This window comes from Pseudomonas sp. XS1P51, assembly GCF_054897845.1.
Map to the genome: position 1 here is coordinate 6,157,022 of NZ_CM142707.1, position 57,671 is coordinate 6,214,692.

General features: G+C 57.5%; 42 protein-coding genes and 7 pseudogenes (2 of these 49 running past the window's edge). 29 read left to right on the top strand and 20 right to left on the bottom strand.

From position 1 onward, the window contains the following. Nucleotides 1-669 carry the 5' end (the start) of an S-type pyocin domain-containing protein gene (locus tag ACYZUD_RS28545; protein ID WP_462021188.1) on the bottom strand. Its footprint begins 1,233 nt before the window's first position, so only the first 669 of its 1,902 coding nucleotides appear in the window; its start codon is at nt 667-669; its stop codon lies off the left edge, out of view. Between the two features lie 368 nt (nt 670-1,037). Here ACYZUD_RS28545 and ACYZUD_RS28550 point away from each other — a divergent pair. Then, nucleotides 1,038-1,362: pseudogene (locus ACYZUD_RS28550) on the top strand (serine/threonine protein kinase); the annotation flags it as partial. Nucleotides 1,363-1,408: 46 nt separating this feature from the next. On the opposite strand, the gene ACYZUD_RS28555 reads toward ACYZUD_RS28550, so the two are convergent. Then, nucleotides 1,409-1,666: a bacteriocin immunity protein gene (locus ACYZUD_RS28555; protein WP_462021189.1), complete on the bottom strand. Its 258-nt coding sequence runs from the start codon at nt 1,664-1,666 to the stop codon at nt 1,409-1,411. Nucleotide 1,667: 1 nt separating this feature from the next. Then, on the bottom strand, nt 1,668-3,488 hold the full coding sequence (locus tag ACYZUD_RS28560; RefSeq protein WP_462021190.1) for an S-type pyocin domain-containing protein: 1,821 nt from the start codon (nt 3,486-3,488) through the stop codon (nt 1,668-1,670). Between the two features lie 368 nt (nt 3,489-3,856). Here ACYZUD_RS28560 and ACYZUD_RS28565 point away from each other — a divergent pair. Next, nucleotides 3,857-4,201, top strand: a pseudogene (locus ACYZUD_RS28565) (serine/threonine protein kinase); the annotation flags it as partial. Between the two features lie 75 nt (nt 4,202-4,276). Here ACYZUD_RS28565 and ACYZUD_RS28570 read toward each other — a convergent pair. From ACYZUD_RS28570 to ACYZUD_RS28580, 3 genes are all read right to left on the bottom strand, one after another. Then, a complete protein-coding gene (locus ACYZUD_RS28570; protein WP_462021191.1) occupies nt 4,277-5,044 on the bottom strand; it encodes an N-acetylmuramoyl-L-alanine amidase in 768 nt (255 codons plus the stop codon). A 225-nt stretch (nt 5,045-5,269) separates the two neighbouring features. Further along, a complete protein-coding gene (locus tag ACYZUD_RS28575; RefSeq protein ID WP_462021192.1) occupies nt 5,270-5,536 on the bottom strand; it encodes a bacteriocin immunity protein in 267 nt (88 codons plus the stop codon). Nucleotides 5,537-5,538: 2 nt separating this feature from the next. Next, nucleotides 5,539-7,668: an S-type pyocin domain-containing protein gene (locus tag ACYZUD_RS28580; RefSeq protein ID WP_462021193.1), complete on the bottom strand. Its 2,130-nt coding sequence runs from the start codon at nt 7,666-7,668 to the stop codon at nt 5,539-5,541. 761 nt (nt 7,669-8,429) lie between these two features. Between ACYZUD_RS28580 and ACYZUD_RS28585 the strand changes: the two genes are divergently transcribed. The 4 genes from ACYZUD_RS28585 (at nt 8,430) to ACYZUD_RS28600 (ending at nt 14,790) form a co-directional block, all read left to right on the top strand. Further along, nucleotides 8,430-10,223, top strand: a complete 1,794-nt coding sequence (locus tag ACYZUD_RS28585) for a DUF1302 domain-containing protein (RefSeq protein WP_462021194.1) — start codon at nt 8,430-8,432, stop codon at nt 10,221-10,223. A gap of 23 nt (nt 10,224-10,246) precedes the next feature. Continuing rightward, a complete protein-coding gene (locus tag ACYZUD_RS28590; protein WP_462021195.1) occupies nt 10,247-11,614 on the top strand; it encodes a DUF1329 domain-containing protein in 1,368 nt (455 codons plus the stop codon). A gap of 141 nt (nt 11,615-11,755) precedes the next feature. Further along, nucleotides 11,756-14,311 carry a LuxR C-terminal-related transcriptional regulator gene (locus ACYZUD_RS28595; RefSeq protein ID WP_462021196.1) on the top strand — a complete coding sequence of 852 codons (2,556 nt, stop codon included), beginning with the start codon at nt 11,756-11,758 and terminating at the stop codon, nt 14,309-14,311. Between the two features lie 143 nt (nt 14,312-14,454). After that, nucleotides 14,455-14,790 (top strand): hypothetical protein, encoded by a 336-nt coding sequence (locus ACYZUD_RS28600; protein WP_462021197.1) that lies wholly within the window; start codon nt 14,455-14,457, stop codon nt 14,788-14,790. 26 nt (nt 14,791-14,816) lie between these two features. Here the strand turns inward: ACYZUD_RS28600 and ACYZUD_RS28605 are convergent, their stop codons facing one another. Continuing rightward, nucleotides 14,817-15,602 (bottom strand): IclR family transcriptional regulator, encoded by a 786-nt coding sequence (locus tag ACYZUD_RS28605; RefSeq protein WP_462021198.1) that lies wholly within the window; start codon nt 15,600-15,602, stop codon nt 14,817-14,819. Nucleotides 15,603-15,767: 165 nt separating this feature from the next. Here ACYZUD_RS28605 and hmgA point away from each other — a divergent pair, with 165 nt between their 5' ends. From hmgA to maiA, 3 genes are read left to right on the top strand one after another with little or no spacing between them, the layout of a single operon-like run. After that, nucleotides 15,768-17,072, top strand: coding sequence for a homogentisate 1,2-dioxygenase (gene hmgA / locus ACYZUD_RS28610; RefSeq protein ID WP_462021199.1), 1,305 nt, complete (start codon nt 15,768-15,770; stop codon nt 17,070-17,072). A 3-nt stretch (nt 17,073-17,075) separates the two neighbouring features. Then, the gene (fahA, locus tag ACYZUD_RS28615; protein ID WP_462021200.1) at nt 17,076-18,380 is read left to right on the top strand and encodes a fumarylacetoacetase; all 1,305 of its coding nucleotides are present in this window, start codon (nt 17,076-17,078) and stop codon (nt 18,378-18,380) included. A 12-nt stretch (nt 18,381-18,392) separates the two neighbouring features. Then, nucleotides 18,393-19,028 (top strand): maleylacetoacetate isomerase, encoded by a 636-nt coding sequence (maiA, locus tag ACYZUD_RS28620; RefSeq protein ID WP_462021201.1) that lies wholly within the window; start codon nt 18,393-18,395, stop codon nt 19,026-19,028. Between the two features lie 97 nt (nt 19,029-19,125). On the opposite strand, the gene ACYZUD_RS28625 is transcribed toward maiA, so the two are convergent. After that, nucleotides 19,126-19,929 carry a SirB1 family protein gene (locus ACYZUD_RS28625; protein WP_462021202.1) on the bottom strand — a complete coding sequence of 268 codons (804 nt, stop codon included), beginning with the start codon at nt 19,927-19,929 and terminating at the stop codon, nt 19,126-19,128. A 184-nt stretch (nt 19,930-20,113) separates the two neighbouring features. Here ACYZUD_RS28625 and ACYZUD_RS28630 point away from each other — a divergent pair, with 184 nt between their 5' ends. After that, nucleotides 20,114-21,133 carry a Glu/Leu/Phe/Val dehydrogenase family protein gene (locus ACYZUD_RS28630; protein WP_462021203.1) on the top strand — a complete coding sequence of 340 codons (1,020 nt, stop codon included), beginning with the start codon at nt 20,114-20,116 and terminating at the stop codon, nt 21,131-21,133. Between the two features lie 166 nt (nt 21,134-21,299). On the opposite strand, the pseudogene ACYZUD_RS28635 reads toward ACYZUD_RS28630, so the two are convergent. Beyond that, a pseudogene (locus tag ACYZUD_RS28635) lies at nt 21,300-21,539 on the bottom strand (YebG family protein); the annotation flags it as partial. A gap of 289 nt (nt 21,540-21,828) precedes the next feature. Between ACYZUD_RS28635 and ACYZUD_RS28640 the strand changes: the two are divergent. Further along, nucleotides 21,829-22,329, top strand: coding sequence for a phosphate-starvation-inducible protein PsiE (locus ACYZUD_RS28640; protein ID WP_462021204.1), 501 nt, complete (start codon nt 21,829-21,831; stop codon nt 22,327-22,329). Here the strand turns inward: ACYZUD_RS28640 and ACYZUD_RS28645 are convergent. Next, complete coding sequence (locus ACYZUD_RS28645; protein WP_462021205.1) at nt 22,326-22,643, bottom strand: DUF3509 domain-containing protein; 318 nt, start codon at nt 22,641-22,643, stop codon at nt 22,326-22,328. The genes ACYZUD_RS28640 and ACYZUD_RS28645 overlap by 4 nt on opposite strands. Before the next feature lie 264 nt (nt 22,644-22,907). Continuing rightward, on the bottom strand, nt 22,908-24,284 hold the full coding sequence (locus ACYZUD_RS28650; protein ID WP_462021206.1) for an L-serine ammonia-lyase: 1,377 nt from the start codon (nt 24,282-24,284) through the stop codon (nt 22,908-22,910). 135 nt (nt 24,285-24,419) lie between these two features. On the opposite strand from ACYZUD_RS28650, the gene ACYZUD_RS28655 reads away from it, so the two are divergent. The 8 genes from ACYZUD_RS28655 (at nt 24,420) to ACYZUD_RS28690 (ending at nt 32,763) form a co-directional block, all read left to right on the top strand. Next, nucleotides 24,420-25,367, top strand: a complete 948-nt coding sequence (locus ACYZUD_RS28655) for a LysR substrate-binding domain-containing protein (protein ID WP_462021207.1) — start codon at nt 24,420-24,422, stop codon at nt 25,365-25,367. 213 nt (nt 25,368-25,580) lie between these two features. Next, the gene (locus tag ACYZUD_RS28660; RefSeq protein ID WP_462021208.1) at nt 25,581-25,988 is read left to right on the top strand and encodes an HPF/RaiA family ribosome-associated protein; all 408 of its coding nucleotides are present in this window, start codon (nt 25,581-25,583) and stop codon (nt 25,986-25,988) included. Between the two features lie 383 nt (nt 25,989-26,371). Continuing rightward, complete coding sequence (locus ACYZUD_RS28665; protein WP_462021209.1) at nt 26,372-26,677, top strand: DUF3649 domain-containing protein; 306 nt, start codon at nt 26,372-26,374, stop codon at nt 26,675-26,677. Then, the gene (locus tag ACYZUD_RS28670; RefSeq protein WP_462021210.1) at nt 26,674-28,254 is read left to right on the top strand and encodes a PepSY-associated TM helix domain-containing protein; all 1,581 of its coding nucleotides are present in this window, start codon (nt 26,674-26,676) and stop codon (nt 28,252-28,254) included. Before ACYZUD_RS28665 ends, ACYZUD_RS28670 begins: the two co-directional genes overlap by 4 nt. After that, on the top strand, nt 28,255-28,581 hold the full coding sequence (locus tag ACYZUD_RS28675; protein WP_462021211.1) for a DUF3325 domain-containing protein: 327 nt from the start codon (nt 28,255-28,257) through the stop codon (nt 28,579-28,581). A gap of 4 nt (nt 28,582-28,585) precedes the next feature. Further along, nucleotides 28,586-29,149, top strand: coding sequence for an RNA polymerase sigma factor (locus ACYZUD_RS28680; RefSeq protein WP_462021212.1), 564 nt, complete (start codon nt 28,586-28,588; stop codon nt 29,147-29,149). Continuing rightward, on the top strand, nt 29,146-30,135 hold the full coding sequence (locus ACYZUD_RS28685; RefSeq protein ID WP_462021213.1) for a FecR family protein: 990 nt from the start codon (nt 29,146-29,148) through the stop codon (nt 30,133-30,135). Before ACYZUD_RS28680 ends, ACYZUD_RS28685 begins: the two co-directional genes overlap by 4 nt. A 198-nt stretch (nt 30,136-30,333) precedes the next feature. Further along, the gene (locus ACYZUD_RS28690; protein WP_462021214.1) at nt 30,334-32,763 is read left to right on the top strand and encodes a TonB-dependent siderophore receptor; all 2,430 of its coding nucleotides are present in this window, start codon (nt 30,334-30,336) and stop codon (nt 32,761-32,763) included. Nucleotides 32,764-32,885: 122 nt separating this feature from the next. Here ACYZUD_RS28690 and ACYZUD_RS28695 read toward each other — a convergent pair whose 3' ends face one another. Continuing rightward, the gene (locus ACYZUD_RS28695) at nt 32,886-33,761 is read right to left on the bottom strand and encodes a helix-turn-helix domain-containing protein (RefSeq protein ID WP_462021215.1); all 876 of its coding nucleotides are present in this window, start codon (nt 33,759-33,761) and stop codon (nt 32,886-32,888) included. Nucleotides 33,762-33,898: 137 nt separating this feature from the next. Between ACYZUD_RS28695 and ACYZUD_RS28700 the strand changes: the two genes are divergently transcribed. Next, complete coding sequence (locus ACYZUD_RS28700) at nt 33,899-34,801, top strand: DMT family transporter (RefSeq protein WP_462021216.1); 903 nt, start codon at nt 33,899-33,901, stop codon at nt 34,799-34,801. A 12-nt stretch (nt 34,802-34,813) separates the two neighbouring features. Here ACYZUD_RS28700 and ACYZUD_RS28705 read toward each other — a convergent pair whose 3' ends face one another. From ACYZUD_RS28705 to ACYZUD_RS28720, 4 genes and pseudogenes are all read right to left on the bottom strand, one after another. Then, entirely contained in the window at nt 34,814-35,323 is a 510-nt protein-coding gene (locus ACYZUD_RS28705; protein ID WP_462021217.1) for a DUF2165 family protein, read from the bottom strand. 226 nt (nt 35,324-35,549) lie between these two features. Then, nucleotides 35,550-36,524 (bottom strand): 2-hydroxyacid dehydrogenase, encoded by a 975-nt coding sequence (locus ACYZUD_RS28710; RefSeq protein ID WP_462021218.1) that lies wholly within the window; start codon nt 36,522-36,524, stop codon nt 35,550-35,552. Between the two features lie 108 nt (nt 36,525-36,632). Then, a pseudogene (locus tag ACYZUD_RS28715) lies at nt 36,633-37,011 on the bottom strand (DUF6124 family protein). Nucleotides 37,012-37,410: 399 nt separating this feature from the next. Next, on the bottom strand, nt 37,411-38,379 hold the full coding sequence (locus tag ACYZUD_RS28720) for a LysR family transcriptional regulator (RefSeq protein WP_462021219.1): 969 nt from the start codon (nt 38,377-38,379) through the stop codon (nt 37,411-37,413). A 282-nt stretch (nt 38,380-38,661) separates the two neighbouring features. Between ACYZUD_RS28720 and ACYZUD_RS28725 the strand changes: the two genes are divergently transcribed. The 4 genes and pseudogenes from ACYZUD_RS28725 (at nt 38,662) to ACYZUD_RS28740 (ending at nt 43,617) form a co-directional block, all read left to right on the top strand. After that, the gene (locus ACYZUD_RS28725) at nt 38,662-40,173 is read left to right on the top strand and encodes an efflux transporter outer membrane subunit (RefSeq protein WP_462021220.1); all 1,512 of its coding nucleotides are present in this window, start codon (nt 38,662-38,664) and stop codon (nt 40,171-40,173) included. Nucleotides 40,174-40,317: 144 nt separating this feature from the next. Continuing rightward, the gene (locus ACYZUD_RS28730) at nt 40,318-42,504 is read left to right on the top strand and encodes an FUSC family protein (RefSeq protein ID WP_462021221.1); all 2,187 of its coding nucleotides are present in this window, start codon (nt 40,318-40,320) and stop codon (nt 42,502-42,504) included. Further along, the gene (locus ACYZUD_RS28735) at nt 42,494-42,694 is read left to right on the top strand and encodes a DUF1656 domain-containing protein (protein WP_007896379.1); all 201 of its coding nucleotides are present in this window, start codon (nt 42,494-42,496) and stop codon (nt 42,692-42,694) included. The genes ACYZUD_RS28730 and ACYZUD_RS28735 overlap by 11 nt, the downstream gene beginning before the upstream one ends. Nucleotides 42,695-42,704: 10 nt before the next feature. After that, a pseudogene (locus tag ACYZUD_RS28740) lies at nt 42,705-43,617 on the top strand (efflux RND transporter periplasmic adaptor subunit). Between the two features lie 80 nt (nt 43,618-43,697). On the opposite strand, the gene ACYZUD_RS28745 reads toward ACYZUD_RS28740, so the two are convergent. After that, nucleotides 43,698-44,522: an SDR family oxidoreductase gene (locus ACYZUD_RS28745; RefSeq protein WP_462021222.1), complete on the bottom strand. Its 825-nt coding sequence runs from the start codon at nt 44,520-44,522 to the stop codon at nt 43,698-43,700. 32 nt (nt 44,523-44,554) lie between these two features. Then, nucleotides 44,555-45,019, bottom strand: coding sequence for a multidrug transporter (locus ACYZUD_RS28750; protein ID WP_462021223.1), 465 nt, complete (start codon nt 45,017-45,019; stop codon nt 44,555-44,557). A 160-nt stretch (nt 45,020-45,179) separates the two neighbouring features. On the opposite strand from ACYZUD_RS28750, the gene ACYZUD_RS28755 reads away from it, so the two are divergent. Beyond that, a complete protein-coding gene (locus ACYZUD_RS28755; RefSeq protein WP_462021224.1) occupies nt 45,180-48,008 on the top strand; it encodes an RHS repeat domain-containing protein in 2,829 nt (942 codons plus the stop codon). A gap of 34 nt (nt 48,009-48,042) precedes the next feature. Next, on the top strand, nt 48,043-50,676 hold the full coding sequence (locus ACYZUD_RS28760) for an RHS repeat domain-containing protein (RefSeq protein WP_462021225.1): 2,634 nt from the start codon (nt 48,043-48,045) through the stop codon (nt 50,674-50,676). 97 nt (nt 50,677-50,773) lie between these two features. Here the strand turns inward: ACYZUD_RS28760 and ACYZUD_RS28765 are convergent. After that, nucleotides 50,774-50,875: pseudogene (locus tag ACYZUD_RS28765) on the bottom strand (alginate biosynthesis protein AlgA); the annotation flags it as partial. A 130-nt stretch (nt 50,876-51,005) separates the two neighbouring features. Between ACYZUD_RS28765 and ACYZUD_RS28770 the strand changes: the two are divergent. Both ACYZUD_RS28770 and ACYZUD_RS28775 read left to right on the top strand, forming a co-directional pair. Continuing rightward, nucleotides 51,006-53,798, top strand: coding sequence for an RHS repeat domain-containing protein (locus tag ACYZUD_RS28770; protein ID WP_462021226.1), 2,793 nt, complete (start codon nt 51,006-51,008; stop codon nt 53,796-53,798). A gap of 65 nt (nt 53,799-53,863) precedes the next feature. Continuing rightward, entirely contained in the window at nt 53,864-55,999 is a 2,136-nt protein-coding gene (locus ACYZUD_RS28775) for an RHS repeat domain-containing protein (protein ID WP_462021227.1), read from the top strand. 599 nt (nt 56,000-56,598) lie between these two features. Here the strand turns inward: ACYZUD_RS28775 and ACYZUD_RS28780 are convergent. Next, nucleotides 56,599-56,887: pseudogene (locus tag ACYZUD_RS28780) on the bottom strand (cupin domain-containing protein); the annotation flags it as partial. Nucleotides 56,888-57,017: 130 nt separating this feature from the next. On the opposite strand from ACYZUD_RS28780, the gene ACYZUD_RS28785 reads away from it, so the two are divergent. Continuing rightward, nucleotides 57,018-57,671, top strand: the 5' portion of a protein-coding gene (locus ACYZUD_RS28785; protein WP_462021228.1) for an RHS repeat domain-containing protein. The gene runs 1,245 nt beyond the window's last position; 654 of the gene's 1,899 nt are visible here — the first part of the coding sequence; it begins with the start codon at nt 57,018-57,020; the stop codon falls past the right edge of the window.

Sequence of the window (57,671 nt, forward strand, 5' to 3'; positions counted from 1 at the left end):
CGTTTCTCGTTGTAATTGGTCTTGCGCTTGCGCAGCGGCTAGAAGGCTCTGCACATGTACTTGTTTAATATTCAAAAACTGAATTTGTTCTGCCAGTAACTTTGCAGAGTAAGCGGCTTGATAGGCGCTAGCCCATGTCTTATAAGCTGCTCCATGAGGTCGAACAGCTTTCTCTAGGGTCGTAACCCTGGCGATGTAGTCTATCGATGTCGTATTGAGAGGGCTCTGCCCGTAGAAGGCATTGGCAAGTCCTGTTTGTACATGCAGTTCGGTTGTTTTCTGCTGAAGTAAAATGTTTCTGACGTTTAGTTCGTGTTGGTATACCTGTGCCTGTGTAGATGTTTCGCTGGAATATTTAGTTTTAAAGTTTTCGAATTCGACATCGGTTGATTTTGCCAAGCCCTTGGATTTCGCCGCGTAATCGTTTTTTATTGATTTTTCCGTAGCCTGGACATTCCTCAGAGTTTGTTCTCTTAAGTGTAGCTTCAGGGTCTGAGGGGAGCCTATTCCTCCTGCTCGCGTCGGCGGAACACTAAAACCGCCGCCTTTTGGATTTTTCCCGGGTTTCGGTTGCGCTCCAACATAAGTTGTGTCCAGTTCGATGGTATTGCTTTCTCCGACAACATTAGTTGTCGAGATCTCAAGCGGGGGACCTTGTTTTTCTGACATTATGAATCTTCCATGAGCGTAATTAATCGGTGGTGCCGAATAAGATTACGTCAGGAGTGTTGAGGCTGGATCCGGGAAAGTTGTAGGCGTTTTCCGTTTGGAAGGTACGCAAGTGTGTACTGTTTGGTGGATGTAAAGACTGATCCTTAATTGATGTAGGAATATTCTCTAGTTCATAAAGTAACTTGCATAAACGAAGACTGTTCAGCAATGGAAAAAACGCGCCCATAAAAAAGGCCGCTGCAAACGCAGCGGCCAAAGCAAGACGTTAAATCAAGCAGCTACAAATCAACATCTGCGTACACGGGGTGAGGAATCGAAAACCTTCAACTCATCTGAAATCTGTCGCTGATGGCATGGACGGATCACACGCCATCGCCCCCACCGGCGGCACCCGCATGACCGAAGGCCTGATCCCGCCGCAAGTGTTCGAACAACTCAAACCGGAACTGGTCAGCCCGTTGGTGGTGTACCTCGCCAGTGAGAATTGCCAGGAAACGTCCGGGTTGTTTGAAGTGGGTGGCGGCTGGATGGGCAAGGTGCGCTGGAAACGCAGCCTGGGCACGGGGTTTGATCCGCGGGTTGGTTTTTCACCGGAAGATGTGGCGGCACTTTGAAGGTGCGGCGCATCCGAAAGACAATATTGAGGCGCTGAAGGAAATGATGGCGAATCTGCAGAAGTATTCGCTGTAAATATTCCAAGAGGGTCAAGAACGAGACTTGACCTTCTTGTTTATAGCTACTCGATTTTGAAACCTGGTTTGCCGTTTGCAGTTCTCCAGGCTTTTACTTTTTTAATGATGGCTGCGGGTGTGGAGTCATCGTCTGAGTCTGCATAGTAAATTAAGTCAGATCCGTCGGGATGCTCGGTCAGCGCCTCAAACAAGAGTACTGCGTCTATTTGCTCTTTTTCAGTCGCGTACTCCGAATTGCAGATTCCAGTCAAGAACTCAAGGAACTCTTCTTCGGTGTAGTCAGAAATATTAGAGTTGCTCATATTAGATTCCTCCTTTGTGTAAGTCGGAGTGTCGTTTTGGGGTGACAATTCGGAGATTGTCGATGTCGTAAATTTCGCCACCTCTAGAAATACGACTCACATGGTGTAATTCAAACTTTACTTGACCGCCTAGCCTGTCGTTTTTACGCGAAAAAGGGGCTCTTCCGTTTTGCATTTCTTTAATGTTGTTGGCGGTAAACTGTTTAGCCAACTCAGGATCGTCAACTGCAGCTCTCCATAACGCTTCTCTAAACCTCCTGAAGCTCGAAAAGCTCTGTCCTCGGAGTTTATTCGCAATCTGATTCGGGATCACTGAGCCATCACCCTGCGAGGCCGCTCCTAGCCAAATACCCGATACCGCGTCCCCATAACCACTAGCCACTCCAGGATCGTCCCTCGGGTCCCTGAACATCGTGTAGATCGGAGGGATCCCTGACTCCGTCGGGAATACAGTGACGAAGCCTCCAAAGCTGTATAGATCCAGCTCCGGAAACTCATCAAGCCTTCCATCCAGCGCGGTGGGAATAGTGCCGTTATAGACGACAACATTGAGCTCCCTCGCTGGGAGCGTTGTTGATGCATTGTTCGGACTAACAATCGGCGTCCAGGTCATGCCGATGGACGGGGCATCCGGATTCTTGGATCTGTAAACGTTGATATTGGGATCGAGAGTGGCGAGCCGCACCGGTACTTTGGAAGGAACTGCCGTACCGTCTGTGGGGGCGACAATAAATTGTGTTGTGTCATCCACAGTTCTGGAGCCGATCGCGACCGGCAGATCGACTTCGCCATTAGCCTCGGCGATGGCGTACAAATCATCGAGATTGTGGGGCGTGAGATCCGAGAGCGGTACGCTCAAGGCATAGAGATCGCTGTTACCTAATGGTGGGGGAAAGGTCAGCGCCGCAAATCCGCCAATTACTGGAGCGGCCGACGCGGCTAACCTGGCAATTATTGCTGCCACGGCTCTTTTCAGTGCCGACTTGATTGCGAGGGTCATCGCTGCATCAGTGGCGAGATTTCCCTCCGCTACGGTGAACACCGGATCGGTTGCCGCCACCGAGCCCGTTACGGGAAACGGACGATTGGATTTGGTCGCCTCTAACGAAGCTTTTAATTTAGCGTCCTGTTCTGCACGCCATTTGGCAGCCGCCTCTTCTCGTTGTTTTGCCTCTCTCGCGTGCGCAGCGGCTAGAAGGCTCTGCACATGTACTTGTTTAATATTTAAAAACTGAATTTGCTCTGCCAGTAACTTTGCAGAGTAAGCGGCTTGATAGGCGCTAGCCCATGTCTTATAAGCTGCTCCATGAGGTCGAACAGCTTTCTCTAGGGTCGTAACCCTGGCGATGTAGTCTATCGATGTCGTATTGAGAGGGCTCTGCCCGTAGAAGGCATTGGCAAGTCCTGTTTGTACATGCAGTTCGGTTGTTTTCTGCTGAAGTAAAATGTTTCTGACGTTTAGTTCGTGTTGGTATGCCTGTGCCTGTGTAGAAGTTTCACTGGGGTATCTGGTTCTAAAGTTTTCGAATTCGACATCGGTTGATTTTGCCAAGCCCTTGGACTTCGCCGCGTAATCGTTTTTTATTGATTTTTCCGTAGCCTGGACGTTCCTCAGAGTTTGTTCTCTTAAGTGTAGCTTCAGGGTCTGAGGGGAGCCTATTCCTCCTGCTCGCGTCGGCGGAACACTAAAACCGCCGCCTTTTGGATTTTTCCCGGGTTTCGGTTGCGCTCCAACATAAGTTGTGTCCAGTTCGATGGCATTGCTTTCTCCGACAACATTAGTTGTCGATATCTCAAGCGGGGGACCTTGTTTTTCTGACATTATGAATCTTCCATGAACGTAATTAATCGGTGGTGCCGAATAAGATTACGTCAGGAGCGTTGAGGCTGGATCCGGGAAAGTTGTAGGCGTTTTCCGTTTGGAAGGTACGCAAGTGTGTACTGTTTGGTGGATGTAAAGACTGATCCTTAATTGATGTAGGAATATTCTCTAGTTCATAAAGTAACTTGCATAAACGAAGACTGTTCAGCAATGGAAAAAACGCGCCCATAAAAAAGGCCGCTGCAAACGCAGCGGCCAAAGCAAGACGTTAAATCAAGCAGCTACAAATCAACATCTGCGTACACGGGGTGAGGAATCGAAAACCTTCAACTCATCTGAAATCTGTCGCTGATGGCATGGACGGATCACACGCCATCGCCCCCACCGGCGGCACCCGCATGACCGAAGGCCTGATCCCGCCGCAAGTGTTCGAACAACTCAAACCGGAACTGGTCAGCCCGTTGGTGGTGTACCTCGCCAGTGAGAATTGCCAGGAAACGTCCGGGTTGTTTGAAGTGGGTGGCGGCTGGATGGGCAAGGTGCGCTGGGAGCGTAGGCTGGGTGCCGGGTTTGATCCGCGAGTGGGGTTCTCGCCGGAAGATGTGGCGGCGCATTGGCAGCAGATTTGCGATTTCGAGGGGGCGGCGCATCCGAAGGATAATATTGAGGCGCTGAAGGAAATGATGGGGAATTTGCAGAAGTACTCGCTTTAATGAAGCCAGCAAGGTCACCGTTTTGACCTTGCTGGTTCTTAATGATTGGACCTGAAGTCTGGTTTGCAGCGGTGATCAAGAAAAATACTTGTGGACCAATGCCGCCAGATTCGCTGCCGTTTGTGCATCCATGATCCCGTCGTAAGTCTCCGGGCGAAAGTGCAACTGAAAGGCCCGAACAAGGTGTGTGAAGCCTTGTTCGGTTGACGCGCCGGAAACGTCGTACCCGTAAGTCTTGAACAGTTTTAGCAATTCGGTTCGGGCAGGAATGCCGGTCTCGCAATATTGCTGCAGATAGGTGTCTCGGGTGGCATCGTCGAACCAGGCACCGACGCCTTTCAGGTAAAGGGCATGCCAGGGGAATTTCGGCCCTGGGTCACTCTTGCGGCCGACCGCAATATCCGAGTGCCCCAGAACAAGGGTCGGGCTGATATCCGGATAGCGTTCAAGGATGTTCAACGCCAGCTCTTCAATGGCGGCAATTTGTTCTGGCTGATACGGCGGAAAGTTGAAAACCCCTTGGCTAAACGTTGCAAGGTTGACGATTTCAACGCCGATAGACGTGTCGTTCAGATTGCTTCGATTGCCCCAGGTACTGACGCCCGCATGCCACGCGCGCTTGGTTTCGTCGACGAGATTGAACACTTCCTGCCCGGTATAACCTGCTTTCAAGTAGCTCGGATCGGTGATGTCGGGAACCAGATAGTGGGCGCTGACATTCGGGCCGGTCAGTGCATTGACCGAACTGGAGAAGTTGCCGGCTGTGTAGTGGAAAATCAGAAAACGTACGCGGGTGTTAAAACTTTTAGTAGAGCGGTACTTGTTGTAGTCAATGGGTTTCATGAAAAGAATGCTCGCAGTGAATTAAGTTGAAATCAGCAGGGTTTAAATGAATGGCTGACTTGTGATTAACCTTAATCGCTGGGGCGCTTCGTGTGATTACAGAACTGTGTAGTCGCTTTCCGAGAAGTGTGTAGGTGGTAGGAAGTCTCTCGCGAGTTTGTATAAGTTCTGGCGGGGGATGGGCAGTATAAGAAGCAAGCACGAATGCTTGCTTCTTTGTTTGGATTACTGTGCTTCAGATTTGAAACCTGGTTTGCCGTTGGCTGCTCGCCATTGTTTGATGGCCTTTAGTACGCCGGCAGGGCCGTCTTCAACACCCTCCTCGGGATAATATAAAATATCGGTGCCGTTTGGATGTTCTGAAGTGCTTACGATGTTGTCCACAAAAGCATCGTGCTCTTTCTCTGATGAGAACCTCCCTTGGAACAAACGATTTATAACATTAAGGTATTCAGACTCTGTGTAATCTTCATATCTATCTTTAAGTGTCATTTTCACATTTCTCCTTTTTTGGAGTGGGCTTCGATGTGCTGCTTTGGTGTCAGTATACGAAGATTGTCTATATCGTAGACTGCGCCGCCTTCGCTGATAGGTTTAACGTGGTGTATTTCAAATTTTTTCCGTCTGCCCACTTGTTCCGAAGACTTGGCACTTGGTGATAAGCCATCTCTCAAATCAATTTTATTGAGTGGAGTGAACTGTCCATTCAAAGTTCTCTCACTTGCTACGGCCTTCCAAAATACTCTACGAAACGATTTAAAACTCGAAAACTCCCGCCCCCGAAGTTTATCCGCAATCTGCTTGGGGATCGGCGCTCCTTCCAGCGTTGAGGCAGCACCCAACCAATTTCCTGAAACCGACTGTCCGCTCCCGCTGGCAATACCGGGATCCTGCCGCCGATCCCTGAACATCGTGAATGTCGGAGGGATCCCGGAGTCGATCGGAAAGACGGTGATGAAGCCACCAAACCCGTAGCGATCCAGTTCCGGAAACGGATCGATTCGTCCCGCGTCGGGGGTGACGGTAGCGCCTTCATAGATCGGCAGGTCAGTGTCGATCAGCGGAAATTCCGTTGAAGGATCCTGCGGTTCTACCAGCGGCGTCCAGGTGATGACGGGACCGTTGGAGACGGTGCTACCGGAAACGTATACATTCTTGCGCGCGTCAAAGTGAGCGAACCTTACCGGCACACTGGCGGGTACTGTCACTCCGTCAGTGGTAAGAACGACAATCTCTACCCTATTGCCTATCGTCCTCGAGCCGAGTCGCACTGGCAGGTCGATTTCCCCTCCGACGGCTGCCAATCCATACAGGTCGGCGGTTGAATCAGGAGCGAGTTCTGACAGCGGAACACTGACAGAGAAAAGATCACCGTTACCCAGTCTGGAGGGCGCCAATAGGGCGGCGAACCCGACCAAGACCGGCGTTGCTGCAGTCGCAAGAGCTGCGATAGCCGCGGATACCGCTGCGCGAAGCGCAGTCCTGAGCGCCAAGGAGGTTGCTGGACTAACGCCGAAGGTCCCGGTAGTTCCGGTAAACGCCGGGCCGAATGCCGCCATCGAACCGACATTGGCAAACGTGGGGTTTTGCCACCGAGCCTCTGTTTCCTCTCGCCATTGCGCCAAGAGGCGTGCCTGCTCGAGTTGTCGTTGGGCCTCAGCCTCTACTGCCAGACGAGCCTGTTGCCGCTCGCGTTCTTGCGCCTGCCTTTCTTTCCGTTGCTGTATCTTCAGATTCGCCAGTTGAGCTTGGCGTTGAGCCGCGGCTGCTTCTGCCTTGGCTTCAGCCTCGGCCAGAGCTGTATTCAATGCTGAGATTCGTGCCCTTTCTTGAGCCTCAAGCTGAACCAGAGCCTGAAGCTGAGCTTTAGATTTAGCTTGAGCCTCAACATAAGCGTCAGCTTCCGCCTGTATGCGCGCCTTTTCTGCGGCAACATGTTGGGCTTCCTGTTCCGCTGCCAATCGCGCCTGTTCCTCGGCCACGCGTTTGGCTTCAGCCTGGGCTCTTGCCTGAGCCGCTGCCGCTGCTGCTGCTGCTTTTGCGTTGGCATCGGCAATGGCTTTGTTTTGTGTGGCTAAGCGAGCATCCAACAGCTTGATCTGCTCAGCCAGAAACTTTGCCTCGTAAGCCGCGGCATAAGAGACATTCCATTTGGTAATTGCGTTGTAATAAGCCCTTTGCCCTCCGCGACGACCAATGAGTTCGAAACCCTTATGATTAGAATCTGGAGCTTTGTGGGTCAGTGGGTCATGGCCATGATAAAGATTGGCTATTCCTATGTGTTCTTGATGATCTGTCCTGGCTTTGAAAAGTTGTAGCTTAAGCGTCCGTAATTCAATCTCGAGAGCATCGGTTCCAGGGGGTACCACTGCAGCAACAGCCGCTCTCGTTTTTGCGAGTTCGGCTTCGGTTATATACATGATGTTCTTGATGTTTTTGTTGAAGAGCTCTTCGGTAGAAGTGTTGCTTTCATTCAGCCATTCAAAGGCAGAATCTACTGCGTCGTATGCACGGTCGGAGTGGTCGGGGTTTGACACGCCCCCTGCGCTAAATCCGAAACCAGAAGACGACGAAGGCGTACGGGGTATACCTCTATTAACAAGGATATTTTTTTCTTGCTGCATATCGAGTTCCTTTCTATTCGAATATCTGAATAGCCACGTCGGTATTCAACACGTGCGGTCGTTCATGGCTATTTATGTCGTCACCCATCCAGGGCGACCAAGGAAACTATAAGTTCGATTTCTTAATGCAGGCAGGTGAGCGTTTCCGACAGTGATGTAGGAAACAAGAAGTTTTATCTCGGAAATAAACCCACATAAAAAAGGCCGCTGCAAAAGCAGCGGCCAAAGTAAGACGATTGATCAGGAGCTATAAATCAACGTCAGTGAACACGGGGCGATGAGTCGAAAATCTTCAATTCATCTGAAATCTGTCGCCGATGGCATGGACGGGTCACCCGCCATTGTTTCGTGCTTTCAGGCCGTTTGCCGTGAAAGCCCGGCAAGAATAAGTGCCTGAGTTCAAAGGAAAAAGAGCGATTCCAGACATGCAGTGTTACAGTCTGAGCAACAGTCCTGATTCTCAGGTGTAGGAGCTGCCGAAGGCTGCGATCTTTTGATCTTGACCTTAGGCAGTTTCAGCATCGCAAGAAGATCAAGATCAAAAGATCGCAGCCTTCGGCAGCTCCTACAGGGGGCGTTCGCAGCGCTACATGCATCTGACTGATAACCCTCAATCCAGCCCACCCATACCCGGCGTAAACCAACGTCACCTATGGCCATTCATCCTTTAGAGCTACACCCCAAATACCTCCTTCGTGCGCTTATCGACCCCGACCTGCGGCAGTAGGGTGTGGCCTTCTGTCACTCACCGGGGAAGACGCATGACAAAAACAACAATGCGCGCCATCTTCACGCCGCAGGCGCTGGCCGCTGCGGTTGCCTTGGGTTGCTGTGCCCAGGCACAGGCCGTTTCATTCAACATTGGCGAAATCGAGGGGACGTTCGACTCCTCGCTATCCGTCGGCGCGAGCTGGGGCATGCGCGATGCCGATAAATCTCTGGTGGGTATCGTCAACGGCGGGACCGGCCAGGCGTCGACCGGTGATGACGGGCGACTGAACTTCAAGAAGGGCGAAACGTTCTCCAAGATCTTCAAGGGTATTCACGACCTTGAACTGAAGTACGGCGACACCGGGGTGTTCGTCCGTGGCAAGTACTGGTACGACTTCGAGCTGAAGGACGAAGACCGCGAGTTCAAGCCGATCAGCGATCACAATCGCAAAGAGGGCTCCAAGTCTTCCGGCGCGCAGATCCTCGATGCGTTCGTCTATCACAACTATTCCATCGCCGATCTGCCGGGCACTGTGCGTGCCGGTAAACAGGTGGTCAGTTGGGGCGAAAGTACGTTCATCGGCAACTCGATCAACAGCATCAACCCGGTCGACGTTTCAGCGTTCCGGCGTCCTGGCGCCGAGATCAAGGAAGGCCTGATTCCGGTGAACATGCTGTTCGCTTCGCAAGGCTTGACCGACAAGCTCACGGTGGAAGGCTTCTATCAACTGGAGTGGGACCAGACCGTTCTCGACAATTGCGGCACCTTCTTCGGCGGTGACGTGGCGGCAGACGGTTGCACCACGGGATACACCGTTGCCAGCCCGGCCATCGCGCCGTTGCAACCGATTGCCGCCGCATTTGGCCAGGGCTTCCAGGTCGGCAGGGAAGGCGTGATCGTGCCCCGTGGCGGCGACCGCGATGCCCGCGACTCCGGGCAATGGGGCACGGCGCTGCGCTGGCTGGGCGACGACACCGAGTACGGTCTGTACTTCATGAATTACCACAGCCGCACACCGAATGTCGGCACCACCACCGCCGGCCTCGGCACGCTGGCACAGATCCCCGGCATCGTCGCTACCGCCAACGCTATTGCGCCCGGCACCGGGTCGGCCCTGGCTCAGAGCGTGATGCTCGGTCGCGGCCAGTATTACCTCGAATACCCGGAAGACATTCGCCTCTACGGCGCAAGTTTCTCCACCACATTGCCTACCGGCACCGCATGGACCGGCGAGATCAGCTATCGCCCGAACCTGCCGGTGCAGGTCAACAGTACCGACCTGACCCTGGCCTTGCTCAACCCGATCGCGGGCGGCGCGGCTTCGCCGATTGCCACGCGGCCCGGCGCCGACAACAAGGGTTATCGCCGCAAGGAAGTGACGCAGATCCAGAGCACCCTGACGCACTTCATCGATCAGGTCGCAGGGGCCGACCGACTGACCCTGGTGGGCGAGGCGGCGGTTGTCCACGTCGGTGGTCTGGAAGCCCGCAGCAAGCTGCGTTATGGCCGTGACTCGGTGTATGGCGCATACGGTTTTCGCGGTGACAGGGACGGTTTCGTGACCTCGACCTCGTGGGGCTACCGCGCCCGCGCCATCCTTGACTACAACAACGTCATCGCCGGGATCAATTTCAAACCCAACCTGTCGTGGTCCCACGACGTCGCTGGCTACGGCCCCAACGGGCTGTTCAACGAAGGCGCCAAGGCAATCAGCGTCGGGGTCGATGCCGACTACCGCAACTCCTATACCGCGAGCTTGAGTTACACCGATTTCTTCGGCGGTGACTACAACACCCTGGAAGATCGCGACTTCCTGGCGTTGAGCTTTGGTGTGAACTTCTGATCTGGCTGAGAAGGATGATTTCAATGCGCAAGATGATTCTGCAATGCAGCGCCCTGGCCCTGAGCCTGCTCGCTACCAACGTAATGGCCGCGGTGTCGCCGGAAGAAGCGAACAAGCTCGGCACCAGCCTGACCCCGTTGGGCGCCGAGAAGGCCGGCAATGCTGACGGCTCGATCCCGGCCTGGACCGGCGGCATCCCGAAAAACGCCGGTGCGGTGGACAGCAAAGGTTTCCTGGCCGACCCGTTCGCCACTGAAAAGCCGCTGTTTACCATCACCGCGGCGACGGTCGACAAGTACAAGGACAAGCTCTCCGATGGTCAGATAGCGATGTTCAAGCGCTACCCCGAGACCTACAAGATTCCGGTCTACCCGACCCATCGTACCGTGGCTGTGCCATCGGAAATCTATGAATCGGCCAAGCGCAGCGCGCTGAACGTGACACCGATCAACGACGGCAACGGTCTGGCCAATTTCACCGGCAATCGCTACTACGCCTTTCCGATTCCGAAGAACGGTGTCGAGGTGATCTGGAACCACGTCACCCGTTATCACGGCGGTAACCTGCGCCGCACCATCACCCAGGCAACGCCTCAATCCAATGGCGATTTCACCGTGATCCGCTTCAAGGACGAGGTCGCTGTGCCCTCGCTGCTGGGTGATTTGAAACCCGGCAGCGACGAGAACGTGCTCAGCTACTTCAAGCAGGAAGTGACTGCGCCGGCGCGGCTGGCGGGCAACGTGTTGCTGGTGCATGAGACCCTCGACCAGGTCAAGGAACCGCGCAAGGCCTGGATTTACAACGCTGGCCAGCGACGCGTGCGGCGTGCGCCGCAAGTGGCCTATGACGGCGTGGGCACCTCGTCCGATGGCCTGCGCACCACCGACAACTTCGACATGTTTTCCGGTGCACCGGATCGCTACGACTGGAAGCTGGTCGGCAAGAAGGAAATGTACATCCCTTACAACAGCTACAAACTCGACTCGCCGGACCTCAAGTACACCGATGTGATCAAGGCCGGGCATATCAATCAGGACCTGACCCGCTATGAGTTGCACCGGGTCTGGGAGATCGTCGCCACGGTCAAGCCGAACGAACGACACGTGTATGCCAAGCGTCACATGTACATCGACGAAGACAGTTGGCAGGTGGCGTTGGCCGATCACTACGACGGTCGCGGTCAGCTCTGGCGTGTTGCCGAAGGGCACGCTCAGTACTACTACGATCACCAGGTTCCGGCGTATACCGTTGAAGCGCTGTATGACCTGATTGCCGGTCGCTACATTGCCCTGGGGATGAAGAACGAGGAGAAGCGCAGTTTTGAATTCGGTATCGATGCCAAATCAGGGGACTACACGCCGGCAGCCCTGCGGAGTACAGGGGTGAGGTAATCAGTCCTACAGGCTCCTACAGAAAAAGGTGACCTCGTGGTCACCTTTTTTATAGGTGTCGATCAGTGTGTTGAATACTTCTTCAACAAGCCGTGTGGAGAGGGCTAGGGTGGCGCCATAAATATAAAAAGGCGCACCACAATGACTGCCATGACTCCGTGTCTGGACCGTCCTGGACTCCTGCCCCGTTTGTCTTCCCATCATCTGTCTCGCGAGCGGTTGATCGAGCCGTTGCTGGCATCGACGGCGCGGGTGAAATTGCTCTGTGCGCCCGCTGGCAGCGGCAAGAGTGCGCTGCTCGTCGAATGCCTGTTGCAGGCGCCTGCACAGTGTCGGGTCTGTTGGCTGCCGTTGGCGGGGGCGCCGATGAGTGCGGTCGACTTTCGACAGAGACTGGCTCAAGCGCTGGGGTTGGGCTCGTCGGCCGAACCCGCATTGCTGGAGTCTCTGGCTCGCGCACAGACGCCGACGTGGCTGTTTCTCGATGACTATTGCCGTATCCCCCACTCGGACCTCGACCTGTTGCTCGACCGGATGTTGGCCATCAGTAGCCCGATGATCACCTGGTGGCTGAGTGGTCGCCGCCGTCCGCAATGCAATTGGCCACGGTTGTTACTCGATGACGAGCTGTACGACTGCGCGCCTTCCACGCTGGCGTTCAATCAAGGTGAAGTCGAAAAACTGCTGCATCACCTGGAGCCGGCCCTGGCTGCGAAAGGTGCCAGCAGGATCATCGAGCGCAGTGGCGGCTGGTGCGCAGGCGTACGGATGGCGCTGCTGCAAAAATGCGACTGGTCACGCAACGACACGGCCCACAGCCGGGCGGACACCCTGCACGACTATCTGGAACACGAGCTGTTTGGCAGTCTGACCCCGGAACTGACGGAAGCCTGGCGCGTGCTGGCCCACTTGCCGCGATTCAATGCCCGGCTGTGCGACCACCTGTTCGGAGCAGGCGAGGGTGCTCAATGCCTGGGCACGTTGCTGGCGTTGGGGTGTTTCATTGAACCCTGGCAAGACTCGACAGACTGGCTGCAGATTTTCGCCCCTCTCACGCAATTGGTGCGCGAAGAACCATGGCCGGCGGGACGCTCCTGGCATCGTCGCGCCTGTCAGTGGTTTGCGGCGGAACTGGACTGGAAGGCTGCATTTGAACAGGCCTTGCTGGCCGAAGAGTTCGAGGTCGCCGTCAGCCTGTTGCAGCATTTCAGTTTCGAGCACCTGTTCGAGGAGCAGACGGTGGTGCTCTTGTTGCGTCTGCATGAACAGCAAGGCAAGGAATTGATGCTCGGCTCGTCGCAATTGGTCGGGCTGGTGACTGCGGCCTTGTTGTTTGCCGGACGATTCGAGCAAGCGGGGGAATGCATTGAGCATTTGTCGCGCTTCACCCCTCAGCCGTCCGCGTTGCAGCAACGGCAATTGATCGCGCGCTGGCAGGCGCTGCAGGGGTGGTTGCTGCATTTGCAGGGACGCATGGACGGCTCGCGCGCACATTTTCTCGATGCGCTCAGCGACCTCGGCCCCGAGCTCTGGACCGCCCGACTGATGTGCCTGTCCGGCTTGACGCAACAGGCGTTGCTCAGGGGCGAACTCGATGTTGCGCAGGCGGTTAACCGTGAGGCGTTGTGCCTGGCCCGGGCGCAGGGTTCACTGGTATTTGAAGGCGTGCTGGAGCTCGATCACGCGCAATTGCTCGAACAGCGCGGAGCGTCCGGCAGGGCCGAGAGCCTGCTCGCTAACATGCACGGGCTGCTCACCCGTCAGCAACCGCTGGCCGAACCCTTGCTGGGGCGAATTGCCCTGCGTCGTGGGCGGCTGAGTTTGTCTCAGGGCCAGGAAGCGCAGGCGGCCTCGTATTTTGAGAGCGGGTTGCAAATCTGCCTGCGCAACCAGGACAAGCGAGCGCTGTATGGTTTCCTCGGTCTGGCGCAACTGGCCGCCAATCGACTGGATTACGCCCAGGCCTTCGTCCTGTTGCGTGACGCTGAACGGTTGATGCAACAACGACGGATTCCAGACACGGTCTACCGCGGTGTGCTGCTGTACTTCAGCTGCCATTTCTGGCTGCAGCAGGGTCGCCCGGAGTTGGCGCATGAAGCCCTGACGCGGGTGCTGCGCCACTATCACGGGCCCCATGCGCGGCAGGCTCCGCCGGCAACGCTGGAGTTGATCCCGGGTCTGGAATATCTGCTGGTGCTGACCGAGGTGTATCTGGGGGCGGCGCAAACTCCCTTGGCTCGGCTTGAAGTTCTGCTGGAGTGGGCCAGGCAGCGGGGGATGTCGGGGCTGCAAGCGCAATTGCAGTTGGCGCTGGTTGAAGTGGCCTGGCTGACGGGGCACTCATCCACGGCCCGGCAGTCGCTGCAGGAAGGTTTGGCACTGGTTGAGCGCTGCAACGTTCACCAGGCCTTGCGCGATTTGCAGTTGCGCCAGCCACGGTTGCTGGAGGCCGTAGGGCGTGCCGAGTCGTGTGATGATCCGCAGGCGATGGCGTTTGCCCAGAATCGGTTAAGTCAGCGCGAAATAGAGGTGCTCAAGTTAGTGGCCCAAGGTAACTCGAATCAACAAATCGCCGATCTGTTATTCATATCTTTACATACGGTAAAAACTCACGCGCGACGGATTAACGGGAAGTTGGGAGTGGAGCGGAGGACTCAGGCTGTAGCGAAGGCAAAAGTCTTGGGAATTGTTGTTTGAGATTTTTTAGTTGTTTGTTTACGAATTCATACAAGTTACGGGGTGTACTTCGTTAGTTGGAGTGATTATAAAGTCGGTGTCGGCCCGTCAATTTGTATTTGTCTTTTTGAACGTGTGTTGGTCGACCCCTATTTATAGTAAGGATGCTATTTGTGAAAAATTATTTACTGGAAGAAGTGAGCGAGAAGCTCGGCAAGATTTTCAACGACATGGGCTATGCGATCAATGTTGATGAAACTTTTCTGACTTCGGTAGTGACCAACGATGAGGGTAAGCAGGTCGTTGATTACTCCGAAAGTCTAAGTTGGGCGATCATGGAGAAAGTGCAGGCGGATGAATTGCCGGCTTTCGATGATACTTATGCGGGTATTTTCTCCGAACGATGGACTTTTGATCCTGCTTATCGAATTATCGAACTGGATATGATCGACCTTAATCATGTAGGCCGTATCGTGGTCGAGTCCTACCGAAACAAATAATTGCTCTCAGCAGGCAGCCAAATAATTTAAACGGGTGGCTCATACCCCATCCGCCAACTTACGGCCCGGGTCGCCGCCAGCAATCGCTGCGCCGCCGGGCCGTTTTCGTCGGCGTGGAACAGCGACGCGGGGCCGACGATAGTCATGACCGCCGCCACGTGCCCGACCGCGTTGAATACCGGCGCCGACAACGCATCGACCCCCGGCATCAGCAAACCATGCACATGATGCAGGCCGCGATCGCGGATCTGTTCGCACAAGGTCTTGTAGACGTGATCATCCGACAGGGCATGAGCGCTGGCGATTTGCAGTTCCTGCTCGCGCAGGTCGACGGTTTCGCGCTTTGGCAGATACGCGCCAAATACCAGGCCGGTGGATGAACTGAGCAACGGCAACACCGAGCCCAATTGCGTCACCACCGTGACGGCACGTACCGCCGGTTCGATATGCACCACCGTCGCACCCTGATTGCCCCACACTGCCAAAAAGCAGGTCTCGTTCAACTCATCGCGCAATTCGGCCAAGGGCAGGGCGGCGACTTTCAGCACGTCCATACTGTTGAGCGCTGCCAGACCCACGCGCAAGGCTTCGCGGCCCAGACCGTAATGGTTGGTGGCGGTGTTCTGCTCGGCAAAACCACTGGCGATCAGTGCCTGTAAATAGCGGTGAACCTTGCTCGCCGGCATCTGCACATGTTCGGCCAGACGCGATAACGAAGTCGAGGGCGACAACTCGGCCAGGGCCTTGAGGATGTCGGTGCCGACTTCGGCCGAGCGGACTTTCTGTTTACCGTTGCTGAGCGGCTTTTCCATGGAGGCGGTGTGATCCCGGGACGAATGGGCGTCTTTATAGCTTGACGGTCAATACCAATCAAATTACGTTATGCGTAATTGAATTACGATAAAAATAACCAAGGCGTGCCAGTACCTTCTCAACGGAGTGACAGGCCACGGCCTACTCCCTGTTCAGGAGGCTCCATGAACCTCGATTCAACGGCGCCCGCGCTGGCTTATCAGTCCGGCTTCGGCAACGAGTTCAGCAGCGAAGCGTTGCCCGGCGCACTGCCCGTCGGCCAGAACTCCCCGCAAAAAGTCCCGTACGGCCTCTACACCGAACTGTTCTCCGGCACCGCGTTCACCATGGCCCGCAGTGAAGCGCGGCGCACCTGGATGTACCGCATTCAGCCGTCGGCCAATCACCCGGCGTTCGTCAAACTGGATCGGCAACTGGCTGGTGGTCCATTGGGGGAAGTCACCCCCAATCGGCTGCGCTGGAACCCGTTGGAGATGCCGACCGAACCCACCGATTTCATCGACGGGCTGGTGAGCATGGCCGCCAACTCGGGCGGGGAAAAACCGGCCGGGATCAGCCTCTACAACTACTGCGCCAACCGCTCCATGGAGCGGGTGCTCTTCAACGCGGACGGCGAACTGTTGCTGGTTCCGCAACTGGGTCGCCTGCGCATCGCCACCGAACTGGGCATGCTGGACCTCGAACCGCTGGAAATCGCCGTACTGCCTCGCGGTCTGAAATTCCGCGTCGAACTGCTCGACCCGCAAGCCCGCGGTTACATCGCCGAAAACCACGGTGCGCCACTGCGTCTGCCGGACCTGGGGCCGATCGGCAGCAATGGCCTGGCCAACCCGCGGGACTTTCTGACCCCGGTCGCCCATTACGAACACCTCAAGCAACCCACTACCCTGGTGCAGAAATTCCTCGGCCAGTTGTGGGGGTGCGAGCTCGATCATTCGCCGCTGAACGTGGTCGCCTGGCACGGCAATAACGTGCCGTACAAGTATGACCTGCGCCGTTTCAACACCATCGGCACGGTCAGTTTCGATCACCCGGATCCGTCGATTTTCACCGTCCTGACCTCGCCGACCAGCGTTCACGGTCTGGCCAATCTCGACTTTGTGATCTTCCCGCCGCGCTGGATGGTGGCCGAAAAAACCTTCCGGCCACCGTGGTTCCACCGCAACCTGATGAACGAATTCATGGGCCTGATCCAGGGCGAATACGACGCCAAGGCCGAAGGCTTTTTACCCGGTGGCGCGTCGTTGCATAGCTGCATGAGCGCCCACGGCCCGGACGGCGAAACCTGCACCAAGGCGATCAACGCCGAACTGGCCCCGGCGAAAATCGACAACACCATGGCCTTCATGTTCGAGACCAGCCAAGTGCTGCGCCCGAGCCGTTTCGCGCTGGATTGCCCGCAACTGCAAAACAACTACGATGCTTGCTGGGCCACGCTGCCCGCCACTTTCGACCCGACCCGGAGATAATCCATGACTCAGACTTCCATCACTCGTAGCTGGGTTGCCTCCGCCAACGGCCATGCGGATTTCCCGCTGCAAAACCTGCCATTGGGCGTATTCAGTGTGAAGGGTTCGGCACCGCGCAGTGGCGTGGCCATCGGCGAACATATTTTTGATCTGGAAGCGGCGCTCGACGCCGGCCTGTTCGACGGCGCTGCAAAAGTTGCGGTCGAAGCCACCCGTGGCGGCCAGCTGAATGCTTTTTTCGAGCTGGGTCGCGAAGCTCGCGTTGCCCTGCGCGAACGTCTGCTGGAACTGCTCAAGGAAGGCAGCACGCTGCACGGCAAGATCGAAACCCAAGGTGCGAAACTGCTGCCACTGGCGGCGAATTGCGAGATGCACCTGCCGGCGAAAATCAACGATTACACCGACTTCTACGTCGGCATCGAGCACGCGCAAAACGTCGGTAAATTGTTCCGTCCCGACAACCCGTTGCTGCCGAACTACAAATACGTGCCGATCGGCTACCACGGCCGCGCCTCGACCATTCGCCCGTCCGGCACCGACGTTCGCCGCCCGAAGGGCCAGACCCTGCCGGCCGGTCAGACCGAGCCGACGTTTGGCCCGTGCGCACGTCTGGACTACGAGCTGGAACTGGGTATCTGGATCGGCCAGGGCAACGAGATGGGCGACTCGATTGCCATCGGTGACGCCGCCGATCACATCGCCGGTTTTTGCCTGCTCAACGACTGGTCGGCGCGGGACATCCAGGCCTGGGAATACCAGCCGCTCGGTCCGTTCCTGTCGAAGAGTTTCATCACCAGCATCTCGCCGTGGGTGGTGACGGTCGAAGCGCTGGAGCCATTCCGTCGCGCTCAACCTGCACGCCCGGAAGGCGATCCGCAGCCGCTGCCGTACCTGCTCGATAAACGCGATCAAGCCGCTGGCGCCTTCGACATCGAACTGGAAGTGCTGCTGCTCACCGAAGGCCTGCGCGAGCAGAACCTGCCGGCCCATCGCCTGACCCTGAGCAACACCAAGCACATGTACTGGACCGTGGCACAAATGGTCGCGCACCACAGCGTCAACGGTTGCCAGTTGCAGGCCGGTGACCTGTTTGGTTCGGGCACGTTGTCGGGACCGGAAAACGGTCAGTTCGGCAGCCTGCTGGAAATCACCGAAGGCGGTAAAAAACCGATCGAGCTGGCCTCGGGCGAGGTGCGTAAATTCCTCGAAGACGGCGACGAAATCATCCTGCGCGCCCGTTGCAGCCGTGACGGGTTTGCTTCCATCGGTTTCGGTGAATGCCGCGGCAAAGTGCTGCCGGCGCGCTAAGAGGATCGGGTCATGGAACTCTATACCTACTACCGTTCCACCTCGTCTTACCGGGTGCGAATCGCGCTGGCGCTCAAGGGCCTGGACTACCAGGCGCTGCCGATCAACCTGATCGCGCCGCAAGGTGGCGAACATCGGCAGCCGCCGTATCTCGCCATCAATCCGCAAGGCCGGGTTCCGGCGCTGCGCACCGACGAAGGCGAACTGCTGATCCAGTCACCGGCGATTATCGAGTACCTGGAAGAGCGTTATCCACAGGTCCCGTTGTTGTCAAAAGACCTCGCCGCTCGCGCCCATGAACGCGGCGTCGCGGCAGTGATCGGTTGCGACGTTCATCCGCTGCACAACGTTAGCGTGCTGAATAAGCTGCGTCAGTTGGGCCACGATGAGCCGCAGGTGGTGGAGTGGATCGGGCACTGGATCAGCCAGGGATTGGCGACGGTGGAGCAGTTGATGGGTGATGAGGGCTATTGCTTCGGCCCGCAGCCTGGGTTGGCAGATACCTACCTGATCCCGCAGCTGTACGCGGCCGAGCGCTTCAATATTTCGCTTGAGGCGTATCCACGGATTCGCCGGGTGGCGGCGCTTGCAGCGACACATCCAGCCTTCATCAAGGCCCATCCGGCGAACCAGCCAGACACCCCTTGAATCAGAAGTAAGGTCAAAAGATCGCAGCCTTCGCCAGCTCCTACATTGGGATGGCGTACACCCTGTAGGCGCTGCCGAAGGCTGCGATCTTTTGCTTTTAATGGACGATGGAATTTGGCGGCAAATGCCCCAGCCGTTCAGTCAGGCGAATCCGCTGGATCGGGTCGTCGCTGAGCAGCAACGCATGCTCCAGGTCGAAGCGCTCGGCATTCGGGCAATCCAATCGCTGATAGAGACTTGCCCGCGCCAGGTAATCAGCTGCGCTGGCGTTACCCAGTTCCAGCACACGTTCGGCGTCGATCAGGGCACCGATGTAGTCATCGTGAGAAAGGTGCAACTGGCGCAGGTTACGCGACAACCGCTGCAGCATTTGCACCGGCTCGGCTGTCAGCAAATGCTCGGCATTGAGTTTCATGTTCGGGCCGTACTGGCGTTGCAGCAGTTCCCGACAATCGTTGGGGTACAGACGACGGCCACCGCATGGGTCGAGCAGGTGATCGGCGCCCGGTACCCGCAGCAGGAAATGCCCGGGGAAGTTGACCCCGACCATGGGGATTTCCAGACCCTTGGCCAGCTCCAGCGCGATCAGTCCCAGGGCCAGCGGCTGGCCACGCCTGCGTTCCAGCACTTTGTTGACCAATGCCGCTTGCGGGCGCAAGGGGGTGAAGTCGTCCTGAGCGAAGCCCAGGTCATTCATGCGCCGCAAAAGCGGTTGGGCCAATTCGCTCACCGGCAACATCGGCAAGCCATAACTGACCCGCTGTTGCAGGTCCTTGAAGTCAGCCAGCACCGCCTCGGGATTCACCTCTGTGTCGTGTTCGGCCGCCATCCATAGCGCCGCCTCGAACAGCGCGGGCGGTGAACGTTGCAGACAGGCGAAGAAGCATTGGCGGGGCGTCATCAAAATCTCCGGCGAATGCCTCGTTTTAGCCCCGTCTCCGGCATTCGTCCAGTGCCGTGCGTAGACGGTTGCAGGTTATGTCCGAAAGTCTGAATAGCGGCGGCGCTTATTCCGGTGCGCTTCTGCAATTTTTGGGCGCAAGCCTATACTGGCGACTACAAGAAGTGATTCGGGAGCCCCTACGATGTTCGCTCTCATGCAAAGCACTCGCCTTGAATCGCTGCATCTGAGCGTCGACCCTGTCACCGGGTTGAAGGCGGTCATTGCCATTCATAACAGCCGCCTGGGGCCTGCCTTGGGCGGCTGTCGTTACCTTGCCTACCCCAGCGACGAGTCCGCCGTCGAGGATGCCATTCGCCTCGCCCAAGGCATGAGCTACAAGGCAGCCCTGGCCGGGCTGGCTCAAGGCGGCGGTGTGGCGGTGATTGTCCGTCCGGTGCATGTGGAAAACCGCGCCGCGCTGTTCGAAGCCTTCGGACGCTGCATCAACCAACTCGACGGCCGCTACATCACTGCCATCGACAGCGGCACCTCGGTGGCGGACATGGATTGCATCGCCCAACAGACTCAACACGTCACCAGCACCACCTCGGCGGGCGACCCTGCGCCCCACGCGGCGATGGGCGTATTCACCGGCATTCGTGCCACTGCCATGGCCCGCTTGGGCAGCGATAACCTTGAAGGCCTGCGCGTGGCGATTCAAGGCCTGGGCAACGTTGGCTTTGCCCTGGCCGAACAGCTGCACGCCGCTGGCGCCGAATTGCTGGTCAGCGACATCGATCACGGCAAGGTGCAACTGGCCATGGAGCAACTCGGTGCTCACCCGATTGCCAACGATGCGTTGCTCAGCACACCGTGCGACATCCTCGCGCCTTGCGGCCTGGGCGGTGTGCTCAACAGCAACAGCGTGACGCAACTGCGCTGCTCGGCGGTGGCCGGGTCGGCGAACAACCAGCTGACTCATCTGGAAGTCGCCGATCAACTGGAGCGGCGAGGCATTTTGTATGCACCGGATTACGTGATCAATGCGGGTGGGTTGATCTATGTTTCGCTCAAACACCGCGGCGAAGAACTCACAACCATCACCGCGCACCTGTCGAAAATCAGCTCACGGCTGACCGAAGTCTTCGCCCATGCCCAGGCGGAAAAACGTTCCCCGGCGCGGGTGGCGGACGAGTTGGCGGAGAGAGTGTTGTACCGTTGAGCCGCGCATTTTTGTCGGACATGAAAAAGGCCCTGAGCCATTTGACTCAGGGCCTATTCAATTCGGGTGTCGCTTACTTGGCGGACTTGGCTGCTTTCGTCGGCTTGGTCGGCTCGGCGGCTTCGGTCGCTTCCACGGGTTCAATCACTTCGACAGGTACGTTGAGCAATTCGGACAGTGCATCCGGCTGGCTCTTGAACGCCTTGGCGAACACATCGCGATTTTTCGCCATGTAGATCCCGGCTTCTTCCACTTGCTGCTCGCTCAGGGACGGAACGGCTTTTTGCAACACTTCAGCCAGCAATTCGGCCAGTTCGAGCATTTTGTCATGACGGTCAGCTTCGGCTTTATCCATGAACAAGCGCTCCAGATCTCGGCTGCTGCGGTATACCACTTCGACGGCCATTCACCACCTCACATGCCTTCACATTAGTTGTCTGTTTCGACCACTGTATTTATATACAGCGAAAGGATAAGCGAATCCCTGCGCTTTGGGTAGTGGCTTTTTAATGTAGACCGAATTCAGGGTTTGTCAGGCCGACCCATCCCCACAGGGTGCGACCAAACGCCACGGAGCGCGTTTTAGAGCACCTCGCCATCATGTCGCAGGTGCCTCTGGCCTTTTTTCTGCATGCAGAACAACCGTCACGTCCAACCCGCATCATCCGCTCGAACCGAGCTAAGGAAGAACCATCGTGAAAATCAACTGGGCCGAGAAGCTGCGGCAGAACGTGCATGAACTGGCCGAGTCCCTGGGCAACCTGTTCGTCGAGACCTTCCATTACCTGGCGTTGTTCGCCATCGGTGCGGTGACCGCGTGGGCGGCGGTGATGGAGTTTCTGGGGATGATTGAAGAGGGGCACATCAAGATCGACGACATCTTGCTGCTGTTCATCTACCTGGAACTGGGGGCGATGGTCGGGATTTATTTCAAGACCAATCACATGCCGGTGCGTTTCCTGATCTACGTGGCGATCACCGCGCTGACACGTTTGCTGATCTCCAACGTCTCACACCACAATCCGCCGGACCTGGGGATCATCTACTTGTGCGGCGGGATTTTGCTGCTGGCGTTTGCGATTCTGGTGGTGCGCTACGCCTCGTCGCAATTCCCTTCAGTGAAGATCGAACACCCGCAACGCAAGAGCGGTGCGGGTTCCGGTGAATATCCTGAAGTGGAGAAGGGCGAGCTTTAAAGCCTTATGGAGGGTCGGGGCTGGCCTTTGATTTGTGGCGGCGGCAGGTTGCGATTGTCGCCGTCGGTCATGGCCTCGAGGATGGTCATGGCGCTGTGGCCCTGTTCGATGGCAATGCCGAACTGGATGCTTTGCACCAAGCGTTTGAGGCGCTTGGGGTCGTTGCGTTGTTCGGCGCTGATCATCCGTTTGGCAACCACGCGGCCACTGTTGGAGAGGGTCAGCATGATGCTGCCATCCAGACCCTGAATGCTCAGGTTGATCTGGTAATCCGGTGCAAAAGCATCGGTAATGAGCTGAAATGGGTTGTCCATGATGCGTCACCGCCTGATTGAACGTGCAGTTGTTGACCGGCCATGATCGGGTTGGTTCGCAATACCGGACCATCGGCAAGCCGTTCGCGGAGGTCTTCAAAAGTCCTTTTTGTCTCAGGAGGGACGTAGCAAGGGGCATGCCGGAAAATTTGTCGAACAATAGACACGGCAAAAAAGAGGCGGGCAGTGTGGCCCGCCTTCTTTTTGCCTGCCCGTTTCAGGGCATCAATGAGTGGATGACCGCTGACAGTGCAGTCAAATCGATCAGCACTCCACCCAGCTGACCGCCAGGCCGCCCCGTGAAGTCTCTTTGTATTTGTCGTGCATGTCGGCGCCGGTATCGCGCATGGTGCGGATCACTCGGTCCAGGGAAATGAAGTGTTTGCCATCGCCACGCAGGGCCATTTGCGTGGCGTTGATCGCCTTCACGGCGGCGATTGCGTTGCGCTCGATGCAAGGCACTTGCACCAGACCGCCGACCGGGTCGCAGGTCAGGCCGAGGTTGTGTTCCAGGCCGATTTCTGCGGCGTTTTCCAGTTGCTCCGGCGTGGCGCCGAGGACGTCGGCCAGACCGGCGGCGGCCATGGCGCAAGCCGAACCCACTTCGCCCTGGCAGCCCACTTCGGCGCCGGAAATCGACGCGTTTTTCTTGCAGAGAATGCCGACAGCCGCTGCGCCCAAAAAGAACGCCACAACGTCATCGTCCGAGGCGTCCGGGTTGAATTTCATGTAGTAGTGCAGCACTGCCGGAATGATCCCCGCCGCGCCGTTGGTCGGTGCCGTCACCATCCGCCCGCCCGCAGCGTTTTCTTCGTTCACGGCGAGCGCGAACAGGTTCACCCACTCCATGGCCGATAGCGTGGAGGTGATGACATTCGGCTTGCCGATTTCCAACAGGCTGCGGTGCAATTTCGCCGCACGGCGAGGAACATTCAGACCGCCCGGCAGAATGCCTTCGTGGCGCAGGCCTTGCTCGACGCACTCGCGCATCACCGACCAGATGTGCAGCAAGCCCTGACGGATGTCGGCCTCGCTGCGCCAAGCCAGTTCGTTGGCCATCATCAACTCGGAAACCCGCAACCCGTGCTGGTGGCAGAGCTTGAGCAATTCGGCGGCACTGGAGAAATCGTACGGCAGCACCACGTCGCTGGTCGGCGCAATGCCGGACTCGGCTTCGGCTGCTTCGACGATGAAACCGCCGCCGATCGAATAGTACGTTTGCTCCGACAACTCACCGGTTTCGCCAAAGGCTGTCAGGGACATGGCGTTCGGGTGGTAGGGCAGGCTCTCGTCGAGCAGCAGGAGATCGCGTTGCCAGTTGAAGGCGATGGTCGTTTTGCCGGCCAGGGACAACTCACCGGTTTCGAGCAGGGCCTGGATGCGGCTGTCGATGGACGTGGGATCGATGCTGTCCGGCCATTCGCCCATCAGGCCCATGACGCAGGCACGGTCGGTGGCGTGGCCGACGCCCGTGGCGGAAAGGGAACCGTAAAGGCGGATTTCTACTCGACGTACGGCGTCCAGCAAACCTTGGTCAATCAGTGTCTGGGCGAAGGTCGCAGCGGCACGCATCGGGCCGACGGTATGGGAACTGGACGGACCGATACCGACTTTGAAGAGATCGAAAACACTGATAGCCATGCTAAAGCCTATACAAGCAATGGAAGAGGAATCGCTGCCATTTCTGTAGGACAAGCGCAATTTCAGCGATACTGCCAACCTCAGTCCAGTGTGACCAACGAAACTTCCTAAGACAGCCTTTAGCAGGACTAAACGATGAGCCGTCAATTGCATGCCCAGACTTACGTCTGGCTGCACGTGTTTTCCTGTGCCGCGCGGCACTTGTCGTTCACCCGATGCGCCGAAGAACTGCACATCACGCCGGGTGCGGTCAGTCAGCAAGTCCGGCAACTGGAGGAGCGGCTGGGGTTTCGACTTTTCCACCGACGCGCTCGCGGCGTGGAACTGAGCGCGGAGGGCCAGCGACTGGCCATTACGGTCAACGAGGCCTATGGCAGCATCGACGCAGAATTGCGACGACTGGACGCGGGAATAATCAGCGGGACTTTGCGGGTGCGCTCGATTCCGTCGTTCCTGAGCAAATGGCTGACCCCGCGGTTGCCGCGGTTGCAGCAGCGCTTTCCGGACATTCAATTGCGCCTGGTGGCGGAGGACAGCAGCGTGCCGTTGCACGAGGGCGACTTCGATCTGGCCATCGACCTGAATGACGGCAGTTATCCGGGGTTGTTATCCACAGCCTTGCTCGACGAGCAGATTTTCCCGGTGTGCGCCCCGAGCCTGTTGCGTGGCCGGCCACCGCTGCATGGCCCGGCGGACCTGGTGCATTTCCCTTTGCTGCACGACATCACCGCCTGGCGCGGCAGTTACGAGTATGCGGAATGGGAGTTCTACCTCAACGCCATCGGTTTCGAGGGCGCGGACGTACGGCGCGGGCACACCTTCAATCGCAATCACCTGACCATCGAAGCGGCGATCGCCGGCATGGGCGTGGCGATTGCGCGGCGAACGTTGCTGAACGATGAACTGGAGCGCGGGGCGTTGATCGTGCCGTTTGGCCTGGCGGTGCCCAATCACAAGCGTTACATGTTGCTCTATGCGCCGGGCGCGCTGAGCCATCCGGGCGTACGCGCGGTGCATGACTGGCTGGTGGAAGAGGCGGGGATTTTTCGCAGCCTGCACCCGCTGGGGCAGCGGCAGATGTGAGCAACTATTACAGAAGAGAGGGGCGACCCAACTCCCGACCTTAACAGCGCTTTTGTCCGTTGTCCGGCTTTTTTTGCGAATCAAAATTTATCTTTTTTTAGGGGTTGAATTGTTCTGCGCACAGACCGATTGTGTAAGTAAGAGGTCACGGTGATGACGCCCAAGGGCTAGCCGAAGGGCCTCTAGCGAGCTAGCTGAAATAAGGGATGAACTATGCAAATCCAAGTCAACAGCGATAACCATATTCAAAGCAGCATCCGACTGGAGGAGTGGGTACGTACTACCATTGAGAGCACGCTCGAACGTTATGAAGAGGACCTGACCCGTGTCGAGGTTCACCTGCGGGATGAAAACGGCGACAAGCCCGGACCGCACGACATGCGCTGCCAACTGGAAGCGCGGCCAAAAGGCCACCAACCGATTTCTGTAACCCATAAGGCCGCTAACCTGGAACTGGCCATTGATGGTGCCGCCGAAAAACTCGAGCATGCGCTAGAGCATCTGTTCGGCAAACTGCGGGGCAAACCACGTGCCGCTGTGGTGCCGTTCGAGAGGGGCGCGGCCGATGCGCTGCTGGAAGACGAGTTTCTCGAGAACGAACAGGCTGCGCAAAACGGCTGAAGCCTGATTTACTTTTACCATCCACCAAAAATACGGGCCTGCCATTGCAGGCCCGTTCTTGTTTGTGGACTTACTCATTTCATTGTGGCGAGGGGGCTTGCCCCCGTTGGACTGCGCAGCAGTCCCAAACCTCCTATCGAGTTTTATCAGAAAACCGTAAGAGCCGGTCTGCGGCTGCTTCGCAGCCGAACGGGGCAAGCCCCTCGCCACAAGTGTGCTCGACTAAAGATATCTGTGATCGGGGCCCTTCGTACTTGCCTGTGGTGGTGTCAACAAACAATCTCATCCGATCTTTTTTTGCGTATGAGAATATTTATCATTAATATTGCGGCCTTGTTGGCCCCGTAACGTTCTCGCGGCCTCACCCGTTTCAAGGTCGAAACATGAAAGGCAAAATCAGCACGCTCCCCGTTTCCTACCGACTGGCGGTCACTTCGCGGGTGCTGGCCGCTGTGCTGGGCGGTTACCTCGTCGCGGCGCTGGCCAGTGTTTCTCTGACGATGTGGTTGCCGATGGCCCGCGCCGACGCCGTGGTGACCGGGATGATGACCTCGTTTCTGGCCTACCTGATCGCGGTGCTCTGGTGCTTTGCCTGTCGCAGTGCGTGGCAGGCCTGGTTCGGGTTGATTGTGCCGAGTCTGGTGCTGGCGGCTGTTTCGGGGTTGGCTTACTGGATGGGGCACTCATGAAAGAGGGCTTTCGGCAGGCCATGGCCTGGCTGCACACCTGGGCCGGTTTGACCTTCGGCTGGCTGCTGTTCGCGATTTTTCTGACCGGCACACTCGCCTATTTCAAGGACGAGATCAGCCACTGGATGCAGCCGGAAATTCCTGCCCGTTCGGTATCGTCCGAAGCCAGTCTGACACTGGCCCAGGATTATCTTCAGCAACACGCCGCCGGTGCCTCGCGCTGGCTCATCGATTTGCCCGACACCCGGGAACCCGGCCTTTCGGTGCGGTGGCAGCAGGCTCCGGCCAAACCCGGCACGCGTGGCCAATTCACTGAAAAACTCCTCGACCCGCAAACCGGCACTGAAGTGCAGGGCCGGGAAACCACGGGCGGCGAGTTCTTCTACCGCTTCCACTTCCAACTGCAAATGCCCTACCCGTGGGGGCGCTGGCTGTCGACCATCGCGGCCATGGTGATGTTCATCGCGCTGATCAGCGGGATCATCACGCACAAGAAAATCTTCAAGGACTTCTTTACCTTCCGACCGCGCAAGGGCCAGCGTTCCTGGCTCGACGGGCACAACGCGGTCGGCGTACTGGTGCTGCCGTTTCACCTGATGATCACCTACAGCAGCCTGGTGATTTTCATGTCGATGGTGATGCCCGCGAGCATCCTGGCCTCCTACAAGGGTGATGTCCGGGCGTTTTACGATGAGGTATTTCCGGCTTCCAATACACCCGCGCTCGCAGGCAAACCGGGTCAGTTGGCACCTTTGGCGCCCTTGCTGGAACGGGCTCGCGAGCAGTGGGCGGGCGGGCGAGTCGGGCGGCTGACGGTGAACAATCCGGGCGATGCAAATGCCTCGGTCGTGCTGGTGCGTGACGGCGCCGACCGGGTCGTCCACGACTTTGGCAGCGCAGTGACCTTCAACGGCGTCACCGGACAACTGATTGGCACGACCCCGCAGCAATCGCTGCCGAGGGCCATTGCTAGCAGTTTCTATGGCTTGCACATGGGCCATTTCGCCGGTCCGGTGTTGCGCTGGCTGTACTTCATTTGCGGATTGGCGGGCACGGCGATGATCGGCACCGGGCTGGTGATCTGGCTCGGTAAACGTCAGCTCAAACACACGAAAAGTGGCGTCATGCCGTTCGAACTGCGGCTGGTGGAAGTGCTGAACATCGCCAGCATGGCGGGGTTGATGGTCGCCGTGGCGGCGTTTTTCTGGGCCAATCGATTGCTGCCGGTCGGGATGGCCGGGCGGGCGGATTGGGAAGTGAACGGCTTCTTCATTGTCTGGGGCTTGAGCGTATTGCATGCCATGGTTCGCCGAGGTCGCGCGGCGTGGGTCGAACAATTGGCGCTGGCGGCGTTGCTGTTCGGCGCGGTGCCGTTGCTGAACGCCCTGACCACGCCGTATCACTTGGGCGTCACGCTGGTACAGGGCGATTGGGCCATGGCCGGTTTCGATCTGACGTGCCTGGGCAGTGGTCTGTTTTTCGCGTGGGCTGCGTGGAAAATGCAGCGCTCGGGAAAGGCTGATGCCGTTATCCGGGAACGTGCGCAACCGATCACCCTTGAGCGCGAGGCGAACTGAATGTTGCTGGCCCTGTTGCTCTGCTATGGCGGTTTCACCGCGCTGTGTTTGTCGATGGATCGGCATCATGTTGAACTGCTGGGGCGCAAGCCGTCTTCCCGTCGCCGCCAGAATATGAAACTCGGTGGCTGGCTGCTGCTGGCATTGTCGCTGTGGGCGGCGGTGTCGGCGACGGGCTGGGGCCTTGGATTGGTCGAGTGGTTCGCGGTGTTGATGCTCAGCGCTTTGGTGCTGGTGCTGTTGATGCCGTATCGCCCGCGTCTGGCGTTGTCATTGGCCGGGTTGGGCCTGCTGGCCAGCCCCCTTGCCGCATTTGCGCAGTATTGACCCGATGATCACCAGCCCACCCGATTCCCACGACGACGAACCTCGCGGAGCGCGTGCGCATTTCCTGCAAGTGTTCCTGTCCCAGCGCTCGCAGATGGAAGCGCTGGTGAGTCGTCGCGTTGGTTGCCGGGCAACGGCGGCGGACCTGGTGCAGGACTTGTTTCTGCGTTTCTGGCGTCGGCCGCTGGTGCAGGTCGAAGAACTCAGCACTTATCTGCTGCGTTGCGCCGGCAACATCGCCATCGACCATTTGCGCAGCGAAGGTACGCGGGTGCGGGTCAATGAAGGCTGGATGCCGGATCAACCAGACAGCCAGGGCAGTGAACCGCAAGCCGCGCTGGAGGCGGGCAACGATTTACGTCACGTCGAAGCGGCGTTGCGCGCGTTGCCTGAGCGCACGCGGCAGATTTTTTTGCTCAACCGCATCCATGGCCGCAAATACGCCGAGATCGCCAAGGCGATGGGTTTGTCCCAAAGTGCCGTGGAAAAACATATGATGCGCGCGCTCGAAGCCTGTAAGGCCAGCCTGCGGGAACCCGAACCGCGCACGCCAGGGAAAGCACCGTGAACCACATCCAGCGCGTCACCCCGACGCCCGCCCAGGAGCAGGCCGCTTTCGCTTGGCTGAGCCTGTTGCATGACCAGCCCAGCAGCGGCGATCAGGCCACTTTCAGCCATTGGTTGCAGGCCGATCCTGCCCACGCCGAGGCTTACGCCCAGGCGCAAGTGGTGTGGGAATTGACCGAAGTGCCGGCGCGGTCCCTGGCCGATGAAGATGCATTTGCCTTGCAGGGCTACCTCAACGCCATGAATCGCTCGCGCCGCAGCAATGTCCGGCGTTGGTCCGGTGCGCTGGCGATGGCCGCGTGCCTGTTGTTGATGATCAGCCTCGGGGCAGGCTGGCAGCCGATGCGCTGGGTCGATGATCTGGGTGCTGACTATGTGTCGGCTCCGGGAGAAATCCGCACCGTCACGTTGGCCGATCAGTCGCAAGTCACCCTGGATGCCGACAGTGCAATCGCCGTGGATTTCAGCCGCGGTGAACGGCATGTACAGCTGCGTCGCGGTGCCGGTTTTTTCAGCGTGACGCACACCGGCGAGCCGTTTGTGGTCGATGCTGAAAAGGGTCAGGCGCGGGTGTTGGGCACGCAGTTTGAAGTGCGCCTGCAACCCCGTGGCGCTCAGGTGACGGTGTTGTCCGGACGGGTCGGCGTGGCGGCAGACAAACACACGGAACAGCAAATTCTGACCGCTGGCCAGCAAGTCGCGTATGGCGATGGCGTGGTGGAAAAACTGCATGCCGTCGACAGCGAAGCGCAGTTGGCGTGGCGTCAGGGCTGGCTCAATTATTACAAGGCGACGCTGGCCGAGGTGGTGCAGGATCTGGGGCGTTATTACCCGGGGCGGATCGTGTTGCTCAACGATGACCTCGCGGCGCGGCGAGTCAGTGGCAGCTTTCCGAGCAAGGACCCGCAGGCGGTACTGAGTTCGCTGCAGGGGGTGTTGGGGTTTGAGCAGCAGACGGTGTTGGGGCATCTGATTATTTTGCGTTGAGGCAACATCAAAAGATCGCAGCCTTCGGCAGTTCCTACATGAGTACGCGTTCCTCTGTAGGAGCTGCCGAAGGCTGCGATCTTTTGATCTTTTCAAATATTTTCAACTTTCTGGTGAGGTAAACCCGAGGCCCATCCGTGTAGTGACTGAAACTGCGAGTCATTCGCATTCGTAGCGGTTCTACACAGGTCATGAGCAATGAAGTCCAGGGCAAAATCGGGTTTGGTCAAACAATGGTTGGGTGTGTCGGCGTTGAGCTTTTCGGCGTTGGCGCTGTTGCCGTTGAGTGTGGCGGTGGCGGCTGAGGCCGGCAGCACGCAGCAGCGTACGCAGTTCAGCTTCGCGATGGCCGCCAAACCGCTGCCCCAGGCCTTGAGCGACTTCAGCCGGATCACCGGCATCAGCGTGGTCTACACCGATGAAGCGCCCTACGGCCTTACGGCGCCAGCCGTCAGCGGGCAGATGAGTGCCGAACAGGCGATGCAGCGTTTGCTCAGTGGTTCGGGATTCACCTTCCGTCGCACCGACGGCCACACGCTGGTCCTGGAACCGCTGCCCACCGAAGGCACCTTGAACCTCGGCGCGACCACCATCACCTCGGTGATGGATCAAACCATGAGCTACCAGCCGCCGCCCACCAGCTCGGTGATGCGCTCGTCGGCCTTGCTCCAGGAAATCCCCCAGACCGTCAACGTGATCCCGGCCCAGGTCATTCGCGATCAGGCACCGCGCAATCTGGATGATGCGCTGGCCAACGTCAGCGGCATCACCCAGCGCAATACACTGGGCAGCACTCAGGACTCGGTGATGACGCGCGGTTTTGGCGACAACCGCAACGGCTCGATCATGCGCGACGGCATGCCGGTGGTGCAGGGCCGTGGCCTCAACGCCACCGTGGATCGGGTCGAAGTGCTCAAGGGGCCGGCCTCCTTGCTCTACGGCATCCAGGACCCGGGGGGTGTGGTCAACATGGTCAGCAAGAAGCCTGAACTTGAGCAGTACAACGCGTTGACCCTGCGTGGCTCGACCTACGGCAACGGCAAAAACGGCAGCGGTGGCGGCCTCGACAGCATGGGCGCGCTCGGTGATTCCGGGTTGGCGTACCGCATGGTGCTGGACCACGAAGACGAAGATTACTGGCGCAGCTTCGGCACCCATCGCGAGACGCTGGTGGCGCCATCGCTGGCCTGGTTCGGCGAAAGCACCACGCTGTTGTTCGCCTATGAACACCGCGAATTCTTGACCCCGTTCGACCGTGGCACGCTGATCGACCCGCGTGACAACCATCCGCTGGACATCTCCCGTGATCGTCGCCTCGACGAGCCGTTCAACAACATGGAAGGGCGCTCGGACCTCTATCACTTCGAGGCCGACCATGAGCTCAACGACAACTGGAAAGCCCACTTCGGCTACAGCTGGAACCGCGAAACCTACGACGCCAGTCAGGTGCGCGTCACGGCCATCAACACCGCCAGAGGCACCCTGACCCGCAGCATGGACGGCACCCAGAACGCGATCAGCACCGACCGCTTCACCACCGCCAGCCTCGAAGGCAAGGTCAAGGTCGCGGGCATGCAGCATGACCTGGTGTTCGGCGTCGATGACGAGTACCGCAAGATCTACCGCGAAGATCTGATCCGCCAGAAAAGCCTGACCACCTTCAGCTACCTCAACCCGGTTTATGGCCGTGAGGTCGAAGGCTCCACCGTCAGCCCGGCCGACAGCGCCCAGACCGATTTGCTGCGCAGCGACTCGCTGTTCCTGCAGGACTCGATCCACCTCACTGATCAGTGGATTCTGGTGGCCGGCGGACGTTTCCAGGCGTACGACCAGTACGCCGGCAAAGGCGTACCGTTTAAGGCCAACACCGACAGCAACGGCCAGAAATGGGTGCCGCGCGCCGGCCTGGTGTATCGCTACACCGACGCGCTGTCGTTCTATGGCAGCTACACCGAATCGTTCAAACCCAACTCGACCATCGCCCCGCTGAGCGGTAGCAGCACCGTGCTCGACGGCAGCGTCGCACCGGAAGAAGCCAAGTCCTGGGAAGTGGGGGCCAAGCTTGATATTCCGGGGCGTGTGACCGGTAACGTCGCCCTGTTCGACATCAAGAAACGCAATGTGCTGGTGGCCAACTCCGAAGGCCCGGTGACGATCTACAGCGCTGCGGGTGAAGTGCGTTCCCGTGGCCTGGAAGTGGACCTGACCGGCCAGCTCAGTGACCGCTGGAGCATGATCGGCAGCTATGCCTACACCGACGCCGAAGTCACCGAAGACCCGGACTACAAGGGTAAAAAACTGCAAAACGTCGCGAAGAACACCGGCTCGTTGTCGGCGGTCTACGACTTTGGCACCATCGTCGGCGGCGATCAGCTGCGGGTCGGCGCGGGGGCGCGGTATGTGGGGGAACGGGCGGGCAATGCGGTGAACGATTTCGATCTGCCGAGCTACACCGTGGCCGATGCATTCGCCACCTACGACACCAAGGTCGAAGGGCAGAAGGTCAAGTTTCAACTCAACGTGAAAAACCTGTTTGACCGCACTTACTACACCTCGGCGGCGAGCCGGTTCTTTGTGTCGATGGGGGATTCACGGCAGATTTCGTTGTCCAGCACGTTGGAATTCTGAGGGTAGACCGCGTCATCGTTCATCGCGGGCAAGCCGGTCTCGCTCCCACATTTGGAATGCATTCCCCTGTGGGAGCGAGCCTGCTCGCGATGGCGGCATGACGGACGCTGAAAATTTCAGGACTACCGCAAAAACGCCTGCCGATACTCCCCAGGCGTCCCACCCATTGCCTGCCGAAACCGATTGGTAAAGTGACTGGCACTGGCAAACCCGCACGCCAACGCAATCTCCCCCAACGGCTGCGACGTCGAGCGCAGCAACTCCCGCGCGCGGCTCAGTCGTCGTGCCAGCACGTACTGATGCGGCGGCAATCCAAAGCTCTCACGAAACATCCGCGCAAAGTGATACTCCGACAGCGCACACAACCCCGCCAATTGCCCCAGGCTGATGGCCTCGGCCAGCTGACTGTCGATGAATTCCACCAACTGCCGTCGCTGATGCGCCGCCAATCCGCCCTTGAGCCGCAATCCCTCGCGCAGGCCGACCTGGCCAAGCAACACGTGGCTGAGCATTTCGTGAGCCAGGCTGCTGGTGAGCAGACGTTCGCCGGGCTCCTCCCAATTGAGTGTGATCATCTGGCGAAAACGCCGGGCTTGCAGTGGGTCGTCGAGAAACGTGCCTTCGCGCAATTGCAGTTCGCGAGGTTCGCGGTCCAGTAGCGTGACGCAGCCGAGGGCGAATTGCTCTGGGCTGAAATAAATATGGGCCAGGCGAATGTCACCGTTGATCACCCAGCCGGACTGATGTTCGGCCGGCAGAATGCACAGCTTGTCCGGGCCGCCCTTGGTACCGGGCTGGTCGCGGCGAAAGGTACCGGTGCCGCCGGCGATGTAGCAGGACAAGGTGTGGTGACTGGGTGCTTCGTAGTCCTGGGCGTCGTGATGGTTGCTCCACAAGGCTGCAGCCATGCCGTCACCGAGCTCGGCGCTGTGCTCGAGGCGAGCATTGGGCGAGCGGTTGAGGGCTTGAAAAACTTGCAGGGTTTCCAGTGCGGGCATGATCTGTTCTCTCCAACGCCTTGCATCCTACTCCGTAGAAATTGCGCTGCCAGCCTGCGCTTCGACAAAAGCGCAAGTTTATGCAAGTGCGGCGAGGCTTGAGGCGGGACACTGAACCCCTATCGAGGAGCCTTGTCATGAACCTTTCGTTGTACTTGCTGACCGTGCTGATCTGGGGCACCACCTGGATTGCCTTGAAATGGCAACTGGGCGTGGTGGCCATTCCGGTGTCGATCGTCTATCGTTTCGGCCTCGCTGCGCTGGTGCTGTTCGTGATGCTGCTGCTCAGCAGAAAGCTGCAAGTGATGAACCGCCGCGGGCACCTGATCTGCCTGGCGCAAGGGTTGTGCCTGTTTTGCATCAACTTCATGTGCTTCCTCACCGCCAGCCAGTGGATCCCCAGCGGTCTGGTCGCCGTGGTGTTTTCCACCGCCACCCTGTGGAACGCCTTCAACGCTCGGGTGTTCTTCGGCCAGAAAATCGCTCGCAACGTGCTGATGGGCGGTGCGCTCGGCTTGCTCGGGCTTGGCCTGCTGTTCTGGCCGGAGTTGGCTGGCCACACCGCCAGCCCGGAAACATTACTCGGGTTGGGCCTGGCGCTGCTCGGCACCCTGTGTTTCTCGGCAGGCAACATGCTGTCGAGCCTGCAACAGAAGGCCGGGCTCAAGCCCCTGACGACCAACGCCTGGGGCATGGCTTATGGCGCGGCGATGCTGTCAGTATGGTGCCTGGTCAAAGGCATACCGTTCGACATGGAATGGAATGCGCGCTACATCGGCTCGCTGTTGTATCTGGTCATCCCCGGTTCGGTGATCGGCTTCACCGCCTACCTGACGCTGGTCGGGCGCATGGGGCCTGAGCGTGCGGCCTATTGCACCGTGTTGTTCCCGGTGGTGGCGCTCAACGTGTCGGCGTTTGCCGAAGGTTACCAGTGGACCGCTCCGGCGCTGGCAGGGCTGGTGATGGTCATGCTGGGTAACGTGCTGGTTTTTCGAAAACCCAGTGCAAGGGTCAAACCGGTAGCAGGCAAGTTGGCATGAACACTACAGTGCTTATTTGTCGTTTGTCAGGGCCAGGTATATCAGCGCCAGGAACATGTATTCGATATTACTTCGTGCCCAATCAAAGGCATTGCGCTGAGCGGAATACTCCATGTCGAACCACTCGTTAAGTATGATGATGTAGAGGATGTAGTAAACAAAAATAGCGATGGTCAAACCCACGATGGCAAACTTCTTGGCCTCGTGAAAATCGTTGCGCGACGCATTGATATTTCGGTAAAGCTGATAAGTGCCGAACAGACAGCTGAACGTATATATGATCTCAAGGGTTATGATCATCCAGTAAAACCGGTGGTGAAACAAGGGTGAGCCGACGGCCCGGTAGAGGCGGGAGTCGTTACCCTCGGTAGTGCTCATACTGATGATCAGCCCGATATACTCGGAATAGGCTGTGTAGTCGGTAAAATTATTGAAGAGAGTGACTAGGCCGAATATTGCCGCCATAAAAACAATCAGTACTTTACTCCGCCTGATTGTGCAGACGGCGGTGAAGTTGTTCATGTGGGTGTTCTCCGAATATACGTTTTGTGGTGCTTTAAAAGTTGCTCGGAGTTTATAGCTTTTGTGCATAAGGGCTGATGAGGACTGAGTGCAAGTTGTGTCGCTTGTTATTGTTCCCATGAGCGAGTGGTGATTTGAAATAGGAAGTTTTGCTGTTGTTAGTAGCCGAACATGTGTGCGATCGTTGTGGCAAGCGGCACGTCGAGCACGACGTGCCGTGATTCAATCAGCCTTGCCAGACTTGTGGGTTCACCAAGTCTTGCGGCCGCTCACCCAACAAGGCGCTGCGCAGGTTGGCCAAGGCCCGGTTGGCCATCGCTTCGCGGGTTTCATGGGTGGCTGAGCCGATGTGCGGCAAGGTCACCGCGTTCTTCAGTTGGAACAGCGGCGATTCGGCCAGCGGTTCTTTCTCATAGACGTCCAGCCCGGCGCCACGAATGCGGTTGTTTTGCAGCGCCTCGATCAGCGCCGGCTCGTCCACTACCGGGCCGCGGGCGATGTTCACCAGAATGGCGCTCGGTTTCATCAAGGCGAGTTCGCGATGGCTGATCAGGTGCCTGGTTTTCTCGCTGAGCGGCACCACCAGGCAGACGAAATCGGCTTCGGCCAGCAACTGATCCAGGCTGCGGAACTGCGCGCCGAGTTCCTGTTCCAGCTCGGTCTTGCGGCTGTTGCCACTGTAGATAATCGGCATGTTGAAACCGAGCCGACCGCGACGGGCGATGGCGGCGCCGATATTGCCCATGCCGACGATGCCCAGGGTTTTGCCGTGCACATCGCAACCGAACAAGGGTGCGCCGACGGTGGCTTGCCACTGACCGGCCTTGGTCCAGGCGTCCAGTTCAGCCACGCGCCGGGCGCTGCTCATGAGCAAGGCGAAGGCCAGGTCGGCGGTGCTTTCGGTGAGGACGTCCGGGGTGTTGGTGAGCATGATGCCGCGTTCGTTCAAGTAGGCGACATCGTAGTTGTCGTAGCCGACCGAGACGCTGGAAACCACTTCCAGTTTGCTCGCGTTTTCCAGCTGCGCGCGGCCCAGTTTGCGGCCGACGCCGATCAGGCCGTGGGCGTGGGGCAGGGCTTCGTTGAACTGGGCATTGATGTCGCCGTTTTTCGGATTCGGCACGATGACGTCGAAGTCTTGCTTGAGGCGTTCGACCATTTCGGGCGTGACACGGCTGAAGGCGAGGACGGTCTTTTTCATGGGAGGAGGGCTCGTCGGGCGTGGAGAATGCCAAGCACGCTAACATTCTTTGTCGCTGTTGTGCGAGCGCACGGATTGCCGGGTGTACACCATCCAAAAACTGTGGGATCAGCTGTGCGGCGTAGATTCGGGTACGTCCACGTTATCCAGCACCCGATTCACCGCCAGCTCGGCCAGCATGATGATCTGCTGAATCGCCATCGCGGTGTGACGGTGAGGGCCCTCCAGGTACCCCGCAAAATCACTGGTCATGACACTCGCCGAGGCCAGTGACTCGCAGGCGTGCGCCAGCAGGCTTTCATCATCGATATCGGGTGCGATGACAAACATCGTGCTCGGCTTGCGCTCTACGGGGTTTTTAAGGGCCGACGGATTGAGGTAGTGATCGAGCGCGCGGTCAGCGGCTTCGTGGAGTTTTTTTGAGTCGAGGGATTCGTAGGGGGGGAACGTTGTCGGTTTCAGGGGGATTGGGGGTTGCTTTGAACATGGTGACACCTCGGGGATGAAATGGAGCCACTCCGAATTGCCGCGACGCAATTTGAGGTGGCAGCTGTACGCGGGTTCGCGGACCGACCCCGAGAACTCGGCATACCCGAAGGTATCCCGCGCACAGCGCCATAACACGAAACGACAGACACCAAAGGAGCTGCTGTTAGGTGGTGCGATTATGCCTTAGGGAGTCGGGCCGCGACCCCCAAAGCCTATCCACCCCACTTCCGACCGACAACCGTCAAAACCTGTCGGAAACATCCTCAAAAATCACCACGTCTGTAGGAGCTGCCGAAGGCTGCGATCTTTTGATCTTCCGGCGTCTTCAAGAGCGTAAAGATCAAAAGATCGCAGCCTTCGGCAGCTCCTACAGAGGTATCCGTTCACTTCGGGAGGTTCAATTCGCCAGCCGAGCCCCACCCATACTCCCACTCAACTCATACGCCACCAATTCCGCCTGATGCGCCGCCAATATCTCCGGCAACGACCCGCGCAAGTACTCGACCCATGTCTTGATCTTCGCATCCAGGTACTGCCGCGACGGGTAGATCGCATACAGATTCAATTCCTGCGACCGATAGTTCGGCATCACCCGCACCAGCGTCCCGTTGCGCAAGCCTTCAATCGCCGCATACACCGGCAACACGCCAACGCCCATGCCGCTGATGATCGCGGTTTTCATTGCGTCGGCCGAATTCACCAAAAACGGTGAGCTATTGATGGTGACCATTTCCTGACCTTCAGGGCCGTCGAAGGTCCACTTCTCCAGCGGGATTACCGGGCTCACCAATCGCAGGCACGCGTGGTTCAGCAAATCGCTGGGTTTGTGCGCACAGCCGTTGGCCTTCACATAAGCGGGCGAGGCGCAAACGATGCTGTAGGTGATGCCCAGTCGCTGGGAGACGAAGCCCGAGTCCGGCAGTTCACTGGCCAGCACGATGGACACGTCGTAACCCTCGTCCAGCAGATCCGGCACGCGGTTGGCCATGGTCAGGTCGAAAGTCACGTCGGGGTGGGTCTTGCGGTAGCGGGCGATGGCGTCGATCACGAAGTGCTGACCGATGCCGGTCATGGTATGCACCTTGAGCTGCCCGGCCGGGCGCGCGTGGGCGTCGCTGGCCTCGGCTTCGGCTTCTTCGACGTAGGCCAGGATCTGCTCGCAGCGCAACAGGTAGCGCTTGCCGGCCTCGGTCAGGGCGATGCGACGCGTGGTGCGGTTGAGCAGGCGGGTTTGCAGGTGGGCTTCCAGGTTGGAGACCGCGCGCGAGACGTTAGCCGTGGTGGTGTCGAGTTGCACGGCGGCGGCGGTGAAGCTGCCTGCCTCAGCGACGTAACTGAAGGCGCGCATGTTTTGCAAAGTGTCCATGGGGTGCTCTCGGGTGCGATGGCAAATTGTGACACGAAGTTTCAGGGGCTGAGACCCCGACTAACGGATTATCGCGCGAACGGTAACAAAGATTCACAAGAATCCCAGCTTATCGCCATCAAAACCCACCCCTAGAATTGCGCCCACCTCTGTAGAAGCTGCCGAGTGAAACGAGGCTGCGATCTTTTGATGTTGCCTTTAAAAGCGAAGATCAAAAGATCGCAGCCTCGTTTTACTCGGCAGCTCCTACGGGGATCTCTCCCACCTCAGGAATTTTCAGCAGTGCCGCGTCGCATCAGCAGAGCGCTTCAGACGCTCAGTGTTTTGGCTTTAACCCTGACAATCAGCGGCTGCATCGGAACCGGAGGTATTGCCCCACAGGGCAAGGCACTGGAGGCCAATTCACTGGCCACCGACGAAGCGATCCAGAGCGCCGCGCAGGACGCTCACTGGCCCACCGCCCGATGGTGGCAGGCGTATGGCGACCCGCAACTGAACCGCTGGATCGACCTCGCCATACAAGGTAGCCCGACGATGGCCATGGCGGCTGCGCGAGTGCGTCAGGCCAAATCCATGGCCGGCATCGCCGAGTCCGCCGAGTCGCTGCAGATCAACGGCGAATCCACCCTCAAGCGCCACAACTGGCCCACCGACCAGTTCTACGGGCCGGGCGAGCTGGCCAACACCACGACCTGGGACAACAACGCGGCGCTGGGCTTCAGCTACGCCCTCGACCTCTGGGGCCGCGAAAGCAACGCCACCGAGCGCGCCGTGGACATGGCCCACATGAGCGCCGCCGAAGCGCGGTTGGCCCAGCTCGAATTGCAGAACAACATCGTGCGCGCCTATATCGAACTCTCGTTGCATTACGCGCAACGGGACATTGTCGAAGCGACCCTGCACCAGCAACAGCAAATTCTCGACCTCGCGCAGAAGCGCCTCAACGGCGGCATCGGCACCCACTTTGAAGTCAGCCAGGCCGAAACGCCGTTGCCGGAAACCCATCGGCAGATCGATGCACTGGACGAAGAAATCGCCCTGAGCCGCAACCAACTGGCCGCACTCGCCGGCAAAGGCCCGGGCGAGGGCGCGCAGTTGCAGCGGCCGGCGCTGTCGTTGGGTACGGCGTTGAAACTGCCGTCGACACTGCCGGCGCAATTGCTCGGTCAACGCCCGGACGTGGTCGCCAGCCGCTGGCAAGTGGCAGCCCAGGCGCGGGGTATTGATGTCGCTCACGCCGGTTTCTATCCCAACGTTGATCTGGTCGGTAGCCTCGGCTACATGGCCACCGGCGGTGGGGCGCTGGAGTTTCTGACCGGCAAGAAGCTCAACTACAGCGTCGGCCCGGCGATCTCGTTGCCGATCTTCGACGGCGGCCGTTTGCGTTCCGAGTTGGGCGAAGCCTCCGCCGGTTACGACATCGCCGTGGCCCGGTACAACCAGACCCTGGTCAACGCGCTGAAAAACATCTCTGACCAGTTGATCCGCCGCGAGTCCATGGACAAGCAGCAAACCTTCGCCGCCGAGTCGGTGGCCACCGCGCAGAAAACCTACGACATCGCGATGATCGCCTATCAGCGCGGGCTCACCGATTATCTCAATGTGCTCAACGCCCAGACCCTGTTGTTCAAGCAGCAGCAGGTTCAGCAACAGGTTCAGGCCGCACGCCTCAGTGCTCACGCGGAACTGGTGACGGCGCTCGGCGGTGGACTTGGCGCGGGCAACGATGTGCCGAAAGACAGCCAGACCGCTATACCGAAAACTCCGGCCCTGCTTAAGAGCCTCTCGAATTGAATACAAAACCTGTGGGAGCGAGCCTGCTCGCGAAGAGGGCGTGTCAGTCAATGATGATGTCGCCTGACACACCGCTTTCGCGAGCAGGCTCGCTCCCACAAGGTCCGGCTCGCCGCACAACCTTCGACCAATGAGCAGGATTCCATGACTCCCTTGCCCGCACCTTTGCGCTGGCTGTATTCCCTTGAATGGCGCCGGGGTTTCTTTGACTGGGCACGCAGCGACGGCGTGACCTGGGTCTACATTTTCAAGGTTTTATTCGCGGCGTTCCTGACCCTGTGGCTGGCCATGCGCCTGGAATTGCCGCAACCGCGCACCGCGATGATCACCGTGTTCATCGTCATGCAACCGCAAAGCGGTCAGGTGTTTGCCAAGAGTTTTTATCGCTTTCTTGGCACGCTGGCCGGGTCGGCGGTGATGGTCGCGCTGATTGCCTTGTTTGCGCAAAACACCGAACTGTTCCTGGGCTCACTGGCGATCTGGGTCGGTATCTGCTCGGCCGGCGCGGCACGTTATCGCAACTTCCGCGCCTACGGTTTCGTGCTCGCCGGGTACACCGCCGCGATGGTCGGGTTGCCGGCATTGGCACACCCGGACGGCGCGTTCATGGCGGCGGTCTGGCGGGTGCTGGAAATCTCTTTGGGGATTCTTTGCGCCACGCTGGTCAGCGCCGCAATCCTCCCGCAAACCGCCAGCGCTGCGATGCACAACGCGTTGTATCAGCGCTTCGGCGTGTTTGCGTTGTTCGTCACCGACGGCTTGCGCGGTCGCAGCAAACGCGAGGCTTTTGAAGCGAGCAACGTGCGCTTTATCGCCGAGGCGGTCGGCCTGGAAGGGCTGCGCAGCGTCACCGTGTTCGAAGACCCGCACATGCGTCGGCGCAATGGTCGGCTCAGTCGCCTGAACAGCGAGTTCATGAGCATCACCACCCGTTTCAACGCCTTGCACCAGTTGCTCGAACGCTTGCGCAGCAGCGGCGCCGACCACGTTGTCGCGGCGATCAAACCGGGGTTGCAAGACCTCGCGGAAGTGCTCGACGGTTTCAGCGGTCGCGCCCTGACCAGCCCCGACGCCGCACGTTTGGTGATAGCGCTGAGCGCTTACAAGGAAGGGTTGCCGACAAGGGTTCGCAGCCTGCGGGCAAGGTTTCAAGAGAGCGATCCAAGCGACGCCGAGCAGCTGGATTTCCACACCGCGTACGAACTGCTGTATCGCTTCGTCGACGACCTGCACAGTTATGCACAGACCCACGCCTCCCTGGCCGATCACAGCCATGAACGTGAACGCTGGGACGAACCTTTCACCCCACAAACCAACTGGCTGGCGTCGGCCGCGTCGGGGATTCGCGCCGCGTTCATTCTGGTGGTGCTCGGCAGCTATTGGGTCGCCACGGCGTGGCCGAGCGGGGCGACCATGACGCTGATTGCTGCCGCCACTGTCGGCCTGTCCGCCGCGACACCCAACCCGAAACGCATGGCGTTCCAGATGGCCTGCGGGACGTTTCTCGGCGCGCTGATCGGCTTCGTCGAGATGTTTTTCATCTTCCCGTGGATCGACGGTTTCCCCTTGCTCTGCGTGATGCTCGCGCCAGTGATCGTGCTCGGTTCGTTTCTGACTTCGCGACCGCAATACGCGGGTGTCGGCCTCGGTTTGCTGATCTTCTTCAGCACCGGTTCAGTGCCGGACAACCTCACCGTCTACAACCCCTACGCCTTCATCAACGACTACATCGCCATGGTGCTCGGCATGCTGGTGTGCGCAGCGGCCGGGGCGATCATCCTGCCGCCCAACAGCCGCTGGTTGTGGCGCCGGTTGGAGCAGGATCTGCGCGGGCAAGTGGTGTATGCGATCAGCGGCAAACTCAAGGGCCTGGCGTCGAGTTTCGAAAGCCGCACGCGGGATTTGCTGCACCAGGCTTACGGTTTAGCCGCGGGCCAGCCGCAGGTGCAACGGGACTTGCTGCGCTGGATGTTCGTGGTGCTGGAAGTCGGCCACGCGATCATCGAGTTGCGCAAGGAACAGGCGATTTTGCCGGTGCATCCGGCCTATGCCGAATCCCAGCCGTGGCGCCAGGCGATCCGGGTGATGGGCCGCTCGCTGGTGCGGCTGTTTCTGCAACCGAGCCAGAGCAATCTTGAACGCGGGTTGGTCGCGGTCGACCACGCGATCAGCCGCGTGCAAGCCACCGACGAACCTTTCGCCCCGCACTTCGACACCTCTGCCTTGCGCCGGGTGAAGAGCTACCTGCACTTCATCCGCACCTCGTTACTCGACCCGCAATCGCCGCTTGCTGCCTATGCCAAACCCCAAGGACTTGAACATGCCTCGTGAAATCGCCTTCCACGGCGTGTACATGCCGACCATGACGCTGATGTTTTTCATCGCCGCGGCGCTGGCCTGGGCGCTGGACAGGTTCCTGTCCGGGTTCGATCTGTACCGTTTTTTCTGGCACCCGGCGCTGCTGCGCCTGAGTCTGTTTACCTGTCTGTTCGGCGCCCTGGCGCTGACTGTTTACCGTTGAGAACGCCCTGATGAAAAAGCTCTTCAGCCTGCTCGCCACCCTGTTGGTGCTGGCCCTCGCGATATGGATCGGCCGGACCCTCTGGGTGCATTACATGGACACCCCCTGGACCCGTGACGGCCGGGTGCGCGCCGACATCATCAACGTCGCCGCCGACGTTACCGGAGAAGTGGTGGACGTGCCGGTGCGTGACAACCAGTTGGTGAAGAAGGGTGACCTGCTGATGCAGATCGACCCCGAGCACTACCGCATCGCGGTCAAACAGGCGCAGGCCCTCGTGGCCTCACGCAAGTCGACGTGGGAGATGCGCAAGGTCAACGCCCATCGCCGCGCCGACATGGACGCCTTGGTGATTTCCAAGGAAAACCGCGACGACGCCAGCAACATCGCCGACTCGGCCCTGGCCGATTATCAGCACGCACAAGCGCAACTGGAAGCCGCTGAACTGAACCTCACACGCACCGAGGTGCGTGCAGCGGTGGATGGTTACGTGACCAACCTCAACGTCCATCGCGGCGACTACGCGCGCATCGGCGAAGCAAAAATGGCCGTGGTCGATATGAACTCGTTCTGGGTCTATGGCTTTTTCGAGGAAACCAAATTGCCCCACGTGCGGGTCGGCGATAAGGCCGATATGCAACTGATGAGCGGCGAAGTGCTCAAGGGGCATGTGGAGAGTATTTCTCGCGGCATCTATGACCGTGATAACCCGGAAAGCCGTGAGCTGATCGCTGATGTGAACCCGACCTTTAACTGGGTGCGTTTGGCTCAGCGGGTACCGGTGCGGATTCACATTGATGAAGTGCCGGAGGGGGTGCTGTTGGCGGCGGGGATTACTTGCACGGTGGTGGTTAAACAGGACGGCGTGGAGTAACTGTCAGACCGTGTCGTGCCCATCGCGAGCAGGCTCGCTCCCACATTAGATCTTCAGTGAACACAAAACAGGTGCACGAAGGCGATCCAGTGTGGGAGCGAGCCTGCTCGCGATAGGGTCACCGCAGTCTCAAAGTTGCCCACTCAACCCGAACCGCTTCATCAACCCCGACTCCAGCACCCCCTTGGGCAACAACCCCGCCAACAACGGCAACGCCCGGCTGCCATTGCCCAGACGAACCAGCCGTGGCGGTTTGCTCTGCTGCACAGCCTTGAGCAACCCGGCGGCAAACTCACTGGCCGGGGTCGGGTTGTCCTGGGACGCTTTCGCCCTGGCACGGATGCCGTCACGCAACGGCCACCAAGGCGATTGTTCGCTGATCAACTGCTCCGCTTCATGCCCGGCATTCTTGGCAAAACTGGACGCAATGGCCCCGGGCTGAACCTCCATGACCCGTACGCCGAACGGCGCCAGTTCCATGCGCAAGGCATCGCTCAAGGCATGCACCGCCGCTTTCGAGGCGCAATAAGCACCGGCAAACGGCGTGACCAACACCCCGGACACACTGCCGATATTCACCACCAGGCCCTTGGCCCGGCGCAGCACCGGAAACAGCGCGCGCGTCACGCCGACGATCGCAAACACATTGGTTTCGAATTGCCGCTGCATGGCCGGCACACCCCCATCAAGCAGCGGCCCCATGGCACCGTAACCGGCGTTATTAATCAGCACATCAAGGCCGCCATGCTTTTGATTGATCTGTTCACTTAACTGTTCAAGCGCCGCGCCATCGTTGACGTCCAGTTGCACGGCGGTGAAACCGGCCGCCGCCAGAGCGGCCACATCTTCAGTCTTGCGGGCGCTGGCCCAGACTTCGTAACCGGCCGCTTTGAAGGTGTCGGCCAGGGCGCGGCCAATGCCGCTGGAACAACCGGTAATCAACGCAACGGGCATGGCGCGGTCCTTGTGCAAAAGAGAGAAGGGATTCAGTCGGAGAAACTACCCTGCAAACGCTCGGCGCGAAACTCCAGCGTTTGCGGGCGATAACCGGGACGCAGCGGCGGTAGCGGCAAGCAGTCTTCCCAATTGGCGCCGGCCTGCAGTTCGCCTGGGCCGCGATAACGCGGTGCGGCATATTGATTGTCGGCCAGGTTGACCGTATCACCCGGTGCGTAAGCGGCGACGCGCCAACGCAACTCGGTCAGCGGTACGTCGTTGCCATTGTTCATGGTCAATTGCAACGGACGGTCCGCCGGGCAGCGCTCCGGCGCATAAGTGATGCGCAACTCAAGCCGCGCCAGTTGCTTGACCTCGCGGTTATCCATCCAGATCACCCAGGTTGCCACCAGACCCAATCCAACGGCGGCCGCGAGTGAAACCGGCAAGGCTTTGGCGGGATAGCGCAGTAGCAGGATCAACCAGGTAATGACCAGCAGGACACCGATGAACATGACGCAAAACCTCGCAGGAGAGAGGGTCATCCTACCTAAGGGGAGGTGGGCTTGGCGATGGGCGATGCGCGGGTGACCGTTTGTCTAGCCTGTAATTTGTGACAGTAGCCAGGCATGAGTTTTCGGCATTAGCTGATGCAAATCGGCATGAAGGTATGCGATGCAGCCTCGTTTATCGGCCCTACACCGCAACACCCCAAAAATGATGGTCGTTGAACCGCGCGGATTGGCTGTGCGCGCGGTGGATTATTACCGTGGCGCCGTAGATGAACCGATTGAAACGCGGATTAATCACACGACTTATGACCCGCTGGGGCGGGCGATTGCACGACGGGATCCGCGTTTGTTCCAGGATGTATCGGCACCGGCCAACCTGAGTACGATCCACAGTTTGGGCGGCATTGTTTTACGCACTGTCAGTGTGGATGCCGGGCTGCGTTTGAGTTTGTTTGGAAGCTCGGGTCAGTTGGTCTGCAGCTGGGATGGTCGGGGTGCGCGACACCGGATGCAGTACGACAATCAATTGCGACTGACTGCGCTGTTCGAGCAAGCTGCAGAAGGAGATGCCATTTGTGCGGAACATTTGGGTTACGCGGCGAACGACCAGGTTTTCGTGGAGCAAAACCAGTGCGGTCGCCTGATTCGTCACCATGACCCGGCGGGGATTGTGCATTTCAAAGAGTATGCTTTGACAGGGGTTGTGCTTGAGCAGACTCGACATTTTCTGGCAGCCCTGACACCACCTGATTGGTCGGAACCGGTGGCGGATTGCGAGTTGTTACTCGAGCCAGGTGAGGGGGCAACGACTCGTTCGCGATTTAATCCAACGGGCGACCTGATTGAGCAGATCGACGCCAGGATCAATCGACAGTATTTCAGCCAGACAATTGCCGGCCAGTTACGCGAGGTTCGGCTTCAACTGAGCGGGGATTCGACGCTAAAAACATTGGCCAGCGCGATCCAGTACAACGCCGAAGGCAAAGTTGAGCAGGAAACGGCCGGTAACCGTGTCATCACCCGGCTGTACTATCAACCCGAAGACGGACGTCTGGTGCGTTTGTTGTCCTGCCCAGACCAGAAAGATCCATTGCTGGATTTGAACTACACCTACGACCCCGTTGGTAATGTGCTCGGCATCCGGGACGCAGTCCAGCCCATTCATTACTTTGCCAACCAGCGCGTCGACTCGACCAACCAATTTGTTTACGACAGCTTGTACCGTTTAATCGAAGCCTCCGGTTCGGAGAGAGGCAGCCACAATAAAGGCCCGGTCATCGTCGAAGATCCGCTTGCCCGAGCCAATTACCGCCAGACCTATCGTTACGATCTCGGCGAAAATCTGCTGGAGTTGACGCACGAAGGCCCGCAAGACCACGGTCACCGCCTGATCGCGGCCCGTCATAGCAACCGTTGTCTGCCGGTACTCAATGGCCTTGAGCCGAGCGAGGAAGATTTTCGCGACGGCTTTGATGCCAGCGGAAATGCATTGCAACTGCAGCCTGGCCAAACATTGAGCTGGAACGCAAGGAATCAGTTGCAGCAGGTTCAGCCCGTGGTGCGCAGCGGAGGGCTGAATGATCGTGAGCGTTATATCTACGGCGCCGACGGCATGCGTGTACGAAAAGTCAGCGAGACGCACACCGGCGCCCGTACGGTCGTGGCCGAAGTGCGTTATCTGGGAACGCTGGAGCTGCGAATCCATAGCGGCACAGGTGAAACACTCCATGTCATTAATATTCAGGCGGGATACGGTACCACCCAAGTGCTGCATTGGGAAACCGAGACGCCGAAAGGGATGGCCAACGACGCCTGCCGCTACAGCGTGCCCGATCACCTCGGTTCCTGTTCGCTGGAGCTCGATAGCCAGGCGCGGGTGATCAGCCGGGAAACCTATCATCCGTTTGGCGCAACGGCATCCTGCGACAGCGGGGATTCATCTGAAGAAAGTCGCCGGACGCAGCGCTATTCGGGTAAGGAAAGGGATGCAACGGGGCTCTATTACTATGGGTTGCGTTACTACATGCCTTGGCAGCAGCGGTGGTTGAATCCGGATCCGGCGGGTTATGTAGATGGGAACAACTTGCTTGCCTTTGTTAGTGGTAATCCACTGAGCTACAAGGACGAGCAAGGAACAACGGGTATTGACGTTAATGCACTGACTTCAGAACAACGTCAGGCTATTGGTATTGATGGGCCGAAACTTGATCCTGTCGTGGAAGTGTATAAAACAGGTTTTGGGCTGACGAGTGCGCCGACTATTTTTTTTCAGGGAGTTGATGATCAAACCTATACTTCTCTTGAGCAGGTGCGGGCTGGGAGTTTGATCACGAAGACGCTGCTGAGAAAGGGCTCGCCCAATCAAGTTCTTGACTTGATGAGGTCGATTGATGATCCGGCTGATATGGTTTATATGCTAAGTGAAGTAGTTCGCAAAGACATAAATCCCTTGGGATCATCGCTTAGGTTTGGGATTGGAAACTGTGGAGAGCATGCAGATGTATTATTTAATCTTCTCGCCAGTACCGAGACACACCAGCCAGTTGTTAAGGTTTCTGCGGGAAATGGAGTTGATCACGCATTTGTCGTTATAGGTGATTATCGTGAGCCACAAGGTAGGAACGGAAAAATTATAGTCGCCGATGCTTGGCCAACATTTCCCCTACCTCATTTGGCTGATGTCGGGATGTTTGAAGTTGGTAATATTAAAGCAACTGCTCCAGCTGCCGCGGATCCCAGGTATCAGTTGGATGATGCGCTGTTAGTTGAGAATGGGGAAGTTGTATTTCCTGACGTTCCACCTGACGGGAGGGTGGAGCAAATACGGCGCCTTGGTGGAACTTATCTGCAATTGTTTTCAGTGCAGGATAGCCAGCGTGGATTGGAATATTATTCTTTCGGGCGCAGTGGTGGATTTAATAAGCTTCCTGAGCGTTATGTTGTTGAACGGATGAATGATCTTTCAAATTATATGAAGGGCGGCATGGTCTGAGTATGTCCGAAAATAAATCGAAATGAAGCGCGCGATGCAATCTCGTTTATTGGCCCTGCACCGCAATACCCCAAGTCTTACGGTCGTTGAACCTCGCGGATTGGTTGTGCGTGCGGTGGACTATTACCGTGCCGCCGTAGATGAATCTATTGAAACGCGGATTAATCACACGATTTATGATCCGACGGGGCGGGCGATTGCACAACGGGATTCGCGTTTGCTCCAGGATGCATCGGCCGCCAACCTGAGCACGTTCCATGGGCTCACTGGCACCGTCTTGTGCACCGTCAGTGTCGATTCAGGCTTGGATATTATTTTGTTCGGTGAGGCGGGCCAACCGATCCACAGCTGGGACGGCCGGGGTTCGCAGCGCCGGATGCACTACGACAATCAGGTGCGATTGACTGCGCTCTTCGAGCAAACGGTGGGGTGCGCGGCAATTTGCGGGGAGCGTCTGACCTACGCGGCGAACGATCCGGCATTCGTTGATCACAACCAATGCGGTGGGTTGATTGGTCACCAGGACCCGGCGGGGATTTTGCTGTTCAACGACTACGGATTGGCCGGTGCGGTACTTGAACAGGAACGGCGTTTTGCCGAGAGCGCGCACGTCTTCGCGACGCGTTCACGTTTCAATCCGCCAGGCGACTTGCTCTCCCGAACCGATGCCCAAGGCAACGAACAATTCTTTGGTCACACCCTCGACGGTCAATTACGCGCCGCACAGTTGCGTTTGAACAACTCGCTGGAACGACTGCCGATGGTCAGCGCCATCACCTACAACGCCTACGGCCAGGTCGAAAGGGAAGTCGCCGACAATGGCGTGATCAGCACCCTTGAATACGCTGCCGAAGACGGGCGCCTGCAACGCCTGGTATCCCGGCTCGGTCAGGATGATCCATTACAGGATCTGCGTTACACCTACGATCCGGTCGGCAATGTGCTGAGCATCGAAGACGCCGCGCTGCCGGTCCGCTACTTCGCCAATCAGCTTATCGACCCGGTCAGCCATTATTGGTACGACACGCTCTACCGGTTGATCGAGGCGACCGGTTGGGAGGCCGGTGCGGTCAAACATGGCCCGGCGTCAGCGGCTACGGCGGATCCCGCCATGCCCGGCAACTACCGCCAAACCTACCGCTACGATGACGGCAACAACCTGCTTGAACTGACCCACCTCGGCCCACAAAACCACGGCCATCGACTGGTCGCCGCTGCCCACAGCAATCGCTGCCTGCCAGTGCGCGATGGCATCGAGCCGGGCGAAGAAGACTTCCGCAACGGCTTCGACGCCAACGGCAACCCGCTGAGCTTGCAACCGGGCCAAACGTTGCGTTGGGACCTGCGCAATCAACTGCGCGAAGTCCGGCCGGTCGAACGCGACGCTGGTCCCGACGATTACGAGCGCTACGACTACGGTGCCGACGGCATGCGTGTGCGTAAAGTTCGCTTGCTGCAAACCAATGCGCAAACCGTCGAGATTAAAACCTGCTATTTACCCGGCCTGGAAATCCGTACCCACAGCGGCACCGGCGAAGTGCTACACGTCATTGAAGTGACGACCGGACGCGGTAGCGTGCGGGTGTTGCATTGGAAGGCTGGAAAACCGAATGAGATCACCAACAATCAGCAGCGCTACAGCCTGACGGATCATCTGGGGTCTAGCACGCTGGAGCTGGATCAGAACGCCAATATCATCACCCAGGAACGGTATTACCCGTTTGGCGGCACAGCGTGGAGTAACGGCGAGGCGGTGCAGGTCAGTTACAAAACGGTGCGGTATTCGGGGAAAGAGCAGGACGCGACAGGGTTTTACTACTATGGGTTCCGATATTACGTGCCGTGGTTGCGGCGGTGGTTGAATCCGGATCCATCGGAAGACATTGATGGGCCTAACCGTTTTAGGGCAATGCGAAATAACCCACTGCGTTATCGGGATGAGGATGGTTTGGTCTCTACAGATACTTCATCTGAAACTATGCCAGGAAGTACAAATACTAATTCTATTTACTCGTTAGTTTCTCTTCCAACAGCTGCTGAGTCGAGACAGTCGGCACTAAATTTTCAGGAAAAAGGCCGTAAAGCTGTCTCAGTCGAGAGGGATGATGCAAGTCATCCCCAAGAGATAAACTCATTAGCCTCAAAGGGCAAAGGGCTATCTTTTGAGGCGAAAAGCAACCTGCTAGCAATGGAAAAAAATCGTCAGTTTGTCGCCGTCATGTCCATAAAAAAACAGAGGGTAGATATTGCTGTTTCTTCACAATTGGGTGTACCTGGGTCGGATGTTGAGCGGCAGATGCCTAGAGGAGTTACCTATAAGGTGGGGCCTAAGAGCCCCAGTTTTTCATTTCCGCTTGAAGCTTTGCATTCTGTTGGAAAAATGGCAGATGGCTCCGAACTTGATTTCACAGGGCATGCGATGATGGTCAAAATGCTTTCGGGGAAAAACGAGAACTATATTGGGTTTTCAGGAATAAAACGGTCCGACGGCGTCATTCGCTTGAAATGGACTTCAAGAACACTAAATCCTGAACATGCCTCTTTTATTTCGAAGTACCACTTGGGTAATCCTGGCGTAGAGCAGCGTGATTACGTTCTTTCAAAAAAATATCAGGTTATTGTTGTTCGACGTTTCGAAATGTCTGGATATACAGTCATAAGTAATTGAACACCTATCCCTGTATCTAGTGCAAAAAGCCCCACCCAACCCACTGCGGATAGGGAACGCAGTGGACTGGACGGGGGCTTCTCGTTTTACCGATTGTTTACTGCGCGATGGTCTTCACCGAAACCCCACGCTCAATCGGCGTAGACCGACCATAGATATCTTCAAACCGCTCGATATCGTCCTCACCAAAATCTTGCCCGAGTTCGCACCGAGGCGATCAGATGTAGGTCGACTGGTTTTCGTACCAGTGATCGCTACTGTAATTTCTGACAGTAGCCAAACATGGATTTTGAGCATTAGCTGATCGCCATTCTTCGAGACGACTCGTCATGGATGCTCAAGCAACGGCAATGCACCGTTATACCCCAAAGTTGACTGCCATCGATCCTCGCGATCTGGCTGTACGCTCGGTAGATTATTACCGCATGGAATTCAGCGACACCGCAGAAACACGGGTTAATCGAACGGCCCATGACCCGGCGGGACGAGTGATTGATCTATGGGATCCGCGCTTGTTTCTGGATGCGACGGCCCCAGCCAATCTGAGCAGTATCCATTCGCTGTCCGGTGCCGCTTTGTGCACGACCAGCGTGGATGCCGGGCTGCGTGTGAGTCTGTTCAGCGAGGCGGGTCAACCTGTTCACCGTTGGGATGGACGGGGTTCCCGGCGTTGGATGCACTACGACAATCAACTGCGACTGAGTGCGTTGTTCGAGCAAGCCGTGGAGGGTGAAGCGATTTGCGCTGAGCATTTGAGTTACGCGGCAAACGATCAGGCCTTCGCTGATCATAACCAGTGCGGTCGACTGATCCGTCACGATGATCCTGCCGGTGTTCTGCTGTTCAATGACTATGGATTGACCGGCGCAGTGCTCGAACAAGTGCGGTGTTTTACGAATGAAGCGCCTCCCGGTTTGGCCACGCATTCACGCGTTAACCCGTTGGGTGATCCGCTGTCCCGGACGGATGCTCACGGTAACGAACAACGATTTACTCAGACCCTCGACGGCCATTTACTCGCCGTGGAGTTGCGCCTGAGCAATACGACCGAACGACTGCCAATGGTCAACGCCATCACCTACAACGCCCATGGCCAGGTCGAAAAGGAAGTCGCGGGTAATGGCGTGATCACCACCCTTGAATACGCCGCCGAGGACGGGCGCCTGCAACGCCTGGTGTCCCGGCTCGGGCAGAATGATCCATTACAGGATCTGCGTTATGCCTACGACCCGGTTGGTAATGTGCTGAGCATCGAGGACGCGGCGCTGCCGATCCGTTACTTCGCCAATCAGCGCATCGAGCCGGTCAGTCATTATTGTTATGACACGCTCTACCGATTGATCGAGGCGACGGGCTGGGAGGCCGGTGCGGTCAAACACGGCCCGGCAACGGCGATGACGGCGGATCCCGCCATGCCCGGAAACTACCGCCAAACCTACCACTACGACGACGGCAACAACCTGCTCGAACTGACCCATGTCGGCCCACAAAACCATGGTCATCGACTGGTCGCCGCCGCTCACAGCAACCGCTGCCTGCCGGTGCGCGATGGCATCGAGCCGGGTGAAGAAGACTTCGGAAACGGCTTCGACGCCAACGGCAACCTGCTGAAGTTGCAACCGGGACAAACGCTGAGTTGGGATGTGCGCAATCAACTGTGCGAAGTTCGACCGGTCGAGCGTGACGGTGCCGAGAATGACAGTGAGCGTTACGTCTACGGCGCCGATGGCATGCGTGTGCACAAAGTCCGCTCGTCGCAAACCAACGCCCAAACGGTCGTCATCGAAACCCGTTACTTGCCCGGTCTGGAAATCCGTACCCACAGTGGCACTGGCGAAGTGTTTCATGTGATCAGCGTCCAGGCCGGACGCAGTAGTGTTCGGGTGTTGCACTGCGAGTCGGCGCCCCCGAAGGACAGTGCCAACGATCAATACCGGTTCAGCCTGAATGATCATTTGGGTTCTTGCACCCTGGAACTCGACAGCGACGGTGAAGTGATCAGTCAGGAGCGATATCACCCATTTGGTACTACTGCTTGGTTTGCCGGGAGAGGGGAGGTTGAGACGAGTCGTAAAACTGTTCGGTACTCGGGGAAAGAGCGGGATGCGACGGGGCTCTATTATTATGGGTTCAGGTATTACGTGCCCTGGTGGCAGAGGTGGATAAGCCCGGATCCAGCTGGAGATATCGATGGTCTGAACTTTTACTCGATGGTGATAAATGATCCGATTAACAAGTTGGATCGTGATGGCTTGTCTGGAGGAGAAGTTGATGGCTCTGGAAGTAACGAAAGTAGATATGGGCCGAGCAGTGAAAAGTGGAAAAGTGCAGTTTTTACACTTCGTGGGAAACTATTTCCTGAAACGCGTCCGAAAGGTTTGATACATCCTATGTTGGGGAGTAAGCGCGCAACCGGAGACGCGACAGAGGTTTTGGATGACCCATCACGTATAACTGAACGCTCCCACAAGTTCAGGGGGGTGAAATATTTTTCATTAGAAGAGCGAAAAAAATATGTGGTTTCGGTAAAAAACGGACTGCTTCACACGGCGGGCGGCCAACTGCTGACCTCTTCTGCAAGCACTATGGTTAGAGGAAGAGCTGTAAGTAAGGAAACGCCAAAGACCACCTCGTTTGTTAACTGGAAACTTACGCAAATGGCTTATGTTCTTGGTTGGAATACTGATTTGCCAAGTGAAAGGCAGCTACTTGTATATCCACACAAGGCAAACGAACTTCATCATTCTAGTGGGTTTGGCGGTGGCAGAGTGATTGACGTGGGGATGATGACAATTTACGAGGGTAAGGTCGTATTTGTTGAGAGTAAAAGTGGTCACTATAAACCTAATATGGAGCAAAAAATTCATACGCTACACTTTCTTAAGCAATCAGGTGTTGATCTATCGAGCACTTTTATTTCTGAGCGGATTTTGATGGTGCATGCAGTGCCCGGAGATCTGAAATCTCCTATTATCCCGGATTTTGATGGTGCTGAACTTTATAGGGCTGATGATTTTTATAAAAAACGAGGGGGGGGAGATATTTTTAAGGCCCCTGAGTATGATCCGGAGGATCCGCAGCGCCTTAAATATCAAACACAAGTTTATTGGCCTGGAAATTAGTCGTATTGTCGTGATTCGTAATTATTTCGGGCGTTATTATCTTAAAAATTTCCGGGGCAATTGCTATGCAAACGCTGCTACAGGAAATGCACCGCCGTACCCCGAAGCTTGTTGCCATCGACCCGCGCGGTCTGGCTTTACGCTTGGTGGATTACTACCGTGCCGTGGCGAGCAACTCGGCTGAGGCTCGGTTCAATTGCACGGTCCATGACCCCGCGGGGCGAGCGATCGCGCAGTGGGATTCGCGTCTATTTATGGATGCGACGGTTCCGGCGAACCTGAGCGCGGTTCATGATCTGGCCGGAACTGTCATATGCACGGTCAACGTGGATGCCGGGCTGCGTGTCAGTCTGTTGGGGGATGCAGGGCAACCACTCCACAACTGGGATGGCCGGGGTTCGCAGCGCCGGATGCACTATGACGATCAGGTTCGATTGACTGCACTGTTCGAGCAAGCCGCAGAGGGCGACGCCACTTGTGCGGAGCGTTTGACTTATGCGACCAATGATCAGGCGTTCGTTGATCACAACCAATGTGGCCAACTGATCAACCACGAAGACCTTGCCGGTGCTCTGCTGGTTAACGACTACGGATTGACCGGCACGGTACTCGAGCAAGAGCGGCATTTCGATGACATCGCGCAGACTTTCTCAACGTATTCACGCTTCAACCCGGCGGGTGACCTGCTTTCCCGAACCGATGCCCAAGGCAACGAACAGCGATTTACTCAGACCTTCGACGGCTTTTTGCGTGCGGCGGATTTACGCCTCGGCAATACGAGCGAACGACTATCAATGGTCAGCGCTATCACCTACAACGCCTACGGCCAGGTTGAAAAGGAAGTCGCGGGTAATGGGGTGATCACCACCCTTGAATACGCCGCCGAGGACGGGCGCCTGCAACGCCTGATATCCCGACTCAATCAGAATGATCCGTTGCAGGATCTGCGTTATGCCTACGACCCGGTTGGTAATGTGCTGAGCATCGAAGACGCCGCGCTGCCGATTCGCTACTTCGCCAATCAGCGCATCGAGCCGGTCAGTCATTATTGTTACGACACGCTCTACCGATTGACCGTGGCGACGGGCTGGGAGGCCGGTGCGGTCAAACACGGCCCGGCAACGGCGATGACGGCGGATCCCGCCATGCCCGGAAACTACCGCCAAACCTACCACTACGACGACGGCAACAACCTGCTCGAACTGACCCATGTCGGCCCACAAAACCATGGTCATCGACTGGTCGCCGCCGCTCACAGCAACCGCTGCCTGCCGGTGCGCGATGGCATCGAGCCGGACGAGAAAGACTTTTGCGACGGTTTTGACGCCAACGGTAACCTGCTGAAGTTGCAACCGGGGGCAACGCTGAGTTGGGATGTGCGCAATCAACTGCGCGAAGTGCGACCGGTGGAACGCGACTCTGATCTCGATGATTGCGAACGTTATACCTACGGAGCTGACGGCATGCGCGTGCGCAAAATCCGCTCATTGCAAACCAACGCCCAAACGGTCGTCATCGAAACCCGTTACTTGCCCGGTCTGGAAATTCGTATCCACAGCGGTACCGGCGAAGTGCTCCACGTCATCGAAGTGGCGACCGGTCGCGGCAGCGTGCGGGTGTTGCATTGGGAGGAGGGAAGACCGAAGGACATTGCCAACAATCAGCAGCGTTACAGCCTGACGGATCACCTGGGATCGAGCACACTGGAACTGGATCAGCACGCCAACATCATCACCCAGGAAAGGTACTACCCCTTTGGTGGCACGGCTTGGTCAAACGGCGAGGCGGTGCAGGTTAGCTACAAAACGGTGCGGTATTCGGGGAAAGAGTGTGACGCGACGGGGCTTTACTATTATGGGTTCCGATATTACGTGTCGTGGCGGCAGCGATGGCTGAATCCGGATCCGGCTGGTGATATAGATGGATTAAATATGTTCAAAATGGTTAGAAATAGTCCGGTTTTTCATTCGGATAACATAGGTTTAAGCCCTACAAGAAAAACAGAAGCAAATAACTCAACGGTTGGGGGGCGCCAAGGTACAAGATTGCCAGTAGGGCTGGTTTATTCAACAAAGCTCCAAAGGGGAGGCCAAGAGTTAGAACGCTCCATGTTGACTCTGAAGGCGATTCGGATAGCGGGAATCCAGATATTTTCTATAGAGCTATTAGGGGAGATGAGGATCCGGAATATTCAGGCTTAAGAGCTCCAGATAATCATGATCCACAAATAACTGCTTTTGATCACGTCGCTCATGGAACTACGGCTAAAAGAAAGTCAAAGTGGATTTCCGCTTCTCGCTCAGTAAAAGTTGCGGCGGCATGGGCAAGTGAAAACAGTGGGAAAGTGGTTAGGTTTGAAAGACCGAGGTCATCAAAGGTGTACGATCTTACCAATGAGTTGGATAGGCAGAAGCTGCTCAGGCGACATAATGAAAAAAATAAATTGAATGTAAGTGAGAAGAGTGCTTCTAAAGTCTTTAACTTTGCCAAGGGGTCTCAAGAAGTTCTTGTTGGAAATGAGGTTGAAAGACAAAGTATTCTCGAGGTTTTTGAAGTTGAACATGTCTCTAGCGCTAATTATGAACTGTTGAAATCGAATCCCATGAGTGGTGTAAAACTGGTAAAAACCAGGTCCGTTGTCTCTTATTAGGATAAGCTTACTCGTGTTCAATATTGGTCTGAGCCAAAGGCAATAAAAATAACATCGATTTTTTCTCGTTAAGAACATTAGTTAGGATTTCGATAAGCATGAACTACGGGTTCAAATTACTTGTCCTTCGATGTTATTGGTATCCGTTTGTTACCTTGAAGTGATGCCATTCAATGGTTGCGCGATGGTTTTCACCGACACGCCACGCTCAATCGGCGTGGAACGCCCGTAGATATCATCAAACCGCTCGATATCGTCTTCGTCGAGGTAGATCCCCCGATTACCCCTCAATAATCTCAAACGGAATCTTGCCCGGATTACGCAAGCGGTGAACCGACGCGATCGGAATATAGGTCGACTGGTTCTCACACAGCAGGAACACATTCTCGTCGCAGGTCACTTCGGCGGTGCCGCTGACCACGATCCGGTGTTCCGCACGGGTGTTGGCGCCCACCGGTGGACGTATGCCTCGTTTGTCCACACCTCCAATGGTCGGCACTGTTATTTCTGACAGTAGCCAGGCACGGGTTTTCAGCATTAGCTAGTGTAAATCAACATGAAAACACCCGATGCAGACTCACCGATTGTCCATACACCGCCACACCCCAAAATTGACGGTTATTGAACCGCGCGGTCTGGCTGTGCGTTCGGTGGATTACTACCGTGCCGGCCCCGGAGATACGGTCGAAGCGCGGGTCAATCGCACGGTCTATGACCCTGCAGGGCGGGCGATTGCTTTGTGGGGTCCACGCCTGTTCCAGGATGTATCGGCACCGGCCAACCTGAGTACCATCCATTCACTCTCCGGCACTGCTTTGTGCAGTGTCAGCGTCGATGCCGGGCTACGAGTGAATCTGTTTGGCGAGGCGGGTCAGCCGGTTTTCAGCTGGGATGGTCAAGGTTCGCAGCGTTGGATGCAGTACGACAATCAGTTGCGACTGAGTGCGCTGTTCGAGCAGGAGGTGGGGGACGAAGCGATGTGCGCGGAGCGTTTGAGTTATGGCGCGAACGAACAGGCCTCTGCCGACCGCAACCAATACGGCCGACTGATCCGTCACTGTGATCCCGCGGGTGTACAGCTATTCAATGACTACGGATTGACCGGTGCAGTGCTCGAGCAAGAGCGGCGTTTTGCTTATGAAGCGCTTCCTGGTCTGGTTACGCATTCGCAGGTTAACCCGCTGGGTGACTTGCTGGCCCGGACGGATGCCCAAGGCAACGAA

Bases quoted from the DNA above. Each gene is read 5' to 3' on its own strand.
- ACYZUD_RS28670 (WP_462021210.1), top strand. From the start codon at position 26,674: ATGAAAGAGGGCTTTCGGCAGGCCATGGCCTGGCTGCACACCTGGGCC.
- ACYZUD_RS28575 (WP_462021192.1), bottom strand. From the start codon at position 5,536: ATGACACTTAAAGATAGATATGAAGATTACACAGAGTCTGAATACCTT.
- ACYZUD_RS28735 (WP_007896379.1), top strand. From the start codon at position 42,494: ATGCCTCGTGAAATCGCCTTCCACGGCGTGTACATGCCGACCATGACG.
- ACYZUD_RS28590 (WP_462021195.1), top strand. From the start codon at position 10,247: ATGCGCAAGATGATTCTGCAATGCAGCGCCCTGGCCCTGAGCCTGCTC.
- ACYZUD_RS28680 (WP_462021212.1), top strand. From the start codon at position 28,586: ATGATCACCAGCCCACCCGATTCCCACGACGACGAACCTCGCGGAGCG.
- ACYZUD_RS28625 (WP_462021202.1), bottom strand. From the start codon at position 19,929: ATGACGCCCCGCCAATGCTTCTTCGCCTGTCTGCAACGTTCACCGCCC.
- ACYZUD_RS28650 (WP_462021206.1), bottom strand. From the start codon at position 24,284: ATGGCTATCAGTGTTTTCGATCTCTTCAAAGTCGGTATCGGTCCGTCC.
- ACYZUD_RS28700 (WP_462021216.1), top strand. From the start codon at position 33,899: ATGAACCTTTCGTTGTACTTGCTGACCGTGCTGATCTGGGGCACCACC.
- ACYZUD_RS28760 (WP_462021225.1), top strand. From the start codon at position 48,043: ATGCAATCTCGTTTATTGGCCCTGCACCGCAATACCCCAAGTCTTACG.
- ACYZUD_RS28580 (WP_462021193.1), bottom strand. From the start codon at position 7,668: ATGCAGCAAGAAAAAAATATCCTTGTTAATAGAGGTATACCCCGTACG.
- ACYZUD_RS28605 (WP_462021198.1), bottom strand. From the start codon at position 15,602: ATGGAAAAGCCGCTCAGCAACGGTAAACAGAAAGTCCGCTCGGCCGAA.
- ACYZUD_RS28710 (WP_462021218.1), bottom strand. From the start codon at position 36,524: ATGAAAAAGACCGTCCTCGCCTTCAGCCGTGTCACGCCCGAAATGGTC.
- ACYZUD_RS28720 (WP_462021219.1), bottom strand. From the start codon at position 38,379: ATGGACACTTTGCAAAACATGCGCGCCTTCAGTTACGTCGCTGAGGCA.
- ACYZUD_RS28655 (WP_462021207.1), top strand. From the start codon at position 24,420: ATGAGCCGTCAATTGCATGCCCAGACTTACGTCTGGCTGCACGTGTTT.
- ACYZUD_RS28745 (WP_462021222.1), bottom strand. From the start codon at position 44,522: ATGCCCGTTGCGTTGATTACCGGTTGTTCCAGCGGCATTGGCCGCGCC.
- ACYZUD_RS28675 (WP_462021211.1), top strand. From the start codon at position 28,255: ATGTTGCTGGCCCTGTTGCTCTGCTATGGCGGTTTCACCGCGCTGTGT.
- ACYZUD_RS28770 (WP_462021226.1), top strand. From the start codon at position 51,006: ATGGATGCTCAAGCAACGGCAATGCACCGTTATACCCCAAAGTTGACT.
- ACYZUD_RS28595 (WP_462021196.1), top strand. From the start codon at position 11,756: ATGACTGCCATGACTCCGTGTCTGGACCGTCCTGGACTCCTGCCCCGT.
- maiA (WP_462021201.1), top strand. From the start codon at position 18,393: ATGGAACTCTATACCTACTACCGTTCCACCTCGTCTTACCGGGTGCGA.
- ACYZUD_RS28705 (WP_462021217.1), bottom strand. From the start codon at position 35,323: ATGAACAACTTCACCGCCGTCTGCACAATCAGGCGGAGTAAAGTACTG.
- ACYZUD_RS28600 (WP_462021197.1), top strand. From the start codon at position 14,455: ATGCTATTTGTGAAAAATTATTTACTGGAAGAAGTGAGCGAGAAGCTC.
- ACYZUD_RS28695 (WP_462021215.1), bottom strand. From the start codon at position 33,761: ATGCCCGCACTGGAAACCCTGCAAGTTTTTCAAGCCCTCAACCGCTCG.
- ACYZUD_RS28730 (WP_462021221.1), top strand. From the start codon at position 40,318: ATGACTCCCTTGCCCGCACCTTTGCGCTGGCTGTATTCCCTTGAATGG.
- ACYZUD_RS28665 (WP_462021209.1), top strand. From the start codon at position 26,372: ATGAAAGGCAAAATCAGCACGCTCCCCGTTTCCTACCGACTGGCGGTC.
- ACYZUD_RS28645 (WP_462021205.1), bottom strand. From the start codon at position 22,643: ATGGACAACCCATTTCAGCTCATTACCGATGCTTTTGCACCGGATTAC.
- ACYZUD_RS28560 (WP_462021190.1), bottom strand. From the start codon at position 3,488: ATGTCAGAAAAACAAGGTCCCCCGCTTGAGATATCGACAACTAATGTT.
- ACYZUD_RS28630 (WP_462021203.1), top strand. From the start codon at position 20,114: ATGTTCGCTCTCATGCAAAGCACTCGCCTTGAATCGCTGCATCTGAGC.
- ACYZUD_RS28570 (WP_462021191.1), bottom strand. From the start codon at position 5,044: ATGAAACCCATTGACTACAACAAGTACCGCTCTACTAAAAGTTTTAAC.
- ACYZUD_RS28660 (WP_462021208.1), top strand. From the start codon at position 25,581: ATGCAAATCCAAGTCAACAGCGATAACCATATTCAAAGCAGCATCCGA.
- ACYZUD_RS28690 (WP_462021214.1), top strand. From the start codon at position 30,334: ATGAAGTCCAGGGCAAAATCGGGTTTGGTCAAACAATGGTTGGGTGTG.
- hmgA (WP_462021199.1), top strand. From the start codon at position 15,768: ATGAACCTCGATTCAACGGCGCCCGCGCTGGCTTATCAGTCCGGCTTC.
- ACYZUD_RS28585 (WP_462021194.1), top strand. From the start codon at position 8,430: ATGACAAAAACAACAATGCGCGCCATCTTCACGCCGCAGGCGCTGGCC.
- fahA (WP_462021200.1), top strand. From the start codon at position 17,076: ATGACTCAGACTTCCATCACTCGTAGCTGGGTTGCCTCCGCCAACGGC.
- ACYZUD_RS28750 (WP_462021223.1), bottom strand. From the start codon at position 45,019: ATGTTCATCGGTGTCCTGCTGGTCATTACCTGGTTGATCCTGCTACTG.
- ACYZUD_RS28755 (WP_462021224.1), top strand. From the start codon at position 45,180: ATGCAGCCTCGTTTATCGGCCCTACACCGCAACACCCCAAAAATGATG.
- ACYZUD_RS28775 (WP_462021227.1), top strand. From the start codon at position 53,864: ATGCAAACGCTGCTACAGGAAATGCACCGCCGTACCCCGAAGCTTGTT.
- ACYZUD_RS28555 (WP_462021189.1), bottom strand. From the start codon at position 1,666: ATGAGCAACTCTAATATTTCTGACTACACCGAAGAAGAGTTCCTTGAG.